Origin of the sequence: Paenibacillus motobuensis (assembly GCF_039521865.1) — a bacterium.
Taxonomy (GTDB): domain Bacteria; phylum Bacillota; class Bacilli; order Paenibacillales; family Paenibacillaceae; genus Fontibacillus; species Fontibacillus motobuensis.
On the sequence record NZ_BAAACX010000028.1, the window covers coordinates 1 to 57,671 of the forward strand.

The following is a 57,671-nucleotide window of genomic DNA, read 5'->3' on the forward strand; positions in this document are numbered from 1 at the left end:
CGTTAGACTGCGAATACAGTATTTTACTCGGGTCAGACTCCAGATTTAAGGGGCCGAACCGCATTTGCAGGAATTTACCAAGACCAGGTGGTTTTACGCGACAAAGCCTGCATTTTTGCAGTTTTCAAGTTTTAACGTCGTCAAATACTAATTCTAACCTGAAGCTTAGGGTTATGAGGAGCGGAGCGTACGTAGTTGGTACGCGAGCACCGGAGGACCCGGGTGAATTCAAGATACGAAGTCGAATAATCTAACAGTATAACATCGTGATCAAAAGTGGCATTTTTGAACTTCCTATAAGTTGGGAGGAATTGCAACGCATAGATCATGTCATCTAGCACATCCTATCTTTGTAGATGCAGACGTCATTTTCGAAGAGAGGATGAATACGAATGCGAGATTTTTCGTGGAAGTATTTTGCAATGACGGGAGATGTCGATGCTTATTTATTGTATAAAGAGTCTGGTGGAAGTATAGGTGAGGAAGCCAGTACCATTGAGGAACTGAGCCTCGAGGAGGAAGAAGCGGCGGCTGAATAACGCTGTTATCGAGCCAGTGAGGTTGGGGGAGCAGGTATGTTATATCGAGTAGAAGGAATCGTCATCCGCAGTATGGATTATGGCGAAGGGAATAAAATTGTCACACTCTGCACCGAAAATAATGGGAAAATTGGGGTTATCGCGCGCGGAGCTAAGAAGGTGAAGAGCCGATTGACAGCCATGGTGCAGCCTTTTACTTATGGAGAATATGTGTTCTTTCGTCAAAATGGCGGGTTGGGAACGCTAAATCAAGGTGAGATTATTGAATCTCACTTTTCTTTGCGTGAGGATTTGTTCCTGGCGGCCTATGCCTCCTATGCTTGTGAATTGCTGGACCGCACGTTGCAGGATGAGGAAGTCGGACGCTTCTGGTTCACGCAATTGAAGGCCTGTCTGGATGCGCTGTCGACCGGGAAAGATCCGCAGATCGTTCTCCATCTGTATGAAATTAAAGTTCTCCAGGCAGCCGGATACGGGCCTTCCTTCAGCGCTTGTGTTAATTGTGGAGCTGAAGATGATTCCACATTCATGAGTCCGCGGCTCGGAGGCAAACTATGTCGAAGATGCCGTCATCATGATCCAGCGGCGCGAGAAATTACAGTGGGAACTTATAAATTGTTGACTCTGTTTGAAAGAATGGATATGAGAAGGCTGGGGAACATCAGTGTAAAGGATAGTACAAGGCAAGAACTGAAGGAATTGATGCGTTCTTTTATGGATATTCAACTGGGGCTTAAGCTGAAATCGCTGCAGGTGCTGGATCAACTGAACAAGTATAATATTTGACATTCTACTTATAATTATTTATAATTTATAAGAATTTCTCCAGTTAGTTTGTGTTCAAAATGGCGTGTAATGTCATGATTCACTTCGTGATCAAAAACAAACTTTTTGAGTAGCCTCTATATGGAGATTCATGTGTTGAGCGGGACAAGTAATGGAGTCTACGTCCGTAAGAAGCGAGCCGGGGAAGGTGCGAGCCCGGTCGGATTGGCCCATGAAATGGCAGCCCGGGAGCATGGAGAATTGTTCGTGAAAAGCGGATTTGCTGAACTTTCTTTTAGATAAATGTTCAAAAAGGTCGATTTTTCAGCACCAGCGACTTTTTGAACTACCTTGAAGGATCGGCAAATCAAGTAGGGTGGAACCGCGGGAAATCTATAGCTCTCGTCCCTACGTCTGGTTACAGGCGTGGAGGAAGGGAGCTTTTTTGCGTATTCTTCCGGACGCCGGAAGCTATGTTGAACGATAGACAATCGGAATAAGTTGCAAGCTTGCAGCCCGGTACAATGATCTGTTCAGCCGATATTTTTGCATTTAACAAACAAAGGAGATGTGGTTCATGAATTTCCAACAAATGATTCTGACCCTGCAGCAATTCTGGTCGGAGCAAAACTGCATTATCGTCCAACCGTATGATGTGGAGAAGGGAGCAGGGACGCTCAATCCGATGACCTTCCTTCGCTCGATTGGACCAGAGCCCTGGAGAGTCGCTTATGTAGAGCCATCCCGTCGTCCGGCGGACGGACGATATGGCGAGAATCCTAACCGTCTATATCAGCATCATCAGTTCCAAGTCATCATCAAGCCTTCCCCTGACAATATTCAGGAGATTTATTTGGAGAGTCTGAAGCGTCTTGGAATCAATCCGCTGGAGCATGATATTCGCTTCGTAGAGGATAACTGGGAGCATCCGGGCCTTGGCGCTTGGGGTCTAGGTTGGGAAGTTTGGCTGGACGGCATGGAAATTACACAATTTACTTACTTCCAACAGGTTGGCGGAATTGAGGCTAATCCTGTAGCAGTGGAAATCACTTATGGTATGGAGCGCCTTGCTTCATATATCCAGGACAAAGAAAATGTGTTCGATCTGGAGTGGGTTGAGGGAACGAGCTATGGAGATGTGTTCCATCAGGCAGAATTTGAACATTCGAAATATACGTTTGAGATGTCGGACGTAAAAATGCTGTTCACATTGTTCAATATGTATGAGCAGGAAGCGAACAAAGCGATGGATCAACATCTTGTATTCCCGGCATATGATTATGTGCTGAAATGCTCGCATACATTCAACTTGCTTGATGCTAGAGGGGCAATCAGTGTAACGGAGCGTACCGGTTACATTACCCGGATTCGTAATCTAGCCCGTCAAGTTGCTGCAACTTATTTGGAGGAACGCGAGAAGCTGGGATTCCCAATGCTTGAGAAAGGGGGCGCTGCACATGTCTAAAGATTTATTGTTTGAGATCGGTCTAGAGGAAATGCCAGCTCGTTTCATTCGCGGGGCTATGGAGCAGTTGTCAGAACGACTGGTCAAATGGCTGGATGATTCAGTAATTACACATGGTGCTGTCCTGAGCTATGCATCGCCGCGCCGTCTGGCTGTTCTTGTTAAGGATGTAGCTGAGAAGCAAGAAGACGTCCATGAAGAAGTCAAAGGGCCTTCCCGCAAAATTGCTCTAGACGAGAACGGAGAGTGGAGCAAAGCCGCGCTTGGATTTGCCCGCAGCCAAGGAGCGACACCAGATCAATTCACCTTCAAAGACCTAGGCGGAACAGAGTATGTCTATGTCAGCAAGAGCCGTACCGGTGTGGAGACAGCTTCCATCGTAGCGGAAGGCCTGCTGGGCATTATGCACGCGATGAATTTCCCGAAAAATATGCGCTGGGGCAATCATGATTTCAAATTTGTACGTCCGATCCGCTGGATCGTTGCCCTGTTCGGACCACAAATTATCGAGTTGGAAGTCGCCGGTGTTAAATCAGGAAACGTGACAAGAGGGCATCGTTTCCTTGGTCAAGATACAGTTATCTCTGAACCAGCCAATTACGTAGAGGCTTTACGTGCCGAGCACGTAATTGTCGATGTTAATGAACGCCAAAAGCTGATTGAGGAACAAATCGCTGGACTGGCTTCTGAAAAAGGATGGAATATCGCAGTTAAGGATGACTTGCTGGAGGAAGTCTTGTTCCTAGTTGAGACACCGACCGCTCTTTATGGTAAGTTCGAGGAATCTTTCCTGAACATTCCAAAGGAAGTACTCATTACTTCCATGCGTGAGCATCAGCGTTATTTCCCGGTATTGAACAACGAAGGAGGTTTGCTTCCTTATTTCGTTACGGTACGTAACGGGAACGCTGAGCATCTTGATATTATCTCCCGTGGGAATGAGAAAGTGCTGCGCGCTCGTCTGTCTGATGCGAAGTTCTTCTATGAAGAGGATCAGAAGATGCAAATCAAGGATGCCTTGTCCAAGCTGGAGAGCATCGTCTTTCATGAAGAGCTAGGAACTGTAGGAGATAAAGTACGCCGAATTCGCCGAAATGCCGAGAAGCTCTCACATCTGCTTGGCGTAGAATCCGGAGTAGCTGAGATGATCAGCCGCACAGCTGAGATTTGCAAATTCGACCTGGTGACGCAAATGGTGGGTGAATTCCCTGAATTGCAAGGTGTTATGGGCGAGGATTATGCCCGTAAAGCTGGAGAGCCAGAAGCGGTAGCTAGAGCGGTATTTGAACATTATCAACCACGCTTTGCCGGTGATCAAGTTCCGGCTTCGGAGATTGGTTCAATTGTCAGCATTGCGGACAAAATAGATACGATTACCGGTTGCTTCTCGATCGGTATTATTCCGACTGGATCACAGGACCCGTATGGACTACGCCGTCAAGCGGCGGGTATTGTACAGATTATTTTGGAACATAAATTATCTGTTAGCCTGAACGATATTTTCAGAATTTCGTTGGAGACCCATGCGAACTTCCACGGCTTGAAGCGAACGGAAGAAGAAATTATGCGCGACTTGCTCGAATTCTTCAGTCTCCGTGTGAAGAAGACGCTCTCTGATAGCTTACGCTATGATGTTGTCGACGCAGTTATTGCAGCGGGGTATGATGATGTCGTCTCTGTTGTTCAACGTGGCGCTGCCCTGATGGATGCGGTAACGAATCAGGCGGACTTCAAAGCGACGGTTGAATCATTTGGCCGTGTAAGCAATCTGGCTGCCAAAGCATCGGCGATGAAGGTTCGCTTCGACCTGCTCAGCGACCCTGCCGAGCAAGAGCTCTATGATGCATGGCGGTCGATGACGGAAGACTATCGCAGCAAATTGACTGAAAGACACGAAGCGGAAGCTTTGAATCTGCTTGGTGGATTGCAATCGTCGATTACGAATTTCTTCGACAAAGTCATGGTTATGGCGGATGACGAAGAGATCCGTACTAACCGTCTGGCCTTGCTGGCGGCGATCGATGAAGATCTTAAGGCGTTTGCTGACTTCAGCAAGCTAGTCTGGGCATAGAAGAAATGGAGGAAGTCCGGCAAATGGCTCGAATTGTCGTGGATGCGGATTCCTGCCCGGTAAAACGGGAAATTGTCGAGACGGCTCACGATTTTGGTGCGCAGGTGCTCATGGTTTCTTCTTATGATCACGAGCTTCGGGCAGAACAGGGAGTGCAAATTATCCATGTCGACCGAAGCTCACAAAGTGCAGATATGTATATTGCCAATCATATCGTCAAGGATGATATCGTAGTGACCCAGGATTATGGTCTCGCTGCATTGACGATAGCTAAACATTGTAGAACATTGTCTCCCCGGGGCGAATTATTTCACCCGGGGAATATTGATTATTTGCTTGAACGCAGGCATTATCATGCCAAAGCGCGGCGCGGCGGGCGTTATGCCAAGGGCCCTAAGCCTTTTACCGATGCGGACCGTGCCCATTTCCAATATATGTTGTCAAAACTTTTGCAAGATTTGCAGGAGAATAACTAATTTTAGCGAATTTATATTTACGTGTTAGAAGTCATTTTTAACGGCCTAAGTCCGGCTGTGAAATATTCTAACTTAGGTGCGTGTTCAAAAAGTTCAACTTTTTGGACTACCTCTTGAAAGATGAAGGTGGTTTAGATGAGTACCGGAAGAGGTATTCCGGAGGAAGTCATCGAGGCAGTCTTGCGGCAACATGATATCGTCGACACGGTTGGCAAACACGTTCATCTGACGAAACAGGGTAAGTATATGAAAGGGCTATGTCCGTTCCATTCAGAGAAGACGCCCTCTTTTACGGTTACACCCGAACGGCAGATCTTCCATTGTTATGGCTGCGGTAAAGGCGGAAATGCCATCAAATTCAGGATGGAAATCGAAGGATTAACTTTCCCTGAGGCCGTAAGAGTAATGGCGGAAGAGGCCCATATTCCGTTTGAGGACGGAATGGGAGGCCAGAGCGGACCGCCGCGGGATATGGAACTTGAGAAGTTGCTGCAGGCTCATGAATGGACCTCCAAGCTGTATCATTATTTATTGAAGAATACAGAGCATGGCAAACCGGCCTTGGAATATCTGAGGTCAAGAGGCATTAATGACAAGGCGATCGATACTTTTCAAATCGGTTACGCACCTGCGCGTTGGGATACACTCGTCCAGTTTTTGGATAAACGCTCTTTCGAACTGAAAGTAATGGAGAAGGGCGGATTGATCTCTTCCAAGCAGGATGGAACAGGCTTTGTGGATCGCTTCCGCGACCGGGTCATCTTTCCGCTACATAATCGGACCGGGAAGGTGATTGCTTTTGCCGGGAGAATTCTGGGCGACGGACAGCCGAAGTACTTGAATTCGCCGGAGAGTAAATTGTTCAGCAAAAGCCGGACGTTATATAATCTGCATCAGGCCAAGACCGATATCCGCAAAACAAGGCAATTTGTCCTGTTCGAAGGATATGGCGATGTAATTAGCGCCTGGGATGCAGGGGTTCATAACGGCGTTGCGACGATGGGAACGTCGTTGACCGAGAGTCATGCGAACATAATGAGAAGTCTGGCAGATGAGGTGATCGTCTGTTATGACGGCGATAATGCCGGACAAGCCGCGGCTCTGAAGAGCATATCGATTCTGGAAGGAGTCGGCTTCAATACGAAAATAGCCCTGCTAAGCGATGGCCTCGATCCGGATGAGTTCATTCAGAAATACGGAGCCGAGCGCTTTAAATCGCAAGTGTTGGATGGAGCTGTTACATCCGTCAAATTTAAGCTTATATATCTGAAAAAAAACCATATACTGCTAGAGGAAGACGGAAAGATTGCCTATATCAAAGATGCTCTGGAGATTATAGCCCCTTTGCCATCACCTACGGAACGCGAGATCTATTTACAGGATTTGTCAGCGGATCTGCAGGTGTCATTTGACAGTCTGAAGCAGGAATGCAATGAATTGCGCCAGGCTATGCAAAAAAAGGCTCCCGCAGGGGATAATAAGGCCAAAAGGTGGAATAATGGTAGGCATAAAACGGGGCAGGCGTCGATGCCGACGCTGCTGCCTGCTTATCAAGTCGCAGAGCGAAGATTGCTGTTCTATATGCTCCAGGATGAAGAGGTTGCTCAGTATGTGAGCAAGCATCTTGGAGATGAGTTTAACATCGATGATCATGCGGCGATTGCTGCTTATCTATACGCCTATTATGCACAAGGGAAAGAACCGGATGCGAGCCGGTTTGTATCCTCGCTTGAGGATGATCGTCTGGAGAAGACCGTAGTTGCGATCGCTATGATGGACATTCCGAGAGAATGGAGCTTTCAGGAATTGGACGATTGTATTCGGGAGATCAGGCGGTTTCCGCTTATGGAACAAATAAAGCGCAAAAAAGAAGAAATGGTCTCGTCCGAACGAGCCGGTGACTTTATACGCGCGGCACAAATTGCAAGTGAGATTATTGCCCTAGAGAGACAGTAAGAGGTTTGGACTTTGGATGTTTCTAGGGAGGAGGGAGCCCAATATGGCGAATGATCAACATACTGAACTAGAAACGGATTTGACATTAGATCAAGTGAAAGAGCGCTTGATTGAACAAGGGAAGAAGAAATCTTCTCTGACCTACAAAGAAATTATGGAGAAGCTGTCTCCCTACGATCAGGATCCTGAGCAGATGGATGAATTCTTTGAACATCTAGGAGATCTTGGGATAGATGTGAACGGGGATAGTGATGAAGAGCTAACTAGTCGTAGTGACGACGAGGAGCGCGAGAATAATGACGACTTCAATTATGATGATGATCTATCGCTCCCGCCAGGCATTAAGATTAATGATCCGGTGCGGATGTATTTGAAGGAGATCGGACGCGTCCCTCTATTGACTGCTGAAGATGAGATGGAGCTTGCGAAGCGAATCGAGAATGGCGATGAGGAAGCGAAGCGCCGTCTGGCCGAGGCGAATCTGCGTCTCGTTGTCAGTATTGCCAAGCGATATGTAGGACGCGGCATGCTCTTCCTTGATCTGATTCAGGAAGGGAACATGGGCCTGATCAAGGCCGTCGAGAAGTTCGACCATAAGAAGGGCTTCAAATTCAGTACTTATGCGACATGGTGGATTCGTCAGGCTATTACCCGTGCGATTGCCGACCAAGCAAGAACGATTCGGATCCCTGTTCATATGGTTGAGACGATTAATAAACTAATCAGAGTATCCCGGCAGTTATTGCAGGAGCTCGGCCGTGAGCCCGCTCCGGAAGAGATTGCCGCTGAGATGGATCTGAGCGTGGAGAAGGTCCGCGAGATCATGAAGATCGCACAGGAGCCTGTATCCCTGGAAACGCCAATCGGTGAGGAAGATGATTCCCATCTGGGCGATTTCATTGAAGATCAGGAGGCGTTGGCGCCAGCGGACGCCGCAGCTTACGAGCTTCTCAAAGAACAGCTGGAGGATGTCCTTGACACTCTTACCGAGAGGGAAGAGAACGTGCTTCGCCTACGTTTTGGTCTCGACGATGGACGGACCAGAACTTTGGAGGAAGTCGGCAAGGTATTCGGCGTAACTAGGGAGAGAATTCGCCAGATTGAAGCGAAGGCGCTCCGTAAGCTTCGCCATCCAAGCCGCAGCAAACGGCTCAAGGATTTCCTGGAATAGCGCTTCAATAGACCTTCTGCAGCCAGGCAGCGAGGTCTATTTTTTCATTCTGACCTTAGCTTAGTTGCTTGTAACATATCAAGGAAGTATTGTAATTCCTAAGTTATATGGAAGGACTTTCTTGTTGTTACCTGTTGTTGGTCTTTATTTTAACTTTTTTTCCAAGTCAATGCAAATTGCTGTAAAGCTTGTAATTGTTTTCTTCTTGAGGAGATTTTTTTGAACACTTTTGCAAGTCAAGTTATGGCAGTAAATAAAACAGGTGGTGTAATTTTCTTAATGAAACTATCAGCAAGATTACAGGTCATTGCAGATGAGCTTTCGCTCAGATGCAGAATGGCCGATATTGGATCGGATCACGCACTGTTACCGGTCTACGCAGTGAAGAATGGCAAGGCGTCCTATGCTGTAGCTGGGGAAGTGAATGACGGCCCCTATGAGGCCGCTCGGAGACAGGTTGCCAAGGCTGGGGAACATCGTCGCATCTCTGTCCGCAAAGGCGACGGTTTGGCTGTCATCAGCCCTGGGGAGGTTGATACAATCACGATTGCCGGAATGGGCGGGGCATTAATCGTATCCATTCTAGCAAACGGAATCGATAAGCTGACGGGTGTGAAGCAGCTTGTACTTCAGCCGAATGTAGGTGAGGAATTTGTTCGCAGTTGGCTGATTGAGAACGGCTGGTATTTGGAGAAGGAGCAGATACTGGAAGAGGAAGGGAAGATTTACGAAGTGCTGACGGCTGTAGCAGATCCAGGGGCTGGAGCTTTGAACGAACAATTGTATCAAGATAAGGCTATGGATGGCAGGATTGTCATTAACAAGCCATTGTTGTTGAGAATAGGACCTAGATTCATTATGAATCCTTCACCGATATTGTTGAAGAAATGGCAAGGGGAAATAGCGAAGCTGGAGAAGATTTGCCGTCAGGTCGCTTTATCCGATCAGGAGGCTTCGCGCGAGCGAGAAAGCGAACTCAGACAGGAGATAGAACAGCTTAAGGAGGTATTGGCATGCTGGCAAAAGGACAGACCGTAATTCAGTATATGGAGATGCTTGCACCTAAGCATGTTGCTGTAGAAGGAGACAAGATTGGACTGCAGCTTGGCAGTTTAAGTAAAGAGATTACTGGCATTCTCGTTGCGCTTGATGTCAATGAGGAGGTTGTCGACGAGGCTATTGCTCTCGGGGCTAATCTCATCGTTGCGCATCATGCAATCATTTTCAGACCACTCCCTTCCATCCAGGTGGATACGCCTATGGGTAAGGTCTATGAGAAGCTGATTAAGAATGATATTGCTGTCTATATAGCACATACTAATCTGGATATTACAGAAGGCGGGATGAATGATTGGATGGCTGAAGCACTTGGATTCGAGCCTAGCGCCTCATTAGAAGACATTCATACAGACAACCTTTACAAGCTGGTTGTATTCGTTCCGAAGGATCACCATCAGCGCGTGCTTGATGCTATGCTTGACGCTGGAGCAGGGGCCATCGGAAATTACAGTCACTGCAGCTTCAATATTGAAGGTTATGGTACATTCAAGCCTGGGGCAGGCACGGATCCATATATCGGTACACAGGGTAAGCTGGAGAAGGTTGAGGAGATTCGGATCGAGACGATTGTTCCGTCTAGTATTCGCAATCAGGTGATACAGGCTATGCTGAGAAATCATCCGTATGAAGAGGTAGCCTATGACCTATATCCGATGGATCTGAAGGGCCGTACCTTAGGGCTAGGGCGTGTTGGCAAGCTCGCAGAGCCGGTCACCTTGAAGGAGTTTGTAGAGCGAGTCAAAGTGAAGCTGGACGTTCCTGCTGTCAGGGTCGTAGGCGATATGAATCGAACCGTTAAGAAGGCTGCTGTGCTTGGCGGTTCCGGGGGCAGATATTGGAAGCATGCGTTGTTCCAGGGGGCAGATGTGCTTGTGACGGGAGACGTCGATTACCATACGGCCCAGGATGCTTTCATGGCCGGAATCACGATTGTCGATCCGGGACATAATGCAGAGAAGATTATGAAGGTGAAAGTAGCGGAATGGCTGACTAGTAAGTTGACGGAACATAAATATGATACGAACGTTCATGCTTCGAAAATAAACACCGAACCATTTGTTTTTATGTAACAATACAGGCGTTTGTCCGCTTTTCAGCACCGAGAAGGTTGGATGAAGCTAGGGCGTGAGGAGCGGAGCTACACGTTTTCGTAAAAAACGACCTCGGAAGCATTTGCTTGTAGTTTGTACGTGAGCACCGGAGGGCCCGGGTGAATTCAAGATTCGATGCCGAGATCACTTCTTGAATAGCTTCGTGATCAAAAGCGGAATTTTTGAAACTACCTCTAATTGGTCCTTGAGTTAACTCAATATAACCTGTATACTAACTATTGTTGCCTTTCGAAAGTTTGACAGACAATCGCTGGCGGCTTCGGCCGCGAGAGGAAAGTCCGGGCTCCATAGGGCAGGATGCTGGATAACGTCCAGTCAGCGCGAGCTGAAGGATAGTGCCACAGAAATGGACCGCCGATGGCCGCAATGATGGCGGCACAGGCAAGGATGGAACCGAGGTGTAAGAGACCCCGAGGAACGCTGGTGACTTCGTTCCTGGTAAACCCCATCTGGAGCAAGACCTAATGGGACGCAGCTTCCTTAGAAGCAGCCTTTGCCCGAGGCGCGTCTGGGTTGGTCGCTGGAACCGCATAGTAATATGTGGTCTAGATAGATGATTGTCACTTACAGCGGGAGGGTAGTTCCCGTTCTTACCGCTACGAGTACAGAACCCGGCTTATGGCAAGCTTTCATCACTGTCGCAACATTTTCTCTAGAGGCTTACCGCAAGTTGATGAACCTGCGGCCATGTGCCTCAAATACATAACGCAAAAAGACGGCCGTTTCGGCCGTCTCTTTTTATGCTATTTCAATCTTTCGATAACTCTGTCCATTTTGCGCTCGATGGCTTGCGGCCAGAATTGCAGTGATGCTTCACCGCCTCCAGCGGCTTCAAGCGCAGCGTAGACATCGATTTGCCCGTAACCGTAGTATTTGTCGTGGCCAGTTGTGCCCAGATCAATTACATTTTTGCGGATGATATCCATCACTTCTGTATTCTTAAGATCTGGATTAATTGAGCGGATCAATGCAGCCAGTGCGGTCACATGTGGGCATGCCATCGAAGTACCGGATAAGGCCGCGTACTGGTTGTCAGGATAGGTGCTGGCAATACTCTCGCCAGGAGCCATCACATCTACATAGTCGCCATAATTTGAGAAGGAGGCCTTCTTCAAATTGTAATCTGTCGCTGACACGGACAGAACTTCTGGATAAGCTGCCGGATATCCGGGCCGTTCTGTATTATCATTACCTGTTGCCGCGACAAGAACCACATCATGATCGAAAGCGTATTTTACCGCGTCATGCAGAAATTTTGCATCAGCGTAATTGCCAAGACTCATATTGATTACTTTGGCGCCATTATCGGTAGCCCAAATAATTCCCTGTGCGACAGAATAGGTCGTACCTGCACCGGATTTGTCCAACGCTTTTACCGGAAGAATCTTGCCATTCCACATCATGCCGGCAATTCCTTCGCTGTTGTTGGTATTGGCAGCTATTATCCCAGCGACATGGGTGCCATGACCGACATCGTCAATCGGATCTTCGTCGGGAGCGTCAACATTATAGCCTTTCAGCAATCGTCCCTTTAGATCGGGATGCTGCAGATCAACTCCCGTATCTACAATACCAACGATAACATCATTGTTTCCTTTGCTGAGCTTCCAGCCTCGCGTCGTATCGATAATCGGCAAATTCCACTGATATTCTGAGAACAGCATGTCATTAGGAATTAGCGGGGTATCATCCAGACTCGTCTCGTTGGTCATATATAGATAATGCGGCTCTACATAATCAGGCTGCCAGTTTTTAAGAAAATAGTCCTTCAGTTCATTCATCGTCATTTTATCGGAACGAAAAATGTACGTGTTCACTATTTTTTGAGGCGGCTTGCAATGCAGATCATTCATGATTTTTTTCCTGTCTTCTGTCGTTAGCCCGCGATTAAATGTAACGACGATCTCATTTTCATAATAATGGCTCGCTTTTTCGTTATCATGTCCTGTTTTAACCGTAATGTCCCGCAGGGTGTCGGTCTCAACAGATTCAACCTTATATTTCCCCTCTTTCGGATAAGGAATGAGGCGAAGATTCTTATCCTGATGCTTCTTCACTTTACCAAGGATACCTAAATCCATTACAGCGATAACCCCGTTGCCGCCCAGCTTCGCTGGTTCTGCCGTAATATAGAACTTCGGATCCTTCTGAGGGAAAGCCGGAGATTCATAGGCCTTGCCCTTCTGCAGCGATTTCTTGGCGAAGCTAATATAACTTGCTATCTGTTTTTGTTCCTCGTTATTCGGCTTGTAATGCGCGGCGCGGATTTCCTTCGTTCTACCGCTCGCACTATCATACCAAAGGATGGATTTAAACTGTTGGTGCCCCTTTTGTAATTCGGTTACACGGGAATTCAGCTTATCGGTATGAACTTTGCGTGAAGCCTCGGATAGCGCACGGAGATGCCCTTTTGTATCCATTCTGATGAGTCGCTCGGTTGCAGTCATATCCCGGTGCAGCATCATTTGCTTCAAGCGCTGCTCCTCCTTCGGTCCAGGCACCGGCTTCGCTTGTTCTGCTGATTGTTGTGGGGCCTTCTCATTGAAGGGATATAGGCCGATTACGGCAACGGCGGCGATCCCTGCAATACCGACTAGTGCCCATCTGAACCATTTCATGTCATTGCCTCCTTAACTTGTAGAAGTTGAACGATTCATTCAACTTATATGGCTGATTGAGATATGAATAGGTTGCTATGGAGCCTGTTTTTTTATTCCAAGACCAGGATCTAAAGAGCCGGCAATAGTCTGGCATCAATCCCATGTTTTGTCTTGTTTTGTCAGCCATTTTGAAGGCATAACGAGCAGTACAGAGGGAACACTGATTTCGAGGTGATTAATCAATGACAAGCGGTAGTAAACCCATCGTAAAATGTAGTGTGGCCAATTGTGTTCATTGGGGAGAGAAAAATATTTGTCAGGCGGACAGCATTATGATCGATATCGACCAGAATGCGACTCGTCAGTATCATGCGGAATTCGCTGGCGAATCCTTCGATTCCGAGAATCAGACGACAGCTACAACATCATCTGCTACTTGCTGTCATACCTTTGAGCCCAAGTCAACTTAAGCTTAACCATCTTATATGCCTAGGAGGTGCTGTAGAATGAGTCAACGATTTGATAATGACAACCAGCATGATTATTATGGGGAAAGAGAACGTCTTGATTATCCACGTAAAGATCACTCAGAACATTCAGTAACTAATAACAACAACAATTCAGACAAGGAAGAATACGCTTCTGAAATATCTCCAACAGTAGGTCCCACGAATTGGGATACGGTGGAGCGCCGCGAGAACCGTTCGGAAGGTGCAGAAGTAGAACGATCGGATACAGATGTTGCCGATAATAGCATAGGACGAACTGTAGGTTATGTTGGGGTCGGTCTTGGCATTGCCTCGCTGTTCCTCTGGAGCATCGTACTTGGCCCGCTCGCCGCAGTATTGGGCTTCTATGCATACAGTCAAGGGGCTAAGACGTCGGGAGGCTGGGCGATCGGCCTTGGCATAGTAGCCACACTTAGTTATTTCTTCCTGATTCCATTTACTCGTTGATTCTTGATCTCAAGGCTGGCATCATTGTGATGTCAGCCTTTTGCCATATGAAGTATTGGTGTAAACAACCATTCAACAAAGACTAAATTATGAAAAAGAGGTGGTCATGATTGCCAATCACGTGTAAAATATATACATATATCTTTTGTACAAGTAGAGGAGCTGGCCGACATGCAAATTGATCCGCGAACGATGGAACAGCTAATTTCGCTCCAGATGAAGAACAGTATTGATCTACAAGGAAACAAGGCAGCAGATACTTCCGGTGATATAGATGGTTCTTTGTTTGATATTTTGCTGCAGGAGATGATGATGGCTGATGGCAGCATCACGGCGGATGATTATGAAGATCAAATTTCGAATATCGAAGCTCAGTTGAACAATTATCTGAACAGTATAAATGGGCAAGTCCCTGAAAGTTCGGATAGCTATAATATAGGTTCTATAACTATGAATAACCCGGTGTCTTCCGGGCAACATATCTCTTCTTCAAGACACGAGATCGCTGCAGATATCCAACAATTAATTACTGAAGCCGCCGGGCGCTATGGCGTAGCTCCGAGCTTGATTCAGGCTGTAATTGAGACGGAATCCTCCTTCAATCCAAAGGTTGTATCGTCTGCGGGAGCAAAGGGCCTGATGCAATTAATGGATGGAACAGCGCGTGGCCTTGGAGTTACGGATTCATTCGATCCTGCCCAGAATATCGATGGCGGAACACGTTATTTGGCTAATCTGATCCGACGTTTTGGAGGTAATGAGAGTACCGCGCTTGCTGCTTATAATGCGGGTCCAGGCCGCGTGCAGAGAGCTGGCATAAGCAATGATCAGGAACTGATGGACAAGCTTCATTTATTGCCGCGTGAGACGCAGAATTACGTATTTAAAGTAATGAACGCTCGCAGCAAATATGAAGTATAGCATCCCAGAATGTGGATGTTTGAATATTATTGATTAGACGCCTGATTGCAGGGCTGATATATTAAGATCACAAGGGAAAAAACGCACCGGCCACTCCCGGAAATCTGCGTTTTTTTCTTTTGTTCTTTTTTTCGGGTTGTATTATGATCAAATAGGTGTGAACTACCTCTAAAAGAAACTAGGTGAAATTATGAAATATATGGATCACGCGGCAACGACTCCGCCGCATCCCGAGGTTGCTCGTACGATTGCTGAGGTCATGAGCCTGCATTATGGGAATCCCTCATCGCTGCATATTTTGGGGGAGCAGAGCGAACAATTGCTTAAAAAGGCCCGTGAGGTTTGTGCCGGAGTTCTTCAGGTGAAGCCGTCTGAAATTATCATTACATCGGGTGCTTCAGAGAGTAATAATGCAGCCATAAAAGGTGCCGCCCTGCAATTTATGAATCGGGGCAAGCATCTTATAACAACGGCCATTGAGCATCCTTCTGTATATGAATGCTGTAAGCAGCTCGAAAGCCTTGGTTGGAATGTAACCTATCTGTCGGTTAATCATGAAGGGACTGTAACTCCGGAGCAGGTGTGCGCTGCTGTTCAGGACGATACGGTGCTCGTATCCGTAATGCATGTGAATAACGAGACGGGGAGCATTAATCCGGTTCAGGAGATCGGCAAGCAGCTTAAGTTGCAGCATCCGCGTGTCTTATTCCATGTGGATGGCGTACAAGGATTTGGAAAACTGCCTTTGTCGCTTCAAGCTTCAGGTATTGATATGTATAGTTTGTCTGCACATAAGTTTAGAGGGCCGAAAGGAATCGGCTTGCTCTACGTCCGCGAAGGAATTAAGCTCCAGCCTTTGCTTGCTGGGGGTAGCCAGGAGGGGGGGAGAAGGGCCGGTACAGAGAATATTCCTTATATCGTGGGGATGGCCAAGGCCCTTAGATTGGCAAAAGAGGGACAAGCCCAAATTGCAGAGCGTTTACGGCATCTAAGAAAAGTTCTGATAGATGGAATTGCGGATATACCGAAGTTGGTGCTAAATTCACCGCCTGATGGAGCACCGCATATCATTCATTTCTCTTGTCCAGGGATGAAGGCAGAAGCCATGCTTCATATGCTGGAGGAAGATGGATTTCTCGTATCGACCCGTTCGGCCTGCTCCTCGAAGAAAAGTGAGCCAAGTCGCATCCTTCTAGCAATGGGTAAAAGTGTTGAAGAGGCGTCCTCAGGCATTCGTGTGAGTCTAGGTGAGGAGCATACAGAACAGGATATACAACAATTTCTGGCTGCGCTTCAAAGCGCGGTAACGCGTCAGGAAGATTTGAAGGGGAGAGGCTAATGAATTTGGATTATGAAATGCTATTGCTCCGGTTCGGAGAGATTACGGTCAAAGGGAAGAACCGCTCAAGATTTGAGAAGGCGGCTCTGTCTCATGTTAAATCATTACTTCGCGCTTTTCCGGGAACGGAGGCGATTCATGAATATGGAAGGATCTATGTAAGATTGAATGGCCAAGCTGCTGATCCGGTAATTTCCTCGTTAAAAAATATTTTTGGCCTGACCTCGATTAGCCCGGTGAAGGTATCACCTTCCAAGCTTGAAGATATTGTTGAGATTGCGGTTGATTTTATAAAATCAATTCCAGCAGACAAGTATAACACATTTAAGGTGCATGGACGCCGCGTCTTCAAGGGCTTCCCACATTCTTCTCAAGAGCTGAATCATTTGGTGGGTGGTCCCGTACTTAGTGCGTGTCCACATTTGAAGGTAGATGTTCATCACCCGGATTTGGAACTGAGAGTAGAAGTCCGTGAGCGTGTAACTTACCTGTTCTGTGAAGTGATCCCTGCAGCCGGTGGTTTCCCACTAGGAACGAACGGGAAGGCAATGATGCTGCTCTCCGGCGGAATCGATAGCCCAGTAGCTGGTTATTCGGCTATGCGCCGTGGTCTGGAGATCGAATGTGTGCATTTCCACAGTTATCCTTACACGAGCAAGAAGGCGGAGGAGAAGGTGCTTGAATTAGCACAGGTGCTGTCCGGATTTTCTGGAAGAATCAAGGTGCACCTCGTTCCGTTCACCGATATTCAGACCTCCTTGGCAAAGACAGGACAGGACAACCTGATTATCACGCTGATGAGAAGATCCATGCTGCGCATTGCTACGAAGCTTGCGGAGAAGAACGGGGCACTGGCTCTAGTTACGGGCGACAGTCTCGGCCAAGTGGCAAGCCAGACGCTGGCTAGTATGAATGTGATCGGCAAGGTGACGGATCTGCCTCTGCTGCGCCCCCTTGTCATGATGGACAAAGAAGATATTATTTCCATGGCGAAGAAGATCGGTACTTATGATATATCGATTTTGCCTTATGAGGATTGCTGTACCCTATTCGTTCCCAAATCACCAGCAACGAACCCGAATCTGCGGATTGTTGAGCATATCGAAAAAGAGTTAACCGAGCTTGATCAGATGATCGAAGCGGCTGTAGAGAATACGGAGTCGGTTATCATTAAGCCTCATGTCATTATTCGGAAGAATCAAAAGGATGAGCCGGAGGTTGTTCAAGAGCATTGGTTCTAAGAGAGGAAGTTTTAAAAGTCCTCTTTTGATCCCAAAGCGGGTCAAGAAGTAACTCGTCATCGAACGAAAACCGGCTTTTATGAACACTCATTAAAAGGTAACAATCATAAAAAATTATTAAAAACGGAATCCATCCGCTAATTTGCAGATAAGGATTCCGTTTCTTTTTTGATTACATTTGTTCTCTCGGTGTTTGCCTTCTGTTCTTAGACGCCGCGGATTTCTTACGATAGCCCGTGTACAGGATGACGATGATTGCGATGGCGATCAGCAGGTAACGTAAGATGGGCTTGTCCTCGAAGAAGGGCAGAAAATGAGGCTCTTCTGTGATCATCTTGGCAGCGGTATAAGCGAGAACACCCGCTCCGAGATATACGATCCAAGGAAAACGATCTAACAGCTTGATAAAGAGCGTACTACCCCAGACAACGATCGGAACGCTAATCAGTAATCCGATGACGACGAGGATCATATGCTGGCCGGCTGCGCCTGCTACGGCGATAACGTTATCCAGGCCCATAGCTGCATCGGCAATAATGATGGTACGTACTGCAGCCCACAATGAATCCTTCGCCTCAATAGAGTCGTGAGAGCCGTCATCCGTCAGTACCTTATAGGCGATAAAGAGCAGGAGAACTCCTCCGATTGCCAGCAGCCAAGGGACCCTCAGTAGCCATACAACAAGCAGCGTCGCGATAATGCGTAGTACTAAGGCACCGCCGGTACCGTAGATGATTGCCTTTTTCTGCACGTTATGAGGCAACCTTCTAGCTGCCATGCCAATGACAATCGCATTATCACCGGCAAGGATCAAATCGATGAAGACGATGTTGATTAGCGAGAGAAAAAATGATGCGCTTATCCATTCCACAATTGTCACTTCCTCTAAAGATGTATATACGTATTAATTCATAGAAAAGATTCATTTGTAAAGCAGATTTTTGAAACAGGCATAGCTTGGCTCTTTCTCTCATACAAGTTGTAAGGGAGGGGTGAGCCGTGGAACAGATCATTTTATTGTCAGAAATATTAATCATTAATCTTGTCCTCAGCGGCGACAATGCAGTTGTCATAGCGATGGCCAGTAAAGATTTACCGAGAAGACAGCGCAAACAGGCCATTTGGTGGGGGGCCGTAGGAGCAGTATTGCTGCGCTGTATTATGACGTGGGTAGCTGTAGTACTATTGAAAATTCCATTTATCCAAGCAATCGGTGCGATTTTGCTAATTGGAATCGCCTTTAAATTGCTAATACCCCATGAAGACTCCAACCGCTCGGGTAAGTCTGCTACCATATGGAAAGCGATTCAGACGATTCTAATCGCAGATTTTGTGATGAGTCTTGATAATGTGCTTGCGATCGCGGCATTGGCCAACGGGGACTTGGCTATATTAGTAATCGGTATCGCTATTAGTATTCCCATTGTCGTCTGGGGCAGCAGTGCAATCTCTGTTCTGCTTCATAAATTGCCGATCCTTATTTATTTGGGAGCTGGCATCTTAGGATATACTGCGGGCGGAATGTTCATCCATGATCCGAAGTTTGGAATCCTGTTGAAAGCACTCATACCGAGCCTCACTGGAATATTGCCGATATTACTGGCAGGGCTGGTTATTATGTTCGGCTTGTTATTCAAATTGAAAGCACATCGTCAATAAATAGAAGACGGGCTCAAGCCACTCTTGAAATTGTGAAGAGTGGTTTTTTGTGCCGAATTCATATAAACTTAAGATAAAGATGTGTCGTACTATGCTGCGGCATGTCCCTCATTGTCATCTGGAAGGTGTGTGATCTAATGTCCGATAACAACAAGCTGACGACTGGTATTCTGATTCTGTCCGCCGGAATCGTCATTCTGCTAGGAAAGCTGGGTGTATTTAGTTTTCTGGGCAAGGCGCTCTGGCCTCTACTTCTCCTGATACCGGGCATCCTGCTGCATATGTGGTATTTTTGGAGGAAAGGACCTGTAGAGCTGCTTGTTCCTGGCGGAATTTTGGTAGTATACAGTATCATTTTCTTCATCGGCAACTTTGGCGGCTGGCAGACTTTGAAGTATACTTGGCCCGCATTTCTGCTTGGTATCGCTGTCGGATTGTTCGAATATGGTTATATCTCACCTCAGCGACAGCAAGGGGTATTGGCTGCAGCTTTGATTGTTGGTATCTTGTCGGTAGTTCTGCTAGGCTGGACTCTGTTCACCTGGTCCATTGTCTATCTGTTGGCGATCATACTGATCATCGCTGGAATCGTCCTGATCCTCATGCGCGGGAAAACCCGCCGTGGGTGGTAAAGTAAGGATAGTTCTTGATTTTTTGAGCTTTTTGCGTATAATATAAGGGATGGTCAAGCGTCGGTCTTATTTGCCCGACGCTTGTTTTGTGGTTCTATTTTCAGTTTGGTTTCAGGAATTGATTGCCTGCATGTCGTTATGAATCACATAATGATCTGACTGGACAATTTAATCAGATACAGAGACGAAAGGATATGGAGAAAACTATGCATGAAAGAAATAACATTCGCAACATTGCGATTATTGCTCACGTAGACCATGGCAAGACGACGCTTGTAGATAAACTGCTGCAGCAGTCCGGTATTTTTAGAGAACATGAGTCAGTACAGGAACGCGCGATGGACTCTAATGATATTGAACGGGAACGCGGGATTACGATTTTGGCTAAGAATACAGCCATTACGTATAAGGATTATTTGATCAATATCGTGGATACACCAGGGCATGCTGACTTCGGCGGAGAAGTAGAACGGATCATGAAGATGGTTGATGGTGTTCTGCTTGTCGTTGATGCTTATGAAGGCTGTATGCCGCAGACGAAATTCGTGCTGCGCAAAGCGCTTGAGCATGATTTGACCCCAATTGTTGTTGTGAATAAAATTGACCGCCCGGCAGCCCGCCCAGCCGAAGTTATCGATGAGGTATTGGATTTGTTCATCGAGCTTGAGGCAACAGATGAGCAGCTGGAATTCCCCGTTGTATACGCATCTGCTCTTAACGGTACATCCAGTTTGGACCCTGAGAAACAGGATGATAACATGCTTGCCCTTTATGAGACGATCATTGATCATATCCCAGCCCCAACCGAAAAAGTTGACGAACCTTTGCAATATCTTGTAACACTGATGGACTATAATGAATATCTCGGACGTATTGCGATTGGCCGTGTGAACCGCGGGATTATTCGTCAAGGCCAATCTGTAGCCGTAATGATGCGCGATGGCAGCAAGAAGATGGCACGCATCGAGAAGCTGTTCGGCTTCCAAGGCTTGCGTCGTGTGGAAATCGATGAAGCTGGAGCAGGGGATATCGTAGCGATTGCCGGTATTAAAGACATCAATATCGGTGAGACGATTGCAGATCCGAACCAGCCTGAGGCACTTCCGGTTCTCAAAATTGATGAGCCTACGCTGCAAATGACTTTCCTTGTTAACAATAGTCCATTCGCTGGACGTGAAGGAAAGTGGGTTACTTCCCGTAAACTTCGCGAGCGTCTGTTCAAAGAACTGGAGACCGATGTATCGCTTCGTGTAGACGAAACGGATAGCCCTGATGCTTTTATCGTCTCCGGGCGTGGTGAGCTTCACCTTGGCATCCTGATCGAAAATATGCGTAGAGAAGGCTATGAGTTGCAAGTATCGAAGCCAGAGGTTATCGTCAAGGTCATCGACGGCGTCAAGATGGAGCCCATCGAACGCCTCATGATTGATGTTCCTGAGGAGAGCATGGGCTCAGTTATGGAAAGCCTCGGTTCCCGTAAAGCAGAAATGGTGAACATGATCAATAGTGGCAACGGCCAAGTCCGTCTTGAATTCTTGATTCCGGCCCGCGGCCTGATTGGTTATACGACGAATTTCATGACCTTGACCCGCGGTTATGGCGTGATGAACCATGCCTACGACAGCTATGGTCCATTCGTCGGCGGCCAAGTTGGTGGACGCCATGAAGGAGTGCTTGTATCCAGCGAGAATGGCGTATCGACAATGTACGGTATTCTAGGGATCGAGGACCGTGGCATCCTGTTTGTTGAGCCAGGAGCGGAGATCTATGAAGGTATGATCGTTGGTGAGCATAACCGCGATAACGATATCGTTGTCAACATTTGTAGAGAGAAGCAATTAACGAACGTCCGCTCGGCGACGAAGGACGATACTGTAAAAATGAAGACACCACGTTTGTTCTCGCTGGAGCAAGCGCTGGAATATTTAAATGATGATGAATATTGCGAAGTTACGCCGAAATCGATTCGTCTTCGTAAGAAGATTCTGAATAAAGGCGAACGTGAAAGAGCTGAAAAACATCGCAAAATGTCCGAAGCTAATCTATAATGGGAATATATTCATTTTGATGTGAAGCGAAGGAGGGGCTGGCCTTGCAGGCTTGGTTCGCGCAAAACCCGGTCATTTCGTATATTTTGATTTATGTGCTTATCATCTTTGTATACAACAAGGTGTTTCGTAGCCAGCAGAAGCTGCCGCTTCTAAAGGAGATCATTTTATATATTTTAATGGCAATCGGCTCGTTCCTCCTGCTCATTTTTCAGATCGACAAGCTGCCGATTATTCAATGTCTGCTCGTTGCTGTCGTGCTGATGCTGATGGTGCGAATTCGTTATTTTGTCGAAGGACGACGCCATAAAAAAGAGAAATCTATACCTGCAGCTGGTGAGCAGAGCGAGTAGTATACGTTAGTTGTGTGAGATTTACGTGGAAACTTTATTGCCTTCTCATTCGTAACTCTATGTGACAACAATAATCCAGATGAAAAGGTTTTGATTCTATGAGTTCTTACAACAAAGGCCTGCCACCTCGGGATGATCGTTCCAAGCGGTCTTCCGCCAAAGGATCAAAGCAGCCCAAAAAGCAGTCTGGTGGTAAGACCCTTTTTAAGGTGTTATTGACGATTCTTATTGTTGCAGTGCTTGGAGCGGGTGGGGTCGCAGGTTATTTGATGCTCACTCTTAATAATACGATCAATAAGACGGGGACTTCAGGCAAAGTGGCCGCGGAGAATTCCGCCAAAGTCAAACCCATCGCCATGCTGTTATTGGGTACGGATTACCGTCCAGAGACCGGAACCCATCTCAGCGACGTCATTATGGTGATTGCCATGAATCCGAAGACAAAGTCGGCTACGATCGTGTCTTTACCTCGAGATACGAGGTTCCAAATGAAGGGGTACAGGACGAACAAGCTTAACGCGTTCTACCCTAAGTTTCTGGCCGCCGAGAAGAAATCAGGCATATCGGCCAAGGAAGAAATGAAGACAATGCTTGGCAAGTATATGGATCTTCCGCTCGATTACACGACGGTGCTTAATTTCCAAGGCTTCCGCGATGTGGTTGATGCTCTAGGCGGAGTCGATGTAACCGTCGATGCCAATATGTGCTATGTGGATAATGCAGATGGTACCAATATCAATCTGAAGAAGGGTGCCCAGCACCTGAACGGCGACAAGGCTCTTGATTATGTTCGTTACCGGAAATCGAACTGTAAACCGAAGACGAAGCCTTCGAATGATTTTGAGCGCAATCAGCGGCAGAATGAAGTGCTTCACGCCTTGATTGACCAGACCAAGTCTTTAAATGGCGTAATCGGTGCAGGTAAGGCGATTGAATCGATTGGTGATAATATGACGACTGACCTGGAAGCAGAGCAGATCAAAAATATGATTGCCGCTTATTGGAGCATTTCCAAGGAGAATGTAACATTTATTCCCGTTACTGGTGAATGGAAGAGTCCATATGTCTACATCAATGACAGTGAGCTGAATAAGGCGAAGCAGGCATTGAAGGACGAGCTTGCCGGAACGAAGCCGCAATCTGAAGGACAAAGGAATCAGTCGGGCAAGTGATCGATTGAAGGCAAGTTTTGTGTCATGGTATAATACAAATAGATAGTGGGGATAGGTTTCTTAGTCCCCAGCTTCCTTCTCGGTGTTGAAAACCGGACTTTTTGAACACGTACTTTAAGTATGTCAGGGGGCTGGCGTTAATGTCCGAACTCGTTACACAATTATCTGAACCATTGTTCAATGCATTCCAGTCCGAAATGTTCGTTCTGCTCAGCACAGTGGATGTGGAGACGGGAGGGCCGACTTCAAGTGCGATCTCCTGGATTTATGCATTGAATCCCTCCACCCTCCGCTTTGCAGTGGATCACAGATCAAGGCTTGTCAACAATATGAAGACTCATCCGAGGATTACAGTAACTGTGTTTGGTGCGGAGACCATTTACGCGATTAATGGTGTTGCCGAAGTGGCGCAGGACCCTCTTGAGGGGGTTCCCTTCAAAATGTGCTGTTTCGACATGAAGATCGACGCTGTACGGAACGCTCTGTTCTACGGTGCTCAGCTCGCGTCTGCACCGTCCTACAGCAAAATGTACGATCAGCGTGCTATGGAGAAATTGGACAATCAAGTATTTTCTGCAATGAAAAAAGCCTAGCGAATTTAATTCGCTGGGCTTTTTTTCATCTAGGACAGACCTAGTATTTACTGCCAGTAGTACCGGAAGTGTGACTTTTCGACTTTACTTTGCTTTTTTCTTGCTTCGTAGGCCGATGGTGACCTTGCTTGGTTGGAACACTCTTGGTACGCGGACGGGTATCGCTCGACATTTGCGGAACTATTCGTCCGATAATATCGGCCATTTCTGTTGCAAAGCCAGAGATCGGATGTCCTGCAGAAATTTTCTTGCCAATTTCTGAGATGCGATGGTTGAGGTCCATATCGGCCGTGACGATTGCTCCGGCACCTTGTGGATCTTTACGTAGAGCTTCGGCAACTGTGTACTTGATACCGCCGACGCGGGCGCGCTCAAGATTCCCGTCAACATCAATACCTACGACAGCCGTCTTTCCCATGATGACGCAGTGGGCGCCTTTGACACCGGGAACTTTCTTAGCTAGCGATTCCAAATGGGCTTGACGACTTCTTTGATCATTCTTGCCAGTTGCAGTGGCGTTTGTGTTCTGCTTCTGTGTTGACTTGCCCGTTGTATTGCTTAGACCCTTAGGACCATGTCCCTTAACATTTTGTGTCCGGGTGGTCTTTTCCGATGGAGTCTGTTGAGAGGGTGATGCCTTTTTAGATGCTGTTTGGCAGCTAGTTAGCAGTGAGGCCGTTAATAATAAACACAGCCAAATTCGCATGATTTGATCCGTCCTTTCGGAAATGATCTCTTGCCAGATATGATTCCAGCTTGGTATCTATAACATTTCCCGGACAATAAAAAATATGTATTAGAGGTAGTTCAAAAAGTCCGCTTTTGATCACGAAGTAACACTGAGAGCTTATTCGACATCTTGAATTCAGCCGGGCCTTCCGGTGCTCACGTAGGTATTGCCTACGCTCCGCTCCTCAGTCCTTAGCTTCATCCAACCTTCTCGGTGTTGAAAACCGACCTTTTTGAACTCGTTTTGAAATACCATGCGAATTTGAAGCTGTAATGACTGCGGTGGAGGGGATATCCGTGAAAAAGATCTTTGTATTGGATACGAATGTTTTGCTGCACGATCCGAACGCCATTTTTGCCTTTGAGGAGCATGTGGTCGTGATTCCGGCGGTCGTGCTGGAGGAAATCGATTCGAAGAAACGCAATGCAGATGAGATCGGACGTAATGCACGCGGAGTATCCAGGCTGCTCGATGGCCTGCGGGAGCAAGGACATTTACATGATGGGGTCGAGCTAGAACATGGCGGCGTCATTAAAGTGGAAATGAATCACCGGAGCTTTGCCAAAGTACAAGAGATGTTCGGTGAGGTCAGCAATGATAACCGCATTTTGGCGGTCGCTCTGAATTATCATCTTGAAGAAGCGGAGAAACCGGAGCCAAGCCCGGTTATTATCGTCAGTAAGGATGTGCTGGTGAGAATTAAGGCCGACGTTCTCGGCTTGATTGCGGAGGACTATCTTACGGGCCGAGCCGTGGATCCAAGTGAAATGTACCCAGGTTATTTGTCCATACAGGTTCACCCCTCCGTCATCGATGAATTTTATACATTCCGTTCATTACCTGTAAAATCGCTGGGATTATCCTATTCTCTATATCCGCATGAGTTTATTATCATGAAGGATGAGATGGGAAGGGGAAAGTCAGCGCTTCTCAAAGTTAATGAGGACGCCAGCCGACTTGAGCCTTTGTATCTTAGCAATGATCCTGTATGGGGAATCAGTGCTCGTAACGCACAGCAGCGAATGGCTCTCGAATTGCTGCTGAATGATGACATTCCGCTGGTCACCATTACAGGTAAGGCAGGAACGGGAAAGACGTTGCTAGCTCTGGCAGCGGGGTTATTGAAGGTGGAAGATGAGCATAAGTATAAGAAGTTGCTGATTGCTCGTCCCGTTGTTCCGATGGGAAAAGATATCGGCTATTTGCCTGGGGAGAAGGAAGAGAAGCTCCGGCCCTGGATGCAGCCGATTTATGATAATTTGGAATATCTGTTCAACACAAAGAAATCCGGTGATATTGATAAAATTCTGATGGGCCTCGGAAGTATCCAGGTTGAGGCCCTTACGTATATCCGCGGGCGCTCCATTCCCGGTCAGTTCATTATTATTGACGAAGCGCAGAATCTGTCGCAGCATGAAGTGAAGACGATCGTCTCAAGAGTTGGAGAAGGCAGCAAAATTGTCCTCGTCGGCGATCCGGAACAGATCGATCATCCTTATCTGGATTCGGCCAGCAACGGTCTCACCTATCTAGTTGAACACTTCAGAGCGCAAACCTTAAGCGGACATATCATGCTGGAGAAGGGAGAGCGCTCCAAGCTCGCCCAGTTGGCGGCGGATTTACTGTAGAAGGATGCTTATTGTTAAAGAAAAATAGGTTAAAAAACCATTTATTTACACCGGATAATTCCGGTGTTTTTTTATTATGAGAATTTAGGGACAAGGTACTAGGGAGTTTGATACAATAGAGATTAGTTGATTGATTGAATTGGATTCCTATGTTTTGATGGTTGAAACGTTGGAGGGGAAGAACGGGTATGAAGCGAAGAAACCATTGGGTACTTTTTGCACTCCTGCTGCTCGCCTTGATTAATTTGTCACCGACCGAGAAGTCTACGATGGTAGGTCCCAAGGATCAAGACAGAACAACAGAGCCGGTAATACCTCCAAGCCAGGAGAAGGTTAGAGACAACGGTCGGATCAAAGTAGCTGTACGCCTACCGGAGTCGGAATTCAATGAACTAAAGGCGATGAACGAAGCGTTTATGAAGGAGCATTCCACCGAAGTTGAACTGGTTAATGTACCTGCAGGAGAGGATTATGGCTCCTTGCAGCAGCAGTTCGAGCTTGGCGTATCTCCCGACGTCGTCTTGCTGGACAATGTCTGGGTTCGCCGATATGCGGCTGGTGGATTCTTGCTACCGACGGAGAGCTATTATTCCGGTTCTTTGACTGGCGAAGTGTTAAGCGCTTCCTTGGCACAGGATGAGTGGAACGGTTACGTATGGGGCGTGCCGCTTGATGCTGATCCTTATGTTTGGGTATATGATGCTGAGGCGTTAAAAGAAATCGGTCATGCCTTCCCTTCGACATCGGAGGAATGGCATACGTTGATTGAAGCCTGGAATGAATTTAATTCTCCGGCTAATTTTCTGGGGCTAGATTATAACGATCCTTATGCGGTCATGTCATTGTTATGGCAACTAGGTGCCAAAGGTCAAGGCAAGCAGGAGGCGGCCGAATCTATTTTTAATAAGAAGGGCCTGACTGAAGCAGTTCCACTCTTGGAGCAGCTCCAGCCTTATATGATAAATATCGGTAATGATGAGAGCAACGATCAGTGGATTGGCGGTAATCGCCAAGATGCATTGATCATGCTTATTCCTTCCACAGAAGCGATGAAGCATCCTTATCGAGGAAAAAAAGTCTTTTTTCCAGAGCCTTCGGAATCAGGCAACAAAATGTGGATCGCCGGCAGGAGTTTCGTGGTAACAGCCAGGTCTACGAATCGGGATACAGCAGGACTATGGATTTCTGCAATGACTACGCAAATCCAGCAGCGTCAATGGCATGAGAAGACAGGTCATTTGCCTGCGATCAAAACCTTGTACTATCAGACGATGAGATCCGGACTGCCGGATTGGATAACAGCTTCATTTGTGAAGGGACAGGGAATCACTCAGCCAGTAACGGCCAAGCTTCCTGAACTGATGCAGCAATTGCAGGAGAACTCATGGTCTTTCCTCCATGGCGATATCCCTGCCAAACAGTATGGGAAGCAATTGGATGAGCTGAATCCCTAAGATCAGGGATAATTGCGCCTAATTGCGTGATTTTAACGATAGTTTCAAAGTAATAATAAGCTCGTTCTCACTGATTGAGGCTTCTGTCGCTTCAATAAAGGGAACGAGCTGCTGCGGATAAAAGCCAAGATCGAATGCATCTTCCAACTCATTTCTTGTAGTATCCGGCAGTTCTAACCCGTTAAATACAAGTTTATCAATATGAAAAATCAGAGCGTTTTGCGGTTGATTTTCTATCGTGTAATGTCCTTCTATTGATAATTCGAGACCTTCTTTGCTGCCTTGTACGATCATGCGTTCCTCCGTGAACCGGAACGTCATATCGCCAAGCAGCTTATTTTTATTTCTAAGGAATTGATTAAGCTCTTTCTCTCGAATGGTTAGTATATAACCTCCTCTAATTGAAGTGAGGCTGTCCCCGTAATCTTTCAAATAATCAGAGAAATTAGCCATCGCCTGTGACAGGGCCTTGAAATAACGCCTTACTTCATGTAATCCGACGTTCTGCCAATAGCTTGTTAATTCCTGGATCATTTGCCGCAGCTTTTCGGGATCAGCGCTGGAGCTTATAGAACTTTCCACACTTTGCTGAAGTGCAACCAATCGTTCTCGTTGTTGCAGCAACCGCTGTTTTATTTGCTCCAGTTCCCGACTAGTTTGGTCCAGATCTTCTCTTGCTTGTCTAAGAGCGATGTATTCTTGCTGATATGTATTAAGGATGTCCTGGTTCCGTTCTGAAATTAGCTGATAGTAATCCCATACCGTGAAAAAATCGCTTAGGCTGTTAACAGATAGTAGCGCGGTGAGCAGAGTCTCTCGCTCTCCCATATAGTAGGCGGCGATCACTTTGCCGGCACGTTCCCGGCTGCTTTCGATTTGGCTGCTCTTATCGGCGATTTGTTTCGTCAACTTGACTGCGTCTCGTTCGGTATCTTGCTGCTGAAGCATGACTTTACTGATATCCCGATCAATCTCCACGATGGATAGGCTTTGTTCCATAATCTTCAGGTCTTCCTCTGAGATGGGAGCGGCATAGGCAGCGCCCTGCAGCAGAGGAATGGTTGCAAGAGTGATCGAGATACATAGCGAAGCAATGGCTCTGTGCCAGCGATTCTTCAGATTCAATGCGTCCCCCTCCTTCGCTGAATCATGTTATGAGGGCAACACCCCTATACCTAGGATGTATATGATACAAGCACCGCAAATATATGAGGTTGTTCAAAAAGTCAGCTTATGATTATGAAGCAAATTAGGAAGTGAATCGGCATAGATTATATTATATGAATAACAAAGAAGACGATCCGATAAAATCGAATCGTCTTCTTTGTTGTAATGAAGAAGCAAGCCGGAACTATAATGGCAGCCCCATTTGGAAAACCGTCCAATAACTGAATCCTGTGAAGGCCACAATCATATATCCCCAGAACAACAAAATATAAGTCTTCTCTGTGAATTTCAAGTAGCCAAACAGCATGAAGAAAGCCGTCTGCATAAAAAATAGCAAAGCCATTTCAATGAGGTTCCCGGCAAAAGCCATAAGTCCGATGGAGAGTGTGAAAAAGCCGAGGACGCGGAACATGCGTGCCAAGCGTGAATCCCCCTTTCCTATGTATACGCTTCATCCAAATTCTACAATTTATTATACCCGCAACCTCATCAAGTGTAAACGGAAAGTCACTAAAAAGAATCAGATTGTTGGCAAAGTGTGATTTTTATTATTGCGGACCATATAATCGGCGCCGTTACTTGTTTGTATTTTGCAAAGATATGTATGGACAAGGTTGAAAATGGAAATACATTTTAATACCAAATAGATTCTATGAACTCTATGAGAGGCATAGAAATGGAGTAAGAAGTTATTTCACCCATTCGCCTGCCGGGGTATAGGCTGGAGACGGTATATTTAGGATGTCGTTAGGAGGTTTATATTGCATGACAGCAGTGAGACAAGATGCGTGGAGTGCGGAAGATGATTTGATTCTGGCTGAAGTGACTTTGCGCCATATTCGTGAGGGCAGTACCCAACTAACTGCCTTTGAAGAAGTAGGGGAGAAGATCGGTAGAACCGCGGCTGCTTGCGGTTTCCGGTGGAACAGTTGTGTGCGTAAGAGATATGAGGCAGCGATAGGAATTGCAAAAGCACAACGGCAAAAAAGAAACTATATGAAGAAACAGGGATCGCTTGCTGGAAGCCCGGCTGTAGCTTCATTGACCTCGGTTGAACTGGATGAGGGAATCTACAAAAATGACGGAGTTACCGAAGAGACAATTTCGATTGATGCAGTCATTCGCTTCTTGCGCGGGTGGAAGAATACGGTTCAAGACAGCAATCGTCACGTGAAGATGCTGGAAAAAGAACTACGTATGAAGGATGAGGAGCTGCATAATTTGCGCGAGGAGAATAAACGCTTGTTCGCGCAGGTGAATGAGGTCCAGAGTGATTACCGAGTCGTGAATGACGACTATAAAGCTTTGATTCAAATTATGGACCGGGCCAGACGACTTGCCTTTCTTAATGAAGAGGAAGACGAGAGTAAGACAAGATTCAAGATGGATGCTAACGGCAATTTAGAACGAATTGAATAGCAGAATCTATAGAATTAACGAGGGTCCCGTCGCAATAGCGGCGGGATTTTCTTTTTGTGAAGTTGATTGTGCTTTGTGTTTATAGGGGCAGGTCTGGTATAAAAATAGTAGATGATTAGGAAGGAAGGATAACGGATGAAGGTAGACATCATTGGAGCGGGGGCTCTTGGACTGTTATTTGGCGGCAAGCTAGCCGCACGGGGAGTGCGGGTTCACTTCTGGACGAGGACAATGGAACAGGCGCGATTGTTGGCAGGAGAAGGAATTCAAGTTGAGGAACCGCAATCCGGTCTTGTGAGCATTGCTCCATCTATGATTTTGGCTCATCCGGTAGATGATATAGTCCGAGGTTCGTTGAATATCCGTGAAGAAGAAAGGCCTGATTGGATATTCATTACGACCAAGCAGGGCAGTGTGGACCATGACTTGCTTGAATTCGTTGGACGGATTGCCGGCCCTAATACGGGAATCGTCTGCTTCCAGAACGGGATTGGTCATATTGAGATGTTCCGAAGCGCCTTCAAGGATAAGAATATCTACGTGGCTATAACGACAGAAGGAGCAAAGCGCAGCGACGCCCGTTCTGTCATCCGTTCGGGCGCCGGAACCACACAGATTGGTATCCCGCAGCCCAGCGAATTTCTTCTATATAATGGTGATTCTTTAGATGAGAGGAAGGAGCAGATCAGGGAAGAAGATTTGGTTAAAATGCTTGAATCGGCAGGATTTGAAGCCTTTTTGTCGAAAGACATCGATAGGGAAATTTATAGGAAACTGCTTATAAATGCGGTGATTAACCCGTTAACCGCCATCTGGCGAATACCGAACGGAGAGCTGCTGGATACGGAATCACGCGTAGTGATGCTTCGGCAGTTATGTGAGGAAGGAATGCGAATCTATGCAGCGCATCAAATCCCTATTCCTTCTAATATGTATGAACAGATTGAATCTGTCTGCCGCTCGACAGCCGGGAATACCTCATCCATGTTAAGCGATGTGCTTAAGGGAGCGCCGACCGAGATTGATTCCATAAATGGGCGGCTAGTGAAGATGGCTCAGGCTGCCAGTATACCTGCTCCAGGACATGAAATGGTGTGGCTTTTGGTAAGAGGATTAGAAGCCACAGGCGACTGAGGACATAAAATTTTGTTTTAGGTCTGAAAATTACGGTTTATGAGGAGGGTTTGCCTTGAATGTACTATTAGGACCGGTTTTTATATTTACGATATTGCCTATTATTCCATTTTTCCTGGTCTACTTGATTAGTATTTTCTTGAAAAAAGAGAAAAGAGCTTCATTGCTCCTGGCCATGGATGTGACAACGTTTTTCCTTATATTGTCTGTCTCTATCCTGTTCAATAATGTATTTCATTCCCAATTCGGCTTCTATTTAATACTGCTTATCCTCTTGATTGTCGTGGGTTTGATCGGCGGAGCCCAGAACAGATTGAAGGGGAAGGTCGATGTGAACAGAATGCTGCGCGCCGTATGGCGCCTCGCTTTCGCCGGAGCAGGGATCGTCTACATTATATTGTTTCTTATTAGCTTTTTTACATATATTTCTGCCATCTAGTTCAAGCTAAATGAGAAGAGAACAGGCACTACATATTGAAAAAAATACCGCGAATAACTAGCCTAATGGGGTCAAAATGTCAATAGTGTATATATGACCATTTTGTTAATAAAATATTTCATTTTTATTAACTAGTGTTCTATTTCAGAAAATTTATGTTGGATTTTTTTGACCGCTGGTTGTATAATCTTAAAACATATACCACAAACATACTTAAGGGGGACACAGCAAGGATGAAGAAGAGTAAAAGTTTATTGCTTCTTTTGACACTCGTTCTTGCGGTCGGTACGCTACTATCTGCTTGCGGATCGAACGAGAGCAAGAACGGTGCTTCAAACGGCGGCAACAATGCAGCAAACAATGCTGCAAATGAAGGTGACGTTAAGTTGGCAAAAGATCAAACGCTCAGAATCAACATGAGCGCAGAACCGCCAACCTTTGACCCGGCTCAAGCACAAGACAGCCAAGCGAACACTGTGCTCAAGATGATGTATGAAGGTCTTGTGCGCATGGACGCTGACGACAAAGAAGCACCAGGTGCTGCTGAGTCTTGGGAAGTTGACGGAACTAAATATACTTTCCATCTTCGTAAAGATGCTAAATGGAGCAATGGCGATCCTGTAACAGCAAAAGATTTTGTATTTGCTTGGGAGCGCGTGCTTAACCCTAATACACAACCAGCTCCGCCTTATGCATACCAATTGTACTATATCAAGAATGCTGAAGAATTCAATAATGGTACAATCAAGGATTTCGGTGAAGTTGGCGTGAAGGCTACTGACGACTATACTCTGGAAGTTGAGTTGAAGGACCCGACTCCATATTTCCTTGGTTTGACTTCATTCTATACGTTCTACCCGGTTCATCAATCCGTTAAGGATGACCCGAAATGGGCTACAGACCCTAACAAAATGATCGTTAACGGACCGTTCAACCTGACTTCTTGGATAACCGGTCAAACGATTGAATTAACAAAGAATGAGCAGTATTCGGATAAAGACAATATTAAATTGAACAAAATCAATATATCTTTGGTAGAGAGTGGCGCAACTGAACTCGAATCCTACCGTAACGGCGAGCTTGATCGTGCGGGTGGACCAAACGGTGAAATCCCTTCCGACCAAATTCCGATCGTTCAAAAGGAATTGCCTGATGAATATAAAGTAAAAGGTATTGCTGGTACATACTACTATCAATTTAACTCCAAAGCAGAACCGTTCCAGAACGCTAAGATTCGTAAAGCATTCTCGATGGCTATCGACCGTCAAGCGATCGTAGACAAAATTACAATGGGCGGACAAATCCCTGCATACGGTGCTGTACCGGAAGGTATTGCTGGGGCTGAAGGTGAATTCCGTTCCGAACATAGTGACAAAGAGTACTTCCAAGAGAACGTTGATGAAGCTAAGAAGTTGTTGGAAGAAGGAATGAAGGAAGAAGGCTATACTAAGCTGCCTGATATCACTTTAATCCACAACAACGGTGAAGGACACAAGAAAATTGCTACTGCTGTAGCTGACATGTGGAAGAAGAATCTTGGCGTAGACGTTAAGATTCAAAACCAAGAGTGGAGCGTATTCCTTAAGAACCGTCAAAGTCTCGACTATCAAATCGCTCGTAGCGGCTGGTCTGCTGATTTCAACGATCCGATGACATTTATGGATCTGTGGATGACCGGCGCTGGCAACAACGATTTGGGCTACTCCAACCCTGAGTATGACGAGCTGCTTAAGAAGGCTAAGTCGGAATCGGACTTGAAGAAGCGTGACGAGTACTTCGCAAAAGCAGAGGAAATCTTCATTAAAGATGATATGGCATATATGCCAATCTACTATTACACTAACGTTTCGCTTGTAAAACCAAATCTTAAAGGCGTAGTTGTTGACTTCAGCGGTGCTGTTGACTTTACTCGCGCTTATCTGACTGAGTAGTTGTCGGAAAAAATACACAAATGACGATAATTAAATAGCAAGTTTGGGATATATATGTGGTATTCCATATATATCCCCTTTTTTTTGCAACTTTCTTCCAAGTTCTGTGGTCATATGCAAATTTATCGAATAGACAAATGAAAAGGTTTGCCCTAAAATCGATTTATATCTTTTTTTGTCGAAAATTATAAGAGGAGGTGTTAACGGGTATGGTGCGCTACATTGCTAACAAACTATTCTACACATTGGTTTCGCTGTTCATCTTAATCTCCGCCACCTTCTTTCTTATGAAAGCAATACCGGGTGATCCTTTCATGTCGGAAAAGAAAGTTCCAGAGGAGATCAGACAGCGTCTCATGGAACAATATGGTTTGGACAAACCCGTTTTCCAGCAGTACATTAAGTATCTCGGAGATATCGTTCAAGGTGATTTGGGGATTTCAATGAAGAAGATTAACCAAGAGGTATCGGATATCATTGGACAAACCTTCTCCGCTTCACTTAAGCTGGGGCTTGTCGCAATCGTTGTTTCCGTCATTATCGGGGTGGTGCTCGGACTTCTAGCAGCTCTCTATCACCGGAAAGTTATTGATAATGTGACGATGGTATTAGCGGTCCTAGGAATCGCGGTTCCAAGCTTCGTACTCGCATCATTGTTACAATTTGTGTTCGCTTCCAAATTGCATTGGCTCCCTACGATGGGATTCAAAGGACCAATGTACTATGTTCTACCTGTAGCGGCACTTTCAGCGCAGCCTATAGCTTTTATAGCCCGTCTGACGAGGTCGAGTATGCTGGAAGTCCTGCATGCGGACTACATCAAGACAGCGAAGGCTAAAGGCTTAAGTTGGTTTGCTATTTTGTTCCGCCATGTGGTTCGCAACGGGATTATGCCGGTTGTTACTTACATGGGGCCAATGACCGCGAATATCGTTACTGGTTCGGTAGTTATCGAGCAGATCTTCGGTATTGGTGGTATCGGTAAACAATTCGTACAAGCGATTACAGTTCGCGACTATCCGATGATCATGGGGATTACGATCTTCTATGGAGCATTATTGATGATTGCTCGGTTGATTACTGATATTGCTTACGGACTTATCGATCCGCGAATCAAGCTTAGTGCTGGGAAGGAGGGCTAGTCATTGGATGCTAATGAACAAATCAAAGTGATGCCGGCACCGGCAGACCTGACTGCAAATGATTTTGCAAGAATTGGTTCTGATGAGAAGCAGGCCGAAGTCATTCAGCGGGAGAGCATATCCGCGTTGAAGGACGCTTGGCTGAGACTGCTTTCAAATAAATTGGCTATGACGGCGTTGTTTATTCTTATTGCCGTCGCGATTATGTCTATTATCGGTCCATGGATGTCTAAATTTAACTACTATTCAAATGATCTGTTAAATACGAATTTGAAACCGAACGCAGAACACTGGTTCGGTACTGACGATTTCGGTCGGGACATGTTCGTTCGTACATGGTACGGAGCGCGTATCTCATTGACTGTAGGTTTAATTGCTGCTCTGATTGACCTCTGTATTGGTGTTGTATACGGCGGGATCATGGGCTTCTTCGGCGGACGTGTAGACACGATAATGAATAAGTTCTCTGAAATTCTGTACGCTATCCCTTACTTGCTCGTAACGATCCTGCTGCTGGTTGTTATGGAGCCAAGTCTGGTCACAATTATCATCGCATTGACGATTACCGGCTGGATTAATATGTCATGGATTGTTCGTGGCGAGATTATGCAGCTTAAAAATCGTGAATTCGTACTCGCATCCCGTTCGATGGGTGCAGGATCGGGACGCTTGTTGTTCCGTCACTTATTGCCGAATGCACTCGGCCCAATCATCGTTACGGTTACTCTATCTGTACCGAATGCGATCTTTGCAGAAGCTTTCTTGAGCTTCCTCGGCCTCGGTGTTCAAGCGCCGGTTGCATCGCTTGGTTCGATGATCAACGACGCATTGACCGGTTGGTTGTATTATCCTTGGCGCATGCTGTTCCCGGCGGTTCTGATCAGCTTGATCATGCTGTCGTTTAACATTCTTGGCGATGGACTTCGCGATGCGCTGGATCCAAATCTGAAAAACTAGGAGGTGGAATGATGGAGCCGATTTTACAAGTCAAAGATTTGCATGTCTCCTTCTCAGTTAAGGGCGGCGAAGTAAAAGCTGTTCGCGGTATGAACTTTGAAGTGGGTAAAGGGGAAACGGTTGCGATTGTCGGTGAATCCGGAAGTGGTAAGAGCGTAACGGCCCAAACGATCATGCGCCTGATTCCGTCCCCTCCGTCAATTATTAAGCAAGGTGAAATCTTGTTCCAGGGACAAGATATATTGAAGAAAAGTAATAAGCAAATGGAAGCTATTCGCGGTAAAGATATTGGCATGATATTCCAAGACCCGATGACCTCCTTGAATCCTACGATTCGCATAGGTAAGCAAATTACTGAAGTACTCATTAAACATCAGAAAATGTCAGCGGGTGAGGCGAAGAAGCAAGCGGTAGAAATGCTCAAGCTGGTCGGCATTAAAAATGCCGAAGCCCGTTTTAATCAATATCCTCATGAATTTTCCGGCGGTATGCGCCAACGTGCGATGATTGCCATCGCCCTGGCTTGCCGTCCGTCACTGCTGATTGCCGACGAACCGACTACAGCGCTTGACGTTACCATTCAGGCACAGATTATGGATGTTATGAAGGAAATGCAGCAGCATCTTGGCACATCGATCATTCTGATTACGCACGATCTTGGTGTCGTTGCCGGAATGTGCGATCGCGTTATCGTAATGTATGCTGGTGAAGTAGTAGAGACGGGAACGAAATGGGAGATTTTCAAAAACCCACAGCATCCTTATACCAAAGGCTTGCTCAGATCGATGCCGCGTCTTGATCAGAAGAAAGGCGAGCCGCTTATTCCAATTGTCGGCACGCCGCCGGATTTGATTAAGCCTCCAATAGGTTGTCCTTTCGCCGCACGCTGCGACAAGGCAATGAAGATCTGTCAGCGTATCGATCCGGAATCAACTGTATTTAGTGATACACACCATGCACGGTGCTGGGATCTACATCCAATGGCCAAGGAGGTGCATTCGAATGAGTAAGGGCAAAACCCTGATTGAAGTAGAAGGACTTAAGAAGTACTTCCATGTCGGCGGAGGAAATGTTCTCAAAGCCGTTAACGATATCAGTTTCTCTATTGCTGAGGGGGAAACCCTTGGGCTCGTTGGTGAATCGGGCTGTGGTAAATCCACAGCGGGACGTACAATTTTGCGTCTGTATGAACCGACGGGGGGGAGTGTGAAATTCAACGGTGTTGATATCAATACACTTTCTCCAGGTAAAATGAAAGCAATGCGCCGCGATATGCAGATGATCTTCCAAGATCCGTATGCATCGTTGAACCCACGCTTTACAGTTACGGACATTATCGGTGAGGCACTCGATATTCATAATATGGCTGGATCGCGTCAAGAACGTAAGAAACGGGTTGAGGAATTGCTCGATATGGTTGGGCTTAACCCAGACCATGCTACCCGTTATCCGCATGAGTTCTCCGGTGGTCAGCGTCAGCGGATCGGGATTGCCCGTGCGCTTGCTGTAAATCCAAAGTTTATTATTTGTGACGAGCCGATCTCAGCGCTTGACGTATCGATCCAGGCTCAGGTCGTTAACCTGCTGGAAGATCTACAGAATCGTCTCGGACTCACTTATCTGTTCATTGCCCATGACTTATCTATGGTTAAGCATATTAGTGATCGTGTTGCCGTTATGTATCTTGGCCGGATTGTAGAGTTGGCAGAAAGTGAAGAATTGTATGCCAATCCGCTCCATCCTTATACGAAGATGCTCTTATCGGCTATTCCGATTCCGGATCCTGAGGTTGAAGCGAATAAGAAACGGATTATCCATGAAGACGGCGATAATGGCCCGATTCAATCTGCTAATGGTGCTTCTGCCGGTGGTGGAATGTATGATCTGGAGAACTCCGAGCTTGTGGAAGTTTCGAAAGGACATTTCGTTTCCATGCCTAACAAGGGCTAATCGAAGAGCAATCATGAATTGAATGAAACTCTCACCTGCTATTTTGAGGTGGGAGTTTTATTTTAGGTTGAAGGATGCACTTTATCGATGGCATGTGATATATTTTTAAGGGATCAAGAGTAGAACGGGGGATATAACCTGATGAATATTGTGCAAGAGCCACTAGCGTTGAATAAACCGCTCTCAGAGGCTTATCTGAATCATTTTTCGAGCGTACAGCAATTATATCAATATGATGCTATGAATGAGGCAAGCTGGCAGGAACGGCTGGAATGGCTTCATGAATCGGAGCATTTGCGCATTCCGCGCGGGCAAGTCGTTGAGAGATTGCGTGAATATAATCTACTACATAATCCGCATGAGGCCGTATCTCAGTCTCTGGATGCCTTGGAGAAGCCGGATGCTGCCGTGATCGTTGGTGGGCAGCAGAGCGGCCTGTTCACGGGTCCGCTGCTCGTAATCTATAAAGCAGCGACGATTATAAAGGCATCGCAGCATGCTGCCAAGCAACTGAATCATCCGGTTGTTCCGGTGTTCTGGATCGCAGGTGAGGACCATGATTGGGATGAAGTGAACCATACCTATGTCCTGTCCCCAGATTTATCGGTTTCACGGATCAGAGTTGCACGAGAGACGGAGCAGCGTCTACCTGTCAGTATGAATGAAATCGCCAGAGAAGAATGGGAGCAGGCGATCTCCGAGCTGGAGCAGTTGCTGCCCGATACGGAGTTCAGAGCTGGGCTGATGGATTTGCTTAGCCAAGTGTCGGAGGGCTCGTCCACATTGAGTGATGCTTTTGCCAAGCTGCTGGGGACCTGGTTCGGCAAATACGGATTGGTATTGCTTGATTCGGCTGATCCGGCTCTAAGACAGCTTGAGTCGCCGATATTTGAGAGAATGATTGACGGGAATGATCAGTTAGGAGTAGCTTATCGGGCTGCAGCTGATCTCTGTCAATCCCTTGGCTATCAGGCACAGGCTGACGTTGCCGCAGATGGAGCAAATCTGTTCTATATTCATGAAGGAGAACGTCTGTTGTTGTTCAGGCATGATGGGAGATTTAGCGATCGTAAAGGGAAAGTACACTTTACAGCGGACGAGCTGAAGTCAGAGCTATATAAACATCCTGAGCGGTTCAGCAACAATGTGTTGACCAGACCGCTGATGCAGGATAGCTTGCTGCCAGTGCTTGGCGCGGTGCTCGGAACTGGCGAGATCGCATATTGGGCTCTGACCGGATCGGCATTTAAGGTGTTTGGGTTAAGAATGCCTTTGCTGCTTAACCGGGAGTCTTTTACAGTCATAGAAGGTACACTTCATAAGCATATGGATAAATATAATTTGAGCTGGGCTGATGTAAGCGATCATGCTGTCTTTGCGCAGAAGAGAGAGAATTGGTTGGCGGAGCAGGATTCCTTGCATCTGGATGATCGCTTTGAACAGATCAAGGCTGCCTTTACGGAAATGTACGATCCGTTGATCGAACAACTCGGGGGAATTCAAGCAGGATTGCTTAAGCTGGGCGCTGCCAATCGGGAGAAGATCGTCGAACAGATGGAATATTTGCGCGGACGGGCCAAGGATGCGCTTGGCAAGGCAAACTCAGCGGGGCTTCGGCATTTCGATCGAATCGAATTATCGCTCTTTCCGCAACATAAGCCGCAGGAGCGAGTCTATAATATTTTCTACTATTTGAACCGTTATGGGAATGACTGGATCGATCACCTGTTGGAAATTCCTTATGATATTTCTGGGGATCATCGTATCATTTACTTATAGTGTTAGAACAGATGACTTTGTTTGAGGGGATATAATAGCTGAGGAGGAAATGGTATGAATAAAGCAGTTGAGAACAGCATTATTAAAGATTTGCAGCTTGCTCCTGAAGGCCATTTGAAGATCGATTGGGCCCAGGCTCATATGCCTGTGCTTTCACGGATTCGTAAGCAGTTTGAAGCAGAACAGCCATTCAAGGGTCTGAAGGTGTCAATATCTCTTCATCTTGAGGCGAAGACCGCTTATTTGGCTAAAGTGGTGCAGGCTGGCGGTGCTGAAGTGACGATTACCGGCAGCAACCCGCTCTCTACACAGGACGATGTGTGTGCAGCGCTTGTAGAGGATGGAATTACGGTGTATGCCAAATACAATCCAGAACCCGTAGAGTATAAACAATTGTTGATCCGCGCTCTGGAGACGAAGCCGGACTTGATCATCGATGACGGTGGAGACCTGGTGACCATCCTTCATTCGGAGCGTCCCGACCTGCTTGAGAACATACGTGGTGGTGCGGAGGAGACGACGACGGGCATTTTGCGTTTGAAGGCGATGGATAAGGAAGGGCAATTGAAATTTCCGATGATCGCTGTCAATGACGCTTATTGTAAATACTTATTCGATAACCGCTATGGAACAGGCCAATCTGTATGGGATGGAATCAACCGAACTACCAATCTGGTCGTAGCCGGTAAGACGGTCGTCGTCGTTGGTTATGGCTGGTGCGGTAAGGGCGTAGCGATGCGTGCCAAAGGACTTGGAGCGAACGTGATTGTCACTGAAGTAGATGCGATCAGAGCGGTGGAAGCCCATATGGACGGATTCCGAGTGATGCAGATGACAGAGGCGGCCAAGATTGGTGACTTCTTCGTGACTGTAACGGGGAACCGAGATGTGATTCGCGGCGAACATTACGATGTAATGAAGGATGGAGCTATCCTGTCCAATGCTGGACATTTCGATGTGGAAGTGAACAAGCCGGAGCTAGCGGAGCGTTCCACTTCGATCAGAACCGTGCGTCGCAACATTGAGGAATATCAATTGAAGGATGGACGCAAAGTTTACGTCCTTGCGGAGGGGCGGTTAGTCAACCTTGCAGCAGGAGATGGGCATCCAGCGGAAATTATGGATATGACCTTTGCTCTGCAGGCTTTATCACTCAAGTATGTGAATGAGCAGTACGAGCAAATCGGCAAGACGGTCGTTAATGTACCGTATGAGTTGGATGAGCAGGTTGCCCGGTTCAAGTTAGAGAGCCTGGGGGTTAATATCGATTCTCTGACAGATGAGCAGCGTACTTATCTAGATAGCTGGCAGGAGCATTAAGCCAAGCCATCTGAGGATCTATTTTTACAAGATGCTACTAAGCAATATGCTGAAAAAATATCAATTTTTCCAAGAGTGCAGGCTTCGAGGTTGGTAACCTTGAGGCTTGCTCTTTTTTTGGGCCATTTTCTTAAAGAGGTTGTTCAAAAAGAAAACCGACTTTTTTGAACATACACTTAAATTGATTTTCTAAACATTTTTTTTGCTTTTAGCAGGAATTTTCCTTAACATGTTGAATATAACCATCATTGTGGTGTAAAGTGGTGTAATGTGGGGGAAAGAGGTTAGGGGTGAGCGAAGCCGATGTTTATGGGGGAATTCCAACATAGCATTGATGAGAAGGGCCGTATTATCATTCCGGCTAAGTTTCGCGATCTTTTGGGAACCTCTTTTGTCGTTACCCGCGGTCTTGATCAATGTCTCTTTGTGTATCCCGCAACAGAATGGGAACTGCTGGAGCAGAAGCTCAAGACTTTACCACTAATGAAATCCGATGCTCGCGCGTTTACTCGTTTCTTCTTCTCTGGAGCTACCGAATGTGAATGGGATAAACAGGGAAGGGTAAACATACCTAGCAACCTAAGACAGTATGCGAAGCTGGAGAAAGAATGCGTTGTGCTGGGTGTGTCGAATCGCGTTGAAATTTGGAGCCGTTCGACATGGGAACAGTACTTCGAGCAGTCGGAAGAGTCTTTTAATGAGATCGCAGAGAAACTGGTCGACTTCAATTTCGACCTGTAAGGAAATCAAAAAGTATTTAATCTACTAAATGAGATGTTCGAACAGTCCAGTTTTCAGCACCGAGAAGGTTGGATGAAGCTAGGGATTGAGAAGCGAGCGTACGTTTGGGTACGTGAGCATCGGAATGCCCGGGTTAAATCAAGATTAGAAGCCTTGGTTACTTCTTGATTAACTTCGTGTTAGATATAGAATTTATAAGTTATCAGCGTAGCTGATGAAATTCTATATCGCAAGAAAACCTACCGTTGAATCGCGGTCGCTCATCCATGAATTTGCTTCGATTGGTTTTCTTATCAAAAGTGGACTTTTGAATTACCTCTAAAACAGTCTGGAGGGCTGCAGTCTTGTTCCATCACATCACGGTATTAAAGGCAGAAGCGACAGAAGGGCTGAGCATTAAGCCAGGCGGTATATATGTAGATTGTACGCTGGGTGGCGGAGGCCACAGCTCAGTCATATTGTCGAAGCTCAGTGAAGGCGGTAGACTGATCGCTTTCGATCAGGATGATTGGGCACATGAGAACGCCAAAGAGGTGCTTTCATCCTATCGAGATCGCCTTACTTTGGTGAAGAGTAATTTTCGCCATTTGCAAGAGAAGCTGCTAGAGCTTGATTTTGTTCCAAAGCAGGACGGTCTGCCTCAAGTAGACGGTATATTGTTCGATCTAGGAGTATCTTCTCCACAGTTTGATGAAGGAGAACGTGGGTTCAGCTATAATGCTGATGCGCCGCTGGATATGCGGATGGACCAGTCTGCTGCGCTTACGGCTCGCGATATTATCAACGACTGGCCTGAGAAGGAGATTGCACGGATTCTGTTCCAATACGGCGAAGAGAAATTCTCGCGGAGAATTGCCAAGGTTATCGTAGACCAGCGGAAAACATCTCCAATTGAGACGACGGGTGAACTGGTCGAATTAATCAAGGCTGGCATTCCTGCGGCAGCGAGGAGAACCGGAGGCCACCCGGCCAAACGAAGCTTTCAGGCGCTGCGTATCGCGGTAAATGATGAGCTGGGAGCATTCGAAGAAGGGCTGCATGCGGCAGTTCGTTGCCTGGCTCCTGGTGGCAGGGTTTCAGTCATTACCTTCCACTCCTTGGAGGACCGGATCTGCAAGCAGATTTTCGCTAGTTATGTAGAGAAATGCACTTGTCCTCCGGATTTCCCAATGTGTGTATGCGGGGGTCAAGGACAGTTGAAATTGATAAACCGGAAGCCAATCGTTCCCTCAGAGGAGGAATTGGCGAATAATTCCCGGGCACGTTCAGCGAAGCTGCGCGTGGCGGAGAAATTGCAATCCATAGCAGAAACAGCAGGGGGAAAGTGAGATGGCGTATACACGCGGAAATTTAGCAGTAAAAGAGAAGACAGCGACACGTGGACAGAATCCGCGCTACCGCGAGACAACTAAGGTAGTTACACGCAGGTCACCGCTTCCCATTCGCGAGAAGCTACTGTATATGGTGACGATTTTATTCTGTGTCGGCATCATGGGTGGTTTGCTATGGCAAAATTCGCAATTGTATGACATTAAACGGCAAGCTTTTAATCTAAACACAGAAATTCAAAATATTAATGTTCAGGTGAAGGAACTGTCGATCCAGAAGGAGAAACTGGAGGAACGAATTCCTGAAGAAGCAGCCAAGCTGGGGTATGTTGAACCGGTAGATGAAGGCGTTCACGTTCAGGTACCGAATTCGACTACAACGGAGAATCAGGCATCAGATGTCGCAACTGTTCGATAAATTAAGTACTAAGAGGTTTTTATTATGATCAAAAGAATAAAGCTTCGTACACTGCTGATAGGGGGAATCATTACCCTCTTTTTTGCTGTCTTGATGCTCAGAGTGTTCTGGGTACAGGTTGTGGAAAGTAATTTCTGGCAAAGTTATGCCGAAAATCAATGGTCTAAGAAGAAGGTGCTTACTGCAACCCGGGGGACGATTACGGACCGGAATGGCGATGTACTGGCTGTTGATGCTCCAGCTTATACTGTCGCGGTGAATCCGCAAATTATTAATAAATACGAATTACAGGAGGAGGTCATAGAGGGGTTACATCAACTGCTTAACAAGGATGAGGGTGAATTAAGAAAACTTGTAAATGCCAAGAGAGATAATGGCAGCTTCTATCCGCAACGTGAAGTAAGGAATGAAGGGTGGAAGATTGATCAGGAACTTCGTGATCAGGTAGAGAAATTCTCGGATGAATTGAAGGAAAAACATAAAATTCCAGATTCAGGTATTTTACTGCTGAAGGAGAGCAAACGCTATTATCCTAAAAATAGTCTTGCGGCACATGTACTTGGTTATACGGATCGTGAAGAGAAGGCAGTGTCCGGGATTGAGGCCGCTTATGATAAAGAACTGACGGGTCAAGATGGAGCCATTGAATATAAAAGCGATGGCCGTGGGATTGAGATCCCAAAAGCGAGCGAAATTTACACCCCGGCAAAAGATGGCAAAGATATTCGGTTAACAATTGACGATACAATACAGTATTATATTGAAGACGCGATGATAGAGGCATTCAACCAACTGAGGCCTATCAGTATGACAGTGATTGCTGCTGATCCGAAGACGATGGAGATTCTAGGGATGGCGAATTTGCCAAGCTATAATCCCAATGAATACTGGGTAGATGTGGACCAGAAGAACTTCTACAATCATGCGATCAAGTCGGTCTATGAACCGGGCTCAACCTTTAAGATTGTAACTTTGGCAGCTACGGTACAGGAAGGTCTGTTCAATCCGAACGGTTATTATATGTCAGGCAGCATTCGAGTACCTGGACAGACAATCCATGACGTCAGACGTTCGGGCTGGGGCAGCATCTCGTACTTGGAAGGGGTTAAGCGTTCTAGTAACGTCGCCTTCGTCAAGCTTGGTTATGAAATGCTAGGTCCTGATCTGATGAAACAGTATGTTGATAATTTCGGCTTCGGACAAGCTACAGGAATAGAGCTTCCAGGAGAGGCGAGGGGCGTCGTATCGCCGGAGCAGCAGGCAGACTATGCGGCGATGACTTATGGCCACGGTAAATTGCTGGTTACTCCTTTGCAGCAGGTGGCTGCAGTAGCGGCAATTGCTAACGGGGGAAAGCTGATGACACCGCATATCGTCAAGTCGATTACGGATCCCCTGACGGGTGAGACAACTGTTACGAAGCCAGAGGTTGTCAAACAAGTTATTTCCCAGGAAAGCGCGAAGAAGACAGGTGAATATTTAGAGCAGGTCGTCTCGGATTTGAAGATCGGAAGTGGGCGTCATGCTTACATCGATGGGTATCGAATTGCCGGCAAGACCGGTACTGCAGTGAAGGTTATCAACGGAAAATATGATTACAAGAAGCAGGTTCTATCCTTTATCGGCTATGCGCCGGTTGATGATCCGAAAATAGCGATGCTGGTGCTTATCGATGAGCCGCAGGATTCTGATCTGGGCGGAGGAACGGCGGCTGCGCCTATCTTTAAGAAAATTATGAATCAGACATTGCAGTATTTAGGCGTGCCTAAGAAATTTGATAACAAGACTACGTCGGATGTTGCGAATAACGGTATCAAGGCTCCTGATTTGAAAGGCTTGTCAGTCCAGGAAGCCAAGAATAAGCTTGCTGGACTAGGCATCAACTATGCAACGCTAGGTAAAGGAACGAAGATTGTCTCGCAATTTCCAAAGGCTGGATCTGTATTAAAGACAGGTCAACATATGTATTTACTGTCAGAAGAAGGGGATAAAGTGAACATCCCGAATCTGAAAGGCCAGTCCTTGCGTGATGCAATGGAGCTGCTCTCTGCTATAGGCGTTGAAGTAAATATAGAAGGTGAAGGTTATGTTGTCTCTCAGACCCTGACCAAGGAGAATGGTAAGAGACGAATAGATCTTGTTCTTGAACCTCTGATCAAGGAAGATGAGGAATCAGGACAAGATGAGCAGAACGATGAAACTGCTCAAGAGGAGAATGCGGGCGAGAGCTCGGGTTCTTCCCCATAGCTTGTTCTAACCCCTGTTTGTCCTGAATATTTATGATATGAAACCAATTATGCTCAGGATGAAACAGGGGGGCCATTTTCTATGAAGATCTCCAGGCTTACGATAAGAAGAAGATTGTTCATGCTGCTGTTTATGCTATGTGTGCTGTTCATGGCTCTCGTTGCCCGGCTAGCTTATGTACAACTGGGTAAGGGAGCGGAATTGTCGGCGAAGGCAGAGGATTCCTGGCGGCGCAACATTCCTTATTCCGCGAAGCGCGGCGAGATTAGTGATCGCAATGGGAATGTGCTCGCTTATAATGTAACGACTCCTACAATTATGGCGATCCCTGTACAGGTGAAATCGCCGGAGACAACGGCGCGCAGTCTGTCGCCTTTGCTTGGGATGAGCGAGGAAGCTGTGCTTAAAGTAATCACGAAGAAAGAATCCATAGTCAGGCTACAGCCCGGGGGTCGCAAAATTACGATGGAAAAGGCACAAGAAATTCGTGATTTGGATCTGCCGGGTATTGTTGTTGCCGAAGACAATAAAAGATATTATCCTTATGGAGGACTTGCCGCGCATATTCTGGGCTTCACCGGAGGATATAATCAAGGATTGACTGGTCTAGAGAGCAAATATGACAGCGAGCTGAACGGGATGAATGGCAGTGTGTCTTATTTGTCCGATGCTGGCGGAAGATTGATGCCAGGCTCATCAGAGGTCTATGTAGAGCCCAAGGATGGACTGAATCTGCAGCTGACGATTGATAAGTCGATTCAAAGTATTATAGAGCGAGAACTCGATCAAGCGATGGCCAGGCTAAATGCCAATTCTGCGTTGACGATCGCGATGAACCCGAAGACCGGTGAGATTTTAGGTATGGCAGGAAGGCCCGGATTTGATCCGGCTAATTATCAGGATGTCGATCCTCAGGTATATAACCGGAATCTTCCGATCTGGATGACCTATGAACCGGGTTCAACCTTCAAGATTATTACGCTGGCGGCTGCTCTAGAAGAACAGAAGGTCGATCTGCTGCATGATCAATTCTTTGATCCGGGTTTTGCTAAGGTAGGCGGGGCTACGCTTCGCTGTTGGAAGAGAGGCGGGCATGGCAGCCAGACCTTCCTTCAGGTCGTCGAAAATTCCTGTAACCCTGGGTTTGTTGCTCTAGGGCAACGCTTGGGTAAGGAGACTTTATTTAAGTATATTAAGGAATTCGGTTTTGGCAGTAAGACTGGTATCGATCTCAGCGGCGAAGAGAACGGAATTCTTTTCAAATTGTCCCAAGTCGGCCCGGTGGAGCTGGCAACAACCTCCTTTGGCCAGGGTGTATCGGTGACGCCGATCCAGCAGATTACCGCTGTGTCGGCAGCCATTAACGGCGGCAAGCTATTCAAGCCCTACGTAGCCAAATCATGGACGAACCCGGATACTGGACAGATCGTCGATGTTACAGAGCCGCAGCTCGTCCGTCAGGTGATCTCTGAGGATACTTCGAAGAAGGTGCGGGCCGCGCTTGAGAGTGTGGTAGCGAACGGTACAGGCGGCAATGCATTCATCGATGGATACCGTGTCGGCGGCAAGACGGGGACGGCCCAGAAGGTAATTAACGGACGCTATTCTGCCAATGAGCATATTGTGTCATTCATCGGCTTCGCGCCAGCGGATGATCCGCAAATCGTCGTATATACGGCGGTGGACAATCCGCAGGGAATTCAGTTCGGCGGCGTAGTAGCAGCGCCAATCGTGCGCAACATCCTTGCCGATACGCTCGACTATTTGAATATTCCGCCCCGCAAGGATCAGGTTGCAAAGAAGTATAAATACGGTGAGACACCGGTCGTTACAGTTCCCGATCTGATCGGCTACACAGCGCAGGATATCTATGAAGATATGAACATGAATTTCAATCTGGTGAAATCAGGCGCCGGTTCTGTTGTTATCAATCAGGCTCCAAAGGCAGGTACAAGAGTGAATAAAGGCTCAACGATCCGCATTTATATGGGAAGTGAGGCTGAGGCCGAACAAGAGCATGAACAAGAGCATGAGTAGCCATGAGCAAGAAGAGGATTTGGTATGTGGAAGAATACTGTACCACCAACTTCTCATTTCAGTGAAATAATATCCTGAATTGAATTTGTTTTGGCGATACTATAAATATCGGTAGATTTTGACGGAGGGGTAACATATGCTGCTTAAAGATTTAGCAAATTATTTAATAGCTTCGGAAATTTCGGGAGATGAGTACGTAGATTGTCAGGGGATCTGCTTTGATTCCAGACAAGTGAATCCTGGCGATCTGTTCCTCTGTCTGCCGGGGCATACCGTTGACGGCCATCAATATGCGAAGCAGGCCGCTGAGCAGGGAGCTAGTGCGCTGGTTGTACAACGCTTCCTGGAAGAGGTTCCGCTGCCGCAGCTCAAAGTGAAGGACAGTCGTATCGCCATGGCAGTACTCGGTAATGTATTTTTTGATTATCCCAGCAATCATTTGAAAGCAATCGGTATTACTGGAACGAACGGGAAGACAACAACAACCTATTTGATTGAGCGTATATTGCTGGATCAGGGCAAGAAGCCTGGGTTGATCGGTACGATCGAGCGCCGCTTTGATGGCAAGGCAGTTCCTATGCCGCGGACGACCCCAGAAGCGCTAGATTTGCAGCGCTACCTGCACGAAATGGTACAAGGAGGCGCTTCTCATTGCGTGATGGAGGTATCCTCTCATGCGCTAGAACAGGGCCGGGTAAAGGGTACACATTTCCGTACAGCTGTGTTTACTAACCTGACCCAGGACCATCTGGATTATCATGAGACGATGGAGGCATACAGGGCAGCAAAGGGATTATTCTTCTCTCGTCTTGGTAATGAGTATCCGCAAGATCCGGCTGAACGGAGTTACGCGGTGTTGAATGCGGATGATGCGGCTTCTGATTACTTTGCTAAGCTGACCTCGGCAGAGACGATTACGTACGGGGTAGACCATCAAGCAGACGTTAGAGCCTCGAACATCTCTGTGACAGCGCGGGGAACCACCTTCCATGTAGAGACTTTCCGCGGCAGTGCGGACATTACGTTGCGTATGGTCGGCAAGTTCAATGTATATAATGCCTTGGCTGCTATCGCAACAACTTTATTGGAAGGCATTCCGCTTGAGAGCATCAAGGAGAGTCTTGAATCGATCAAGGGGGTCGAAGGCCGGGTAGAAGCTGTAGACGAGGGCCAATCCTTTGCGGTTATCGTGGATTACGCTCATACTCCTGACGGTCTAGAGAATGTCCTCCGTACGGTCAATGAATTTGCCAAAGGCCGGGTCATTTGCGTGTTCGGCTGCGGCGGAGACCGGGACCGGAAGAAGCGTCCGATCATGGGCAAGATCGCAGCAAAGTACGGAGATCACGTTATTATCACATCGGATAATCCGCGGACAGAGGACCCAGCATTGATATTGAAAGATATCGAGGCAGGACTTATAGAGGACAATATTCCGCTCGAACGTTATGAACTGATCGTAGACCGCTATGCAGCGATTCAAAAGGCTATTGAAATGGCAAGCCATGACGATGTAGTATTGATTGCGGGGAAAGGACATGAGACCTATCAGATCATTGGTAAGGAAGTGCATGATTTTGATGATCGTCTCATTGCCAAAGAAGCGATAAGGGGTTTAGTAAAGTGATAAAAAGAAAATTAGCGGACATTGCCGCCATGTGCGGTGGACAGGTGGCTAATGCCGATGATAACAACTTAATAATTTATGGTGTGATTACTGATTCCAGACATATTCAGCAGGGTTGCCTATTCGTGCCTCTGTCTGGTGAGAGATTCGACGGACACGCCTTCGTCGCAGACAGTCTGGCAAGCGGGGCTGGCGCCGCATTATGGGAGCGGGCTAAGGGCAACCCTCCAGGACCGGCTGTTCTAGTCGACAACGCCCTAGAAGCGATGCAACTCCTCGCTAAGAGCTATCTCGCTGCCGTAGGCGCTAAGGTAGTCGGAATTACCGGCAGCAACGGGAAGACGACAACTAAGGACCTGCTGTTTGCCCTGCTGGCTACTACTTATAAAGTGCATAAGACGAGCGGCAACTATAACAATCATATTGGGATGCCGCTTACTATCCTGGCTATGCCGGAGGATACCGAGATGGCTGTGCTTGAGATGGGCATGAGCGGCCGCTATGAAATCGAGTTTCTTTCAAAGCTCGCTGAACCGGAGGCGGCCATCGTTACAAATATCGGCGAATCACATTTGGAACAGCTCGGTTCCCGTCTTGAGATAGCCCGCGCCAAGCTGGAGATTCTGTCAGGAATGAAGACGGGCGGCTTGTTCGTATACAATGGCGATGAACCTTTAATTACCAAGGTGCTGGCTGATCCGAATACACCAAAGCCGGAGCAACTGCATACACTGACTTTTGGTGTAAATGGAAATCATGATATTTATCCGAGCGGAATCATGTTCCTGGAGCATGGCACAATGTTCACCCCGAACGTTGGGGAGACGCCGCTTGAGCTGCCGCTTCTGGGCGAGCATAATGTTGTAAATTGCCTTGCAGCACTTGCGGTTGCCCGACACTATGGCGTGACGGAGGCCAACATGAAGGAAGGCCTTAAGCATGCGGAGCTGACTGGGATGCGGATTGAGATCGTTGAAGGCGCGAATGGGGTTACTATTCTGAACGATGCCTATAACGCGAGCCCTACATCTGTGAGAGCAGCGGTTAATGTCCTGAACAAGATGAAGGGATATCGGAGCAAAATCGCCGTACTCGGGGATATGCTTGAGCTCGGAGAGGATGAAGTGCAGTTCCATCAAGAAGTGGGAGAATATTTAACAACGGAGAATACGGATCTGTTGTTTACGTACGGGCGCCTGGGCAAGGAAATTGCTGTTGGGGCGAAGAAACACCTCGCTCCGGACAATATTTATGCATACGATGATAAAAGCGAGCTTATTCATAAGTTAATCAGTGTACTTCATCCGAAGGATGTTGTACTGGTGAAGGCCTCACGCGGAATGAAGCTTGAAGAAGTCGTCGAAGCGGTCAAACACAGCAAATTACATCAATAATTACCGGCGAGAGGAGGGTGATCCCATGGATTACGGACTTATCTTATTAACGATTGGAGTATCTTTCATTTTGGCTGTCATATCAGCCCCTCTATTAATACCTTTATTGCGACGGATGAAATTCGGTCAGCAAATTCGCGTAGAAGGGCCGCAGAGCCATCAGAAGAAAGCAGGCACGCCTACAATGGGCGGGGTCGTCATTATATTAGCTTTTACGATCACATATTTGAAATTCTCTGTAGTGAACACAGACTTCTACGTCTTGCTGGTAGCTACTCTCGGCTTTGGGCTGGTAGGGTTTCTTGATGATTACATTAAAATTGTATTCAAACGATCCCTGGGACTGACACCTAAGCAGAAACTATTTGGTCAACTACTATTCGCCGGTATTATTACAGCATTGCTTATATCGGAAGGACATAGCACAGCGATTGGCATTCCAGGAACGGACTTCGCCTTCGATTTAGGACCATGGTTCTATTATCCATTTATTATTCTAATGATGCTGGCGATCAGCAATGCGGTCAATTTCACAGATGGCCTCGACGGCCTTCTGTCAGGCGTTAGCGGCATTGCCTTCGGCGCGTATGCGATTATCGCCATGCAGGCTACTTCCATGGTAGCAGCAGTTTGCGCGGCGGCCATGATCGGGGCGGTGATTGGATTTCTAGTGTTCAACGCACACCCGGCCAAGGTGTTTATGGGCGATACTGGTTCGCTTGGCATAGGCGGGGCGATTGCCGGAATCGCGATCGTGACGAAGAGTGAACTGCTATTCTTAGTCATCGGCGGCGTTTTCGTTATTGAGATGCTGTCGGTCGTACTACAGGTAATCTCTTTCAAAACACGCGGCAAAAGAATTTTTAAAATGAGCCCGATACACCACCATTTCGAGCTGTCAGGCTGGTCGGAATGGCGTGTTGTTACGACATTTTGGGCGGTCGGCCTCGTGCTAGCTGTCGTTGGACTTTATTTGAACAAGGGGTTGTAGAGATGAATCATCCAGAACAGTATCGGGGACGACAAGTTGTCGTCCTCGGTTTGGCAAAAAGCGGTGTACAGGTTGCCAAGACCCTCCATCACTATGGAGCCATAGTTACAGTAAATGATAGGAAGACACGAGAAGAGAGTCCCGAAGCTTCTGAACTAGAGGCTTTGGGAATTTCTGTTGTATGCGGAGGACATCCAGAAGGATTAATCTCTCCATCCGTGGAACTCGTGGTGAAGAACCCGGGCATCCCGTACAGCGCTCCGCCTGTCGTTCAGGCGCTGGAGCTCGGTATCGATGTGGTAACTGAGGTAGAGGTGGCCTATCATCTTAGTCAAGCGCCGATCATCGGCATTACCGGTTCGAATGGAAAGACGACGACAACAACCTGGATCGGCAAGATGCTGGATGCTGCTGGGCTACATCCGATTGTAGCGGGAAATATCGGTACTCCGCTCTGTGAAGCTGCCGAGCAGGCTGCGGAAGAGGATTGGCTTGTAGCTGAGCTTAGCAGCTTCCAGCTAAAGGGCACCGAAGACTTTAAGCCCAAAGTGGGTGTGCTGCTTAATGTGGCCGAGACGCATCTTGATTATCATGGCTCAATGGAGGATTATGTCGCTTCCAAGACGAAGCTGTTCGCCAATCAGACAGCGGACGACATCGCTGTCGTAAACTGGGATGACCCCGTCTGTCGCGAGTTGGTCCCTCACTTGAAGGCAAGATTGATTCCGTTCTCGATGACGGAGGAATTAAGAACGGAGGGGGTATTCGTTACGCCTTCTTATATTGCCGGAGTCGAGGATGAATTGGAGCGGACTGTAGTATATCGCGATATGGATGGTCATATCAGCCCAATCATTGCCGTGGAAGAGATCGGCTTGCCCGGCCGCTTCAACGTGGAGGACGCGCTGGCTGCAATCGCCGCTTCCATAGCGGCTGGGGCGGAGTCCGAGCTGCTTGCTGAGCCTTTGCGGGCATTCAAAGGCGTAGAGCATCGACTTGAATTTGTGGAAGTGAAGCATGGCGTAACCTATTACAATAACTCCAAAGCGACGAATGGCAAAGCGACGATCATGGCGCTTGGCGCCCTGAATAAGCCGATCGTATTGATCGCCGGAGGTCTTGATCGGGGCTCTGATTATATGGATCTGCTGCCGTCCTTTGAGAAAAACGTAAAAGCGGTGGTTGCGCTTGGACAAACGAAGGAAAAAATAGCCAAGGTCGCACAGCTTGCAGGTCTAACCGATATCGTCATTGTCGATAATGTTGACAGTGCCGCCTCCACGCTGAGGAAGGCGATATCCCAGGCTGCAGAGCTCGCTAATCCTGGAGATATTGTCCTATTATCGCCGGCTTGTGCAAGTTGGGATATGTTCAGTTCCTATGAAGAGCGTGGACGCATTTTTAAAGAGGCGGTGCATACCCTTTAAGTAGGGGGGTGGAAAAGCCCCTACTTTCCTTAAAAAGGTGGCTGCCACGATGAATAAGAGCCGAAAGGCGCCGGATTTCTGGCTACTAGCCAGTATTTTGTCCCTGCTGACGATCGGAATTGTAATGGTATATAGCGCGGGCTCTGTGCTCGGTTTTCATGATTACGGAGATTCCTTTTATTTTGTGAAGCGTCAGGCTTTATTTGCTGTTCTTGGCCTGGTGGCCATGTTCTTTACGATGAACTTTGATTATCGCTTGCTGAAGAGATATGCAAAAATAGGGCTGATCGTCTGCTTCGCCCTGCTGGTCATCGTATTGATTCCGGGAATTGGCGTAGTTAGGGGCGGAGCGAGAAGCTGGCTAGGCATTAGCTCGTTCGGTATTCAGCCCTCTGAATTTATGAAGCTTGGCATGATTCTCTTTCTGTCCTATTGGCTCAGTAAGGAGGATTATAGAATCACTCATTTTACGAGAGGCCTGCTGCCTCCGCTCGGCATCATTGGTCTGGCCTTTGGCATGATTATGCTGCAGCCGGACCTGGGTACCGGTACAGTAATGCTGGGAGCCTCGATGTTGATCGTATTTACGGCTGGCGCGAGAATTAAGCATCTGGCTGGACTTGCAGCCGTAGGCGCTATCGGCTTTGTCGGACTTATTCTGGCCGCACCTTACCGTTTGGCAAGAATTACGGCATTTCTTGATCCATGGTCCGATCCTCTGGGTGCGGGCTATCAGATTATTCAGTCGCTGTACGCGATTGGTCCCGGCGGCTTGGCTGGCTTGGGCTTAGGGATGAGCAGACAGAAATACAGCTATGTACCGGAGCCCCAGACGGACTTTATATTTTCGATCTTGGCGGAGGAGCTTGGTTTCATCGGTGGACTACTCGTTCTGATGTTATTCCTGATCCTAATCTGGCGCGGCATGAGAGTCGCGATGACGATTGATGATACGTTTGGAAGTTTGCTAGCGGTCGGGATCGTTGGTATGGTAGGAGTGCAGGTTGTTATTAATATCGGTGTAGTAATCGGCCTTATGCCAGTTACAGGCATCACTTTGCCGCTGATAAGCTACGGAGGCTCATCGTTGACCTTAATGCTTACAGCTCTAGGCATTTTACTTAATTTATCCCGTTTTGCGAGGTGAAGGTATGCGCGTCGTATTGACCGGCGGTGGTACGGGAGGACATATCTACCCGGCACTTGCCGTTGCTAATCAATGTGCTCTAGAGGAGCCTAACTCTGAATTTCTATATATCGGCGGACAGAAAGGTTTGGAGAGTTCGATCGTACCGAAGGCGGATATCGCTTTTAAGTCGATTGAGATCACGGGCTTTCGCCGTAAATTATCTTTTGAAAATGTGAAGACAGTCATGCGATTCCTAAAAGGGGTTCAACAATCCAAGCAGATGCTGCGTGAGTTCAAACCGGACGTTGTGATCGGTACAGGTGGATATGTATGCGGTCCGGTCGTATATGCGGCCGCGAAGCTGGGCATTCCGTCAATGATCCACGAGCAGAATGCAGTTCCAGGATTAACGAATCGCTTTTTGAGCAAGTATGTAGATACAGTTGCAGTAAGCTTCGATGAATCGATGTCCTTGTTCCCAGGAAGCAAGCATGTAATCTATACAGGAAATCCACGTGCGACTACGGTCGTATCAGCGAATAAGAATAAAGGATATGAATCATTGGGCGTGTCTAAGGACCGTCCAATTGTGGTGCTTGTTGGCGGCAGTCAAGGGGCGAGAGCTATCAATGAGGCGATGGTGCAAATGGCTACGGAATTGAATAATTTGCCGGACATCACCTTCGTCTATGTAACAGGTAACAACTATTACGAACCAACGCTGAAATCGATTGAGAGCAAGCTGGGCGGTCTGCCTGGTAATTTACTGATTCTCCCTTATGTTCACAATATGCCTGAGGTGCTTGCAGCAACCTCCTTGATCGTTAACCGAGCCGGGGCTTCCTTCCTGGCTGAGATCACTTCGCTCGGCTTACCTTCCATTCTGATCCCTTCGCCGAATGTGACGAACAACCATCAGGAGAAGAATGCCAGATCATTGGAGAAAGCCGGTGCGGCCGAAGTGATCCTTGAGCCGGAGCTTACCGGCCAAGGGCTGTTTGAAGGTATCCGGCGAATTATGCAGGATGCCAACCTGCATACAGCCATGTCTGCCGCTTCGCGTGGTCTTGGCAAGCCGGATTCGGCACAGTTGATCGTGGCTGAGATGAAGAGGTTGTCTAGCAAACAAGCAAAAGCCTAGAATAGGGATCCTTGTACGAATGTAGCAGCCAGTCAAGACGAGCCTGTAAGCGGCAATCTGGGCGATTGTCACACTCTAGGGTAGGAAGGCATAAGATACCCTATACATCGTGACAATCGTTAGAAGAAAGTTCAAAAAGTCCACTTGCTTTATCCAACCTTTTCGGTGCTGAAAACCGGACTTTTTGAACACTCACTTAATGCGACCGTACAGGAGGGAGCGTTCTTGGCAAGTTCAGCTTGGCTGCAGGCAGTGTCTGGTGCCCAAGGCAATTTATATGCCTGGGATGACAGGGTTGCCGATGAGGTCGGCCCATGTGCAGGATCAAAGGGGGACTATAGGATGCAGCAATGGTTGGGGGAGTTATCGCAGCTTGATGTCGGAGAGATCCTGCCGGACGAACCCATGTCCAGATACACAACATGGAAGATTGGGGGTCCAGCAGATGCCCTGATCGTTCCTGAAAATGCAGAACAACTGGCACGTCTTATGACCGCACTACATCAGCAGCAAATTCCCTGGATGATGATCGGTAAGGGCTCTAATATGCTTGTCTCTGACAAGGGCATCCGCGGCGCGGTGATCAAGCTCGGGAAGGAATTCGAAGAGATCCGGTTTAATGGCAATGAAGCTTGGGCCGGAGGCGGTGCTTCCTTCGTCAGATTAAGTATTATGGCAGGCAAGCAGGGCTTGACTGGTCTGGAATTCGCAGGAGGCATTCCCGGCACGGTGGGGGGAGCTGTCTACATGAACGCTGGCGCTCACGGGTCTGATTTGTCACGCATATTCAAATCCGCTGAAATTGTTCTGGAGACAGGTGAATTGGTTACCTGCAATGCGGAGGATATGAGGTTCTCTTACCGCCATTCTAGATTGCAGGAGCAATCTGGCATTGTCATACGTGCCTGCCTTGAGCTTAAGGAAGGTGACCGTCTTGAAATTGCGGCCGCGATGGCTGCATATAAGGACCGTCGCCGTAAGACCCAGCCGTTGCAGCAGCCGTGCGCGGGCAGTGTGTTCCGCAATCCGCCGGGTGATTATTCCGCTAGGTTGATTGAGGAGGCAGGATTAAAAGGACTGCGAGTAGGCGGGGCCGAAGTATCTAGGCTGCATGCCAATTTCATCATCAATACCGGGCAAGCAACAGCAGAGGACGTTCTTTCGCTTATGGAGCAGATTAAGAACACCATCGCCTCGAAATATGGGGTTCATTTGGTGCCTGAGGTATTCTTCGTGGGCGAACGGTAAACTCGGAGGTGATACATTGGACAAATTGGTGATCGAAGGCGGGAGGCCCTTGTCGGGATCCATACGTATCCATGGAGCGAAAAATGCCGCACTGCCTATAATGGCTGCCAGCCTGATGTGTGAGGGCCAGGTGGAGCTTCGCAATGTCCCTTGTCTGCTCGATATTGACGTGATGCTCGGCATACTGAGCCGACTGGGATGTGTAGCAGTTCAGCAAGGTGATACCATCATCCTTGACACCAGTGGCGCCAATTCTAGCCATGTGCCGGAGGACTTGATGAAGCAAATGAGATCGTCTATTTTCCTCATGGGTCCTTTGCTGGCTCGGTTCGGAGAGGTTTGCATCTATCAGCCAGGTGGTTGTGCGATCGGGGAAAGAAAGATAGATTTGCATTTACGGGGACTTGCGGCGCTCGGAGCAAAAATTGAAGAGAATGATCATCAAATATGGTGCAGGGCCACCAGGCTGATCGGCAATGATATTCATCTGGACTTCCCCAGCGTCGGGGCGACAGAGAATATTATGATGGCCGCTGCGCTTGCTGAAGGAACAACCGTTATTACCAATGCTGCACGTGAGCCTGAAATTCAGGATCTGCAGCGCTTCTTGAATATGATGGGGGCTAACATTATCGGCGCCGGAACAGACACGATAACGATTCAGGGGGTAGCTTCCCTCGAACCCTGCGAGTATGAGATTATTCCTGACCGGATTGTCGCAGGAACCGCGTTAATCGCGGCGGCGGCAACACGGGGAAGCATAAC

General features: G+C 47.2%; 51 protein-coding genes and 1 other RNA gene (1 of these 52 running past the window's edge). 47 read left to right on the plus strand and 5 right to left on the minus strand.

Annotation, left to right across the window (positions count from 1 at the left end; genetic code table 11):
- The first annotated feature begins 392 nt into the window (after positions 1 to 392).
- The 11 genes from ABD014_RS23890 to rnpB all read left to right on the plus strand — a co-directional run bounded on the left by ABD014_RS23890 (position 393) and on the right by rnpB (position 11,248).
- On the plus strand, positions 393 to 539 hold the full coding sequence (locus ABD014_RS23890; protein ID WP_082790171.1) for a YqzL family protein: 147 nt from the start codon (positions 393 to 395) through the stop codon (positions 537 to 539).
- Positions 540 to 575: 36 nt separating this feature from the next.
- A complete protein-coding gene (recO, locus tag ABD014_RS23895; protein ID WP_343865640.1) occupies positions 576 to 1,325 on the plus strand; it encodes a DNA repair protein RecO in 750 nt (249 codons plus the stop codon).
- Between the two features lie 135 nt (positions 1,326 to 1,460).
- The gene (locus tag ABD014_RS23900) at positions 1,461 to 1,607 is read left to right on the plus strand and encodes a hypothetical protein (RefSeq protein WP_343865642.1); all 147 of its coding nucleotides are present in this window, start codon (positions 1,461 to 1,463) and stop codon (positions 1,605 to 1,607) included.
- 274 nt (positions 1,608 to 1,881) lie between these two features.
- Positions 1,882 to 2,769, plus strand: coding sequence for a glycine--tRNA ligase subunit alpha (gene glyQ, locus ABD014_RS23905; RefSeq protein ID WP_343865644.1), 888 nt, complete (start codon positions 1,882 to 1,884; stop codon positions 2,767 to 2,769).
- Positions 2,762 to 4,840 (plus strand): glycine--tRNA ligase subunit beta, encoded by a 2,079-nt coding sequence (glyS, locus tag ABD014_RS23910; RefSeq protein WP_343865646.1) that lies wholly within the window; start codon positions 2,762 to 2,764, stop codon positions 4,838 to 4,840. The genes glyQ and glyS overlap by 8 nt, the downstream gene beginning before the upstream one ends.
- Before the next feature lie 23 nt (positions 4,841 to 4,863).
- Positions 4,864 to 5,316 carry a YaiI/YqxD family protein gene (locus ABD014_RS23915; RefSeq protein WP_193556438.1) on the plus strand — a complete coding sequence of 151 codons (453 nt, stop codon included), beginning with the start codon at positions 4,864 to 4,866 and terminating at the stop codon, positions 5,314 to 5,316.
- 135 nt (positions 5,317 to 5,451) lie between these two features.
- A complete protein-coding gene (gene dnaG / locus ABD014_RS23920) occupies positions 5,452 to 7,272 on the plus strand; it encodes a DNA primase (RefSeq protein WP_343865649.1) in 1,821 nt (606 codons plus the stop codon).
- 43 nt (positions 7,273 to 7,315) lie between these two features.
- Positions 7,316 to 8,443 (plus strand): RNA polymerase sigma factor RpoD, encoded by a 1,128-nt coding sequence (rpoD, locus tag ABD014_RS23925; RefSeq protein ID WP_343865651.1) that lies wholly within the window; start codon positions 7,316 to 7,318, stop codon positions 8,441 to 8,443.
- Between the two features lie 279 nt (positions 8,444 to 8,722).
- Positions 8,723 to 9,481 (plus strand): tRNA (adenine(22)-N(1))-methyltransferase, encoded by a 759-nt coding sequence (locus ABD014_RS23930; RefSeq protein ID WP_343865653.1) that lies wholly within the window; start codon positions 8,723 to 8,725, stop codon positions 9,479 to 9,481.
- A complete protein-coding gene (locus ABD014_RS23935) occupies positions 9,457 to 10,572 on the plus strand; it encodes a Nif3-like dinuclear metal center hexameric protein (protein WP_343865655.1) in 1,116 nt (371 codons plus the stop codon). The genes ABD014_RS23930 and ABD014_RS23935 overlap by 25 nt, the downstream gene beginning before the upstream one ends.
- A gap of 273 nt (positions 10,573 to 10,845) precedes the next feature.
- Positions 10,846 to 11,248: RNase P RNA component class A (rnpB, locus tag ABD014_RS23940), an RNA gene on the plus strand.
- A gap of 109 nt (positions 11,249 to 11,357) precedes the next feature.
- Here the strand turns inward: rnpB and ABD014_RS23945 are convergent.
- On the minus strand, positions 11,358 to 13,232 hold the full coding sequence (locus ABD014_RS23945) for a S8 family peptidase (RefSeq protein WP_343865657.1): 1,875 nt from the start codon (positions 13,230 to 13,232) through the stop codon (positions 11,358 to 11,360).
- Positions 13,233 to 13,456: 224 nt separating this feature from the next.
- On the opposite strand from ABD014_RS23945, the gene ABD014_RS23950 reads away from it, so the two are divergent.
- The 5 genes from ABD014_RS23950 to thiI all read left to right on the plus strand — a co-directional run bounded on the left by ABD014_RS23950 (position 13,457) and on the right by thiI (position 17,671).
- A complete protein-coding gene (locus ABD014_RS23950) occupies positions 13,457 to 13,684 on the plus strand; it encodes a DUF1540 domain-containing protein (protein ID WP_082790170.1) in 228 nt (75 codons plus the stop codon).
- A 36-nt stretch (positions 13,685 to 13,720) separates the two neighbouring features.
- Positions 13,721 to 14,170 carry a hypothetical protein gene (locus ABD014_RS23955; RefSeq protein ID WP_343865660.1) on the plus strand — a complete coding sequence of 150 codons (450 nt, stop codon included), beginning with the start codon at positions 13,721 to 13,723 and terminating at the stop codon, positions 14,168 to 14,170.
- A 171-nt stretch (positions 14,171 to 14,341) separates the two neighbouring features.
- Positions 14,342 to 15,091, plus strand: coding sequence for a lytic transglycosylase domain-containing protein (locus tag ABD014_RS23960; RefSeq protein ID WP_343865662.1), 750 nt, complete (start codon positions 14,342 to 14,344; stop codon positions 15,089 to 15,091).
- Positions 15,092 to 15,281: 190 nt separating this feature from the next.
- Complete coding sequence (locus ABD014_RS23965) at positions 15,282 to 16,430, plus strand: cysteine desulfurase family protein (protein WP_343865664.1); 1,149 nt, start codon at positions 15,282 to 15,284, stop codon at positions 16,428 to 16,430.
- Positions 16,431 to 16,435: 5 nt separating this feature from the next.
- Positions 16,436 to 17,671: a tRNA uracil 4-sulfurtransferase ThiI gene (gene thiI / locus ABD014_RS23970; protein WP_343865920.1), complete on the plus strand. Its 1,236-nt coding sequence runs from the start codon at positions 16,436 to 16,438 to the stop codon at positions 17,669 to 17,671.
- 172 nt (positions 17,672 to 17,843) lie between these two features.
- Here thiI and ABD014_RS23975 read toward each other — a convergent pair whose 3' ends face one another.
- Complete coding sequence (locus tag ABD014_RS23975) at positions 17,844 to 18,542, minus strand: TerC family protein (RefSeq protein ID WP_343865667.1); 699 nt, start codon at positions 18,540 to 18,542, stop codon at positions 17,844 to 17,846.
- 128 nt (positions 18,543 to 18,670) lie between these two features.
- Between ABD014_RS23975 and ABD014_RS23980 the strand changes: the two genes are divergently transcribed.
- The 6 genes from ABD014_RS23980 to ABD014_RS24005 all read left to right on the plus strand — a co-directional run bounded on the left by ABD014_RS23980 (position 18,671) and on the right by ABD014_RS24005 (position 24,128).
- On the plus strand, positions 18,671 to 19,330 hold the full coding sequence (locus tag ABD014_RS23980; RefSeq protein WP_343865669.1) for a TerC family protein: 660 nt from the start codon (positions 18,671 to 18,673) through the stop codon (positions 19,328 to 19,330).
- Positions 19,331 to 19,467: 137 nt separating this feature from the next.
- Positions 19,468 to 19,962, plus strand: coding sequence for a hypothetical protein (locus ABD014_RS23985; RefSeq protein WP_343865671.1), 495 nt, complete (start codon positions 19,468 to 19,470; stop codon positions 19,960 to 19,962).
- A gap of 206 nt (positions 19,963 to 20,168) precedes the next feature.
- Positions 20,169 to 22,010, plus strand: a complete 1,842-nt coding sequence (typA, locus tag ABD014_RS23990) for a translational GTPase TypA (RefSeq protein WP_343865673.1) — start codon at positions 20,169 to 20,171, stop codon at positions 22,008 to 22,010.
- Positions 22,011 to 22,054: 44 nt separating this feature from the next.
- On the plus strand, positions 22,055 to 22,363 hold the full coding sequence (locus ABD014_RS23995; RefSeq protein ID WP_343865675.1) for a YlaH-like family protein: 309 nt from the start codon (positions 22,055 to 22,057) through the stop codon (positions 22,361 to 22,363).
- A 98-nt stretch (positions 22,364 to 22,461) separates the two neighbouring features.
- Positions 22,462 to 23,535, plus strand: a complete 1,074-nt coding sequence (locus ABD014_RS24000) for an LCP family protein (protein WP_343865677.1) — start codon at positions 22,462 to 22,464, stop codon at positions 23,533 to 23,535.
- Positions 23,536 to 23,675: 140 nt separating this feature from the next.
- On the plus strand, positions 23,676 to 24,128 hold the full coding sequence (locus tag ABD014_RS24005; RefSeq protein WP_343865679.1) for a pyridoxamine 5'-phosphate oxidase family protein: 453 nt from the start codon (positions 23,676 to 23,678) through the stop codon (positions 24,126 to 24,128).
- Between the two features lie 40 nt (positions 24,129 to 24,168).
- Here the strand turns inward: ABD014_RS24005 and ABD014_RS24010 are convergent, their stop codons facing one another.
- Positions 24,169 to 24,834: a YhcN/YlaJ family sporulation lipoprotein gene (locus tag ABD014_RS24010; RefSeq protein WP_343865681.1), complete on the minus strand. Its 666-nt coding sequence runs from the start codon at positions 24,832 to 24,834 to the stop codon at positions 24,169 to 24,171.
- A gap of 320 nt (positions 24,835 to 25,154) precedes the next feature.
- Between ABD014_RS24010 and ABD014_RS24015 the strand changes: the two genes are divergently transcribed.
- On the plus strand, positions 25,155 to 26,486 hold the full coding sequence (locus tag ABD014_RS24015; RefSeq protein ID WP_343865683.1) for a PhoH family protein: 1,332 nt from the start codon (positions 25,155 to 25,157) through the stop codon (positions 26,484 to 26,486).
- A gap of 188 nt (positions 26,487 to 26,674) precedes the next feature.
- Positions 26,675 to 27,940, plus strand: coding sequence for an ABC transporter substrate-binding protein (locus tag ABD014_RS24020; protein ID WP_343865685.1), 1,266 nt, complete (start codon positions 26,675 to 26,677; stop codon positions 27,938 to 27,940).
- An 18-nt stretch (positions 27,941 to 27,958) separates the two neighbouring features.
- Here ABD014_RS24020 and ABD014_RS24025 read toward each other — a convergent pair whose 3' ends face one another.
- The gene (locus ABD014_RS24025; RefSeq protein WP_343865687.1) at positions 27,959 to 29,065 is read right to left on the minus strand and encodes a coiled-coil domain-containing protein; all 1,107 of its coding nucleotides are present in this window, start codon (positions 29,063 to 29,065) and stop codon (positions 27,959 to 27,961) included.
- A gap of 226 nt (positions 29,066 to 29,291) precedes the next feature.
- Positions 29,292 to 29,528 carry a DUF2626 family protein gene (locus tag ABD014_RS24030; RefSeq protein WP_068782066.1) on the minus strand — a complete coding sequence of 79 codons (237 nt, stop codon included), beginning with the start codon at positions 29,526 to 29,528 and terminating at the stop codon, positions 29,292 to 29,294.
- Positions 29,529 to 29,872: 344 nt separating this feature from the next.
- Between ABD014_RS24030 and ABD014_RS24035 the strand changes: the two genes are divergently transcribed.
- From ABD014_RS24035 to murA, 23 genes are all read left to right on the plus strand, one after another.
- Positions 29,873 to 30,526, plus strand: coding sequence for an RsfA family transcriptional regulator (locus ABD014_RS24035; RefSeq protein ID WP_251412532.1), 654 nt, complete (start codon positions 29,873 to 29,875; stop codon positions 30,524 to 30,526).
- 135 nt (positions 30,527 to 30,661) lie between these two features.
- Complete coding sequence (locus ABD014_RS24040) at positions 30,662 to 31,660, plus strand: ketopantoate reductase family protein (RefSeq protein ID WP_343865692.1); 999 nt, start codon at positions 30,662 to 30,664, stop codon at positions 31,658 to 31,660.
- Between the two features lie 55 nt (positions 31,661 to 31,715).
- Complete coding sequence (locus ABD014_RS24045) at positions 31,716 to 32,099, plus strand: DUF3397 domain-containing protein (protein WP_343865694.1); 384 nt, start codon at positions 31,716 to 31,718, stop codon at positions 32,097 to 32,099.
- 233 nt (positions 32,100 to 32,332) lie between these two features.
- On the plus strand, positions 32,333 to 34,030 hold the full coding sequence (locus ABD014_RS24050; RefSeq protein WP_343865696.1) for a peptide ABC transporter substrate-binding protein: 1,698 nt from the start codon (positions 32,333 to 32,335) through the stop codon (positions 34,028 to 34,030).
- 209 nt (positions 34,031 to 34,239) lie between these two features.
- The gene (locus ABD014_RS24055; RefSeq protein WP_343865698.1) at positions 34,240 to 35,172 is read left to right on the plus strand and encodes an ABC transporter permease; all 933 of its coding nucleotides are present in this window, start codon (positions 34,240 to 34,242) and stop codon (positions 35,170 to 35,172) included.
- A 30-nt stretch (positions 35,173 to 35,202) separates the two neighbouring features.
- The gene (locus ABD014_RS24060; protein WP_343865922.1) at positions 35,203 to 36,129 is read left to right on the plus strand and encodes an ABC transporter permease; all 927 of its coding nucleotides are present in this window, start codon (positions 35,203 to 35,205) and stop codon (positions 36,127 to 36,129) included.
- Positions 36,130 to 36,140: 11 nt separating this feature from the next.
- Positions 36,141 to 37,139, plus strand: a complete 999-nt coding sequence (locus ABD014_RS24065) for an ABC transporter ATP-binding protein (protein ID WP_251412521.1) — start codon at positions 36,141 to 36,143, stop codon at positions 37,137 to 37,139.
- The gene (locus ABD014_RS24070) at positions 37,132 to 38,079 is read left to right on the plus strand and encodes an ABC transporter ATP-binding protein (protein ID WP_343865700.1); all 948 of its coding nucleotides are present in this window, start codon (positions 37,132 to 37,134) and stop codon (positions 38,077 to 38,079) included. Before ABD014_RS24065 ends, ABD014_RS24070 begins: the two co-directional genes overlap by 8 nt.
- Before the next feature lie 141 nt (positions 38,080 to 38,220).
- Positions 38,221 to 39,858: a bacillithiol biosynthesis cysteine-adding enzyme BshC gene (bshC, locus tag ABD014_RS24075; RefSeq protein WP_343865702.1), complete on the plus strand. Its 1,638-nt coding sequence runs from the start codon at positions 38,221 to 38,223 to the stop codon at positions 39,856 to 39,858.
- Positions 39,859 to 39,912: 54 nt separating this feature from the next.
- Entirely contained in the window at positions 39,913 to 41,178 is a 1,266-nt protein-coding gene (locus tag ABD014_RS24080) for an adenosylhomocysteinase (RefSeq protein ID WP_343865704.1), read from the plus strand.
- Between the two features lie 303 nt (positions 41,179 to 41,481).
- Positions 41,482 to 41,919, plus strand: coding sequence for a division/cell wall cluster transcriptional repressor MraZ (mraZ, locus tag ABD014_RS24085; RefSeq protein WP_343865706.1), 438 nt, complete (start codon positions 41,482 to 41,484; stop codon positions 41,917 to 41,919).
- Positions 41,920 to 42,263: 344 nt separating this feature from the next.
- The gene (gene rsmH, locus ABD014_RS24090; RefSeq protein WP_343865708.1) at positions 42,264 to 43,247 is read left to right on the plus strand and encodes a 16S rRNA (cytosine(1402)-N(4))-methyltransferase RsmH; all 984 of its coding nucleotides are present in this window, start codon (positions 42,264 to 42,266) and stop codon (positions 43,245 to 43,247) included.
- Position 43,248: 1 nt separating this feature from the next.
- Complete coding sequence (locus ABD014_RS24095) at positions 43,249 to 43,665, plus strand: hypothetical protein (RefSeq protein WP_343865710.1); 417 nt, start codon at positions 43,249 to 43,251, stop codon at positions 43,663 to 43,665.
- A gap of 24 nt (positions 43,666 to 43,689) precedes the next feature.
- Positions 43,690 to 45,912, plus strand: coding sequence for a penicillin-binding transpeptidase domain-containing protein (locus ABD014_RS24100; protein ID WP_343865713.1), 2,223 nt, complete (start codon positions 43,690 to 43,692; stop codon positions 45,910 to 45,912).
- A gap of 81 nt (positions 45,913 to 45,993) precedes the next feature.
- On the plus strand, positions 45,994 to 47,949 hold the full coding sequence (locus ABD014_RS24105; RefSeq protein WP_343865715.1) for a stage V sporulation protein D: 1,956 nt from the start codon (positions 45,994 to 45,996) through the stop codon (positions 47,947 to 47,949).
- Between the two features lie 136 nt (positions 47,950 to 48,085).
- Positions 48,086 to 49,576: a UDP-N-acetylmuramoyl-L-alanyl-D-glutamate--2,6-diaminopimelate ligase gene (locus tag ABD014_RS24110; protein ID WP_343865717.1), complete on the plus strand. Its 1,491-nt coding sequence runs from the start codon at positions 48,086 to 48,088 to the stop codon at positions 49,574 to 49,576.
- Complete coding sequence (locus ABD014_RS24115; RefSeq protein ID WP_379339503.1) at positions 49,573 to 50,970, plus strand: UDP-N-acetylmuramoyl-tripeptide--D-alanyl-D-alanine ligase; 1,398 nt, start codon at positions 49,573 to 49,575, stop codon at positions 50,968 to 50,970. The genes ABD014_RS24110 and ABD014_RS24115 overlap by 4 nt, the downstream gene beginning before the upstream one ends.
- A gap of 25 nt (positions 50,971 to 50,995) precedes the next feature.
- A complete protein-coding gene (gene mraY, locus ABD014_RS24120; protein ID WP_343865719.1) occupies positions 50,996 to 51,961 on the plus strand; it encodes a phospho-N-acetylmuramoyl-pentapeptide-transferase in 966 nt (321 codons plus the stop codon).
- A gap of 2 nt (positions 51,962 to 51,963) precedes the next feature.
- Positions 51,964 to 53,388 carry a UDP-N-acetylmuramoyl-L-alanine--D-glutamate ligase gene (gene murD, locus ABD014_RS24125; RefSeq protein ID WP_343865721.1) on the plus strand — a complete coding sequence of 475 codons (1,425 nt, stop codon included), beginning with the start codon at positions 51,964 to 51,966 and terminating at the stop codon, positions 53,386 to 53,388.
- Positions 53,389 to 53,437: 49 nt separating this feature from the next.
- A complete protein-coding gene (gene spoVE / locus ABD014_RS24130) occupies positions 53,438 to 54,535 on the plus strand; it encodes a stage V sporulation protein E (RefSeq protein ID WP_343865723.1) in 1,098 nt (365 codons plus the stop codon).
- Positions 54,536 to 54,539: 4 nt separating this feature from the next.
- Positions 54,540 to 55,658 (plus strand): undecaprenyldiphospho-muramoylpentapeptide beta-N-acetylglucosaminyltransferase, encoded by a 1,119-nt coding sequence (murG, locus tag ABD014_RS24135; protein WP_251412498.1) that lies wholly within the window; start codon positions 54,540 to 54,542, stop codon positions 55,656 to 55,658.
- A 342-nt stretch (positions 55,659 to 56,000) separates the two neighbouring features.
- Entirely contained in the window at positions 56,001 to 56,906 is a 906-nt protein-coding gene (gene murB / locus ABD014_RS24140) for a UDP-N-acetylmuramate dehydrogenase (protein WP_343865928.1), read from the plus strand.
- 16 nt (positions 56,907 to 56,922) lie between these two features.
- A protein-coding gene (gene murA / locus ABD014_RS24145) for a UDP-N-acetylglucosamine 1-carboxyvinyltransferase (RefSeq protein WP_343865726.1) crosses the window boundary here: on the plus strand, positions 56,923 to 57,671 show its 5' portion. Its footprint extends 532 nt past the window's final position; only the first 749 of its 1,281 coding nucleotides appear in the window; the start codon lies at positions 56,923 to 56,925; its stop codon lies off the right edge, out of view.

Excerpts from the sequence above, each read along its gene's own strand:
- ABD014_RS24020 (WP_343865685.1), top strand. The coding sequence starts at position 26,675 with ATGAAGCGAAGAAACCATTGGGTACTTTTTGCACTCCTGCTGCTCGCC.
- ABD014_RS24105 (WP_343865715.1), top strand. The coding sequence starts at position 45,994 with ATGAAGATCTCCAGGCTTACGATAAGAAGAAGATTGTTCATGCTGCTG.
- ABD014_RS23950 (WP_082790170.1), top strand. The coding sequence starts at position 13,457 with ATGACAAGCGGTAGTAAACCCATCGTAAAATGTAGTGTGGCCAATTGT.
- glyQ (WP_343865644.1), top strand. The coding sequence starts at position 1,882 with ATGAATTTCCAACAAATGATTCTGACCCTGCAGCAATTCTGGTCGGAG.
- ABD014_RS23915 (WP_193556438.1), top strand. The coding sequence starts at position 4,864 with ATGGCTCGAATTGTCGTGGATGCGGATTCCTGCCCGGTAAAACGGGAA.
- ABD014_RS24055 (WP_343865698.1), top strand. The coding sequence starts at position 34,240 with ATGGTGCGCTACATTGCTAACAAACTATTCTACACATTGGTTTCGCTG.
- ABD014_RS24010 (WP_343865681.1), bottom strand. The coding sequence starts at position 24,834 with ATGCGAATTTGGCTGTGTTTATTATTAACGGCCTCACTGCTAACTAGC.
- bshC (WP_343865702.1), top strand. The coding sequence starts at position 38,221 with ATGAATATTGTGCAAGAGCCACTAGCGTTGAATAAACCGCTCTCAGAG.
- ABD014_RS24060 (WP_343865922.1), top strand. The coding sequence starts at position 35,203 with ATGCCGGCACCGGCAGACCTGACTGCAAATGATTTTGCAAGAATTGGT.
- murD (WP_343865721.1), top strand. The coding sequence starts at position 51,964 with ATGAATCATCCAGAACAGTATCGGGGACGACAAGTTGTCGTCCTCGGT.
- ABD014_RS23965 (WP_343865664.1), top strand. The coding sequence starts at position 15,282 with ATGAAATATATGGATCACGCGGCAACGACTCCGCCGCATCCCGAGGTT.
- glyS (WP_343865646.1), top strand. The coding sequence starts at position 2,762 with ATGTCTAAAGATTTATTGTTTGAGATCGGTCTAGAGGAAATGCCAGCT.
- ABD014_RS24080 (WP_343865704.1), top strand. The coding sequence starts at position 39,913 with ATGAATAAAGCAGTTGAGAACAGCATTATTAAAGATTTGCAGCTTGCT.
- ABD014_RS23935 (WP_343865655.1), top strand. The coding sequence starts at position 9,457 with ATGCTGGCAAAAGGACAGACCGTAATTCAGTATATGGAGATGCTTGCA.
- recO (WP_343865640.1), top strand. The coding sequence starts at position 576 with ATGTTATATCGAGTAGAAGGAATCGTCATCCGCAGTATGGATTATGGC.
- mraY (WP_343865719.1), top strand. The coding sequence starts at position 50,996 with ATGGATTACGGACTTATCTTATTAACGATTGGAGTATCTTTCATTTTG.
- typA (WP_343865673.1), top strand. The coding sequence starts at position 20,169 with ATGCATGAAAGAAATAACATTCGCAACATTGCGATTATTGCTCACGTA.
- ABD014_RS23960 (WP_343865662.1), top strand. The coding sequence starts at position 14,342 with ATGCAAATTGATCCGCGAACGATGGAACAGCTAATTTCGCTCCAGATG.
- ABD014_RS24040 (WP_343865692.1), top strand. The coding sequence starts at position 30,662 with ATGAAGGTAGACATCATTGGAGCGGGGGCTCTTGGACTGTTATTTGGC.
- ABD014_RS24005 (WP_343865679.1), top strand. The coding sequence starts at position 23,676 with ATGTCCGAACTCGTTACACAATTATCTGAACCATTGTTCAATGCATTC.
- ABD014_RS24000 (WP_343865677.1), top strand. The coding sequence starts at position 22,462 with ATGAGTTCTTACAACAAAGGCCTGCCACCTCGGGATGATCGTTCCAAG.
- ABD014_RS24095 (WP_343865710.1), top strand. The coding sequence starts at position 43,249 with ATGGCGTATACACGCGGAAATTTAGCAGTAAAAGAGAAGACAGCGACA.
- mraZ (WP_343865706.1), top strand. The coding sequence starts at position 41,482 with ATGTTTATGGGGGAATTCCAACATAGCATTGATGAGAAGGGCCGTATT.
- ABD014_RS23985 (WP_343865671.1), top strand. The coding sequence starts at position 19,468 with ATGTCCGATAACAACAAGCTGACGACTGGTATTCTGATTCTGTCCGCC.
- ABD014_RS24100 (WP_343865713.1), top strand. The coding sequence starts at position 43,690 with ATGATCAAAAGAATAAAGCTTCGTACACTGCTGATAGGGGGAATCATT.
- ABD014_RS23930 (WP_343865653.1), top strand. The coding sequence starts at position 8,723 with ATGAAACTATCAGCAAGATTACAGGTCATTGCAGATGAGCTTTCGCTC.
- ABD014_RS24065 (WP_251412521.1), top strand. The coding sequence starts at position 36,141 with ATGGAGCCGATTTTACAAGTCAAAGATTTGCATGTCTCCTTCTCAGTT.
- ABD014_RS24070 (WP_343865700.1), top strand. The coding sequence starts at position 37,132 with ATGAGTAAGGGCAAAACCCTGATTGAAGTAGAAGGACTTAAGAAGTAC.
- ABD014_RS24050 (WP_343865696.1), top strand. The coding sequence starts at position 32,333 with ATGAAGAAGAGTAAAAGTTTATTGCTTCTTTTGACACTCGTTCTTGCG.
- ABD014_RS24035 (WP_251412532.1), top strand. The coding sequence starts at position 29,873 with ATGACAGCAGTGAGACAAGATGCGTGGAGTGCGGAAGATGATTTGATT.
- murG (WP_251412498.1), top strand. The coding sequence starts at position 54,540 with ATGCGCGTCGTATTGACCGGCGGTGGTACGGGAGGACATATCTACCCG.
- ABD014_RS24110 (WP_343865717.1), top strand. The coding sequence starts at position 48,086 with ATGCTGCTTAAAGATTTAGCAAATTATTTAATAGCTTCGGAAATTTCG.
- dnaG (WP_343865649.1), top strand. The coding sequence starts at position 5,452 with ATGAGTACCGGAAGAGGTATTCCGGAGGAAGTCATCGAGGCAGTCTTG.
- ABD014_RS23945 (WP_343865657.1), bottom strand. The coding sequence starts at position 13,232 with ATGAAATGGTTCAGATGGGCACTAGTCGGTATTGCAGGGATCGCCGCC.
- ABD014_RS23955 (WP_343865660.1), top strand. The coding sequence starts at position 13,721 with ATGAGTCAACGATTTGATAATGACAACCAGCATGATTATTATGGGGAA.
- spoVE (WP_343865723.1), top strand. The coding sequence starts at position 53,438 with ATGAATAAGAGCCGAAAGGCGCCGGATTTCTGGCTACTAGCCAGTATT.
- ABD014_RS23890 (WP_082790171.1), top strand. The coding sequence starts at position 393 with ATGCGAGATTTTTCGTGGAAGTATTTTGCAATGACGGGAGATGTCGAT.
- rpoD (WP_343865651.1), top strand. The coding sequence starts at position 7,316 with ATGGCGAATGATCAACATACTGAACTAGAAACGGATTTGACATTAGAT.
- murB (WP_343865928.1), top strand. The coding sequence starts at position 56,001 with ATGCAGCAATGGTTGGGGGAGTTATCGCAGCTTGATGTCGGAGAGATC.